42 protein-coding genes are annotated in these 49,445 nt (G+C 65.7%); 26 read left to right on the forward strand and 16 right to left on the reverse strand.

Annotation, left to right across the window (positions count from 1 at the left end; all coding sequences use genetic code 11):
- Positions 1–124: 124 nt before the first annotated feature.
- The 3 genes from AC1VNY_RS33680 to AC1VNY_RS33690 all read left to right on the forward strand — a co-directional run bounded on the left by AC1VNY_RS33680 (position 125) and on the right by AC1VNY_RS33690 (position 2,725).
- Positions 125–1,261 carry a thiolase family protein gene (locus AC1VNY_RS33680; RefSeq protein WP_482408405.1) on the forward strand — a complete coding sequence of 379 codons (1,137 nt, stop codon included), beginning with the start codon at positions 125–127 and terminating at the stop codon, positions 1,259–1,261.
- Entirely contained in the window at positions 1,258–1,617 is a 360-nt protein-coding gene (locus tag AC1VNY_RS33685) for a Zn-ribbon domain-containing OB-fold protein (protein ID WP_482408406.1), read from the forward strand. The genes AC1VNY_RS33680 and AC1VNY_RS33685 overlap by 4 nt, the downstream gene beginning before the upstream one ends.
- Before the next feature lie 580 nt (positions 1,618–2,197).
- Positions 2,198–2,725 carry a carboxymuconolactone decarboxylase family protein gene (locus AC1VNY_RS33690; RefSeq protein WP_482408407.1) on the forward strand — a complete coding sequence of 176 codons (528 nt, stop codon included), beginning with the start codon at positions 2,198–2,200 and terminating at the stop codon, positions 2,723–2,725.
- 197 nt (positions 2,726–2,922) lie between these two features.
- On the opposite strand, the gene glsA is transcribed toward AC1VNY_RS33690, so the two are convergent.
- The 4 genes from glsA to AC1VNY_RS33710 all read right to left on the reverse strand — a co-directional run bounded on the left by glsA (position 2,923) and on the right by AC1VNY_RS33710 (position 8,552).
- A complete protein-coding gene (gene glsA, locus AC1VNY_RS33695; RefSeq protein WP_482408408.1) occupies positions 2,923–4,782 on the reverse strand; it encodes a glutaminase A in 1,860 nt (619 codons plus the stop codon).
- 22 nt (positions 4,783–4,804) lie between these two features.
- Positions 4,805–6,868 (reverse strand): TRAP transporter permease, encoded by a 2,064-nt coding sequence (locus tag AC1VNY_RS33700; RefSeq protein WP_461191170.1) that lies wholly within the window; start codon positions 6,866–6,868, stop codon positions 4,805–4,807.
- Between the two features lie 144 nt (positions 6,869–7,012).
- Positions 7,013–8,176 (reverse strand): TAXI family TRAP transporter solute-binding subunit, encoded by a 1,164-nt coding sequence (locus AC1VNY_RS33705; protein ID WP_482408409.1) that lies wholly within the window; start codon positions 8,174–8,176, stop codon positions 7,013–7,015.
- A gap of 154 nt (positions 8,177–8,330) precedes the next feature.
- The gene (locus AC1VNY_RS33710; protein ID WP_016847177.1) at positions 8,331–8,552 is read right to left on the reverse strand and encodes an acyl-CoA carboxylase biotin carboxyl carrier protein subunit; all 222 of its coding nucleotides are present in this window, start codon (positions 8,550–8,552) and stop codon (positions 8,331–8,333) included.
- Positions 8,553–8,681: 129 nt separating this feature from the next.
- Here AC1VNY_RS33710 and AC1VNY_RS33715 point away from each other — a divergent pair, with 129 nt between their 5' ends.
- Complete coding sequence (locus AC1VNY_RS33715; RefSeq protein WP_304555786.1) at positions 8,682–9,656, forward strand: IclR family transcriptional regulator; 975 nt, start codon at positions 8,682–8,684, stop codon at positions 9,654–9,656.
- Positions 9,586–11,145, forward strand: a complete 1,560-nt coding sequence (locus tag AC1VNY_RS33720; protein WP_482408410.1) for an acyl-CoA carboxylase subunit beta — start codon at positions 9,586–9,588, stop codon at positions 11,143–11,145. Before AC1VNY_RS33715 ends, AC1VNY_RS33720 begins: the two co-directional genes overlap by 71 nt.
- Positions 11,146–11,254: 109 nt before the next feature.
- Here the strand turns inward: AC1VNY_RS33720 and AC1VNY_RS33725 are convergent, their stop codons facing one another.
- On the reverse strand, positions 11,255–12,418 hold the full coding sequence (locus AC1VNY_RS33725; RefSeq protein ID WP_482408411.1) for a patatin-like phospholipase family protein: 1,164 nt from the start codon (positions 12,416–12,418) through the stop codon (positions 11,255–11,257).
- Positions 12,419–12,660: 242 nt separating this feature from the next.
- Between AC1VNY_RS33725 and AC1VNY_RS33730 the strand changes: the two genes are divergently transcribed.
- The 3 genes from AC1VNY_RS33730 to AC1VNY_RS33740 all read left to right on the forward strand — a co-directional run bounded on the left by AC1VNY_RS33730 (position 12,661) and on the right by AC1VNY_RS33740 (position 15,960).
- On the forward strand, positions 12,661–13,446 hold the full coding sequence (locus AC1VNY_RS33730; RefSeq protein ID WP_018271149.1) for an acetoacetate decarboxylase: 786 nt from the start codon (positions 12,661–12,663) through the stop codon (positions 13,444–13,446).
- A 129-nt stretch (positions 13,447–13,575) separates the two neighbouring features.
- On the forward strand, positions 13,576–14,595 hold the full coding sequence (locus tag AC1VNY_RS33735) for a transporter (protein WP_482408412.1): 1,020 nt from the start codon (positions 13,576–13,578) through the stop codon (positions 14,593–14,595).
- Positions 14,596–14,643: 48 nt separating this feature from the next.
- On the forward strand, positions 14,644–15,960 hold the full coding sequence (locus tag AC1VNY_RS33740) for a carbohydrate porin (protein WP_482408437.1): 1,317 nt from the start codon (positions 14,644–14,646) through the stop codon (positions 15,958–15,960).
- A gap of 27 nt (positions 15,961–15,987) precedes the next feature.
- Here the strand turns inward: AC1VNY_RS33740 and AC1VNY_RS33745 are convergent, their stop codons facing one another.
- The 3 genes from AC1VNY_RS33745 to AC1VNY_RS33755 all read right to left on the reverse strand — a co-directional run bounded on the left by AC1VNY_RS33745 (position 15,988) and on the right by AC1VNY_RS33755 (position 19,471).
- Positions 15,988–17,292, reverse strand: a complete 1,305-nt coding sequence (locus AC1VNY_RS33745) for an MFS transporter (protein ID WP_482408413.1) — start codon at positions 17,290–17,292, stop codon at positions 15,988–15,990.
- 216 nt (positions 17,293–17,508) lie between these two features.
- Complete coding sequence (locus tag AC1VNY_RS33750) at positions 17,509–18,705, reverse strand: acetyl-CoA C-acyltransferase (RefSeq protein ID WP_482408414.1); 1,197 nt, start codon at positions 18,703–18,705, stop codon at positions 17,509–17,511.
- A gap of 598 nt (positions 18,706–19,303) precedes the next feature.
- Positions 19,304–19,471, reverse strand: a complete 168-nt coding sequence (locus AC1VNY_RS33755) for a hypothetical protein (protein ID WP_162832415.1) — start codon at positions 19,469–19,471, stop codon at positions 19,304–19,306.
- A 176-nt stretch (positions 19,472–19,647) separates the two neighbouring features.
- Here AC1VNY_RS33755 and AC1VNY_RS33760 point away from each other — a divergent pair, with 176 nt between their 5' ends.
- The 3 genes from AC1VNY_RS33760 to AC1VNY_RS33770 all read left to right on the forward strand — a co-directional run bounded on the left by AC1VNY_RS33760 (position 19,648) and on the right by AC1VNY_RS33770 (position 23,338).
- A complete protein-coding gene (locus tag AC1VNY_RS33760; protein ID WP_482408415.1) occupies positions 19,648–20,310 on the forward strand; it encodes a hypothetical protein in 663 nt (220 codons plus the stop codon).
- 229 nt (positions 20,311–20,539) lie between these two features.
- Entirely contained in the window at positions 20,540–21,796 is a 1,257-nt protein-coding gene (locus AC1VNY_RS33765) for an MFS transporter (protein WP_028344653.1), read from the forward strand.
- A gap of 129 nt (positions 21,797–21,925) precedes the next feature.
- Positions 21,926–23,338: a sensor histidine kinase gene (locus AC1VNY_RS33770; RefSeq protein ID WP_482408416.1), complete on the forward strand. Its 1,413-nt coding sequence runs from the start codon at positions 21,926–21,928 to the stop codon at positions 23,336–23,338.
- Positions 23,339–23,448: 110 nt separating this feature from the next.
- On the opposite strand, the gene AC1VNY_RS33775 is transcribed toward AC1VNY_RS33770, so the two are convergent.
- Positions 23,449–24,219 carry an enoyl-CoA hydratase gene (locus AC1VNY_RS33775; RefSeq protein WP_482408417.1) on the reverse strand — a complete coding sequence of 257 codons (771 nt, stop codon included), beginning with the start codon at positions 24,217–24,219 and terminating at the stop codon, positions 23,449–23,451.
- Positions 24,220–24,460: 241 nt separating this feature from the next.
- Between AC1VNY_RS33775 and AC1VNY_RS33780 the strand changes: the two genes are divergently transcribed.
- Together AC1VNY_RS33780 and AC1VNY_RS33785 are read left to right on the forward strand one after the other, a co-directional pair.
- Positions 24,461–25,012, forward strand: coding sequence for a PaaI family thioesterase (locus tag AC1VNY_RS33780; RefSeq protein ID WP_482408418.1), 552 nt, complete (start codon positions 24,461–24,463; stop codon positions 25,010–25,012).
- Between the two features lie 60 nt (positions 25,013–25,072).
- Positions 25,073–25,687: a TetR/AcrR family transcriptional regulator gene (locus AC1VNY_RS33785; RefSeq protein ID WP_482408419.1), complete on the forward strand. Its 615-nt coding sequence runs from the start codon at positions 25,073–25,075 to the stop codon at positions 25,685–25,687.
- Positions 25,688–25,723: 36 nt separating this feature from the next.
- Here AC1VNY_RS33785 and AC1VNY_RS33790 read toward each other — a convergent pair whose 3' ends face one another.
- Positions 25,724–26,638: a LysR family transcriptional regulator gene (locus tag AC1VNY_RS33790; protein WP_482408420.1), complete on the reverse strand. Its 915-nt coding sequence runs from the start codon at positions 26,636–26,638 to the stop codon at positions 25,724–25,726.
- 121 nt (positions 26,639–26,759) lie between these two features.
- Here AC1VNY_RS33790 and AC1VNY_RS33795 point away from each other — a divergent pair, with 121 nt between their 5' ends.
- The 8 genes from AC1VNY_RS33795 to AC1VNY_RS33830 all read left to right on the forward strand — a co-directional run bounded on the left by AC1VNY_RS33795 (position 26,760) and on the right by AC1VNY_RS33830 (position 36,500).
- Positions 26,760–28,256: a CoA-acylating methylmalonate-semialdehyde dehydrogenase gene (locus AC1VNY_RS33795; RefSeq protein ID WP_304499788.1), complete on the forward strand. Its 1,497-nt coding sequence runs from the start codon at positions 26,760–26,762 to the stop codon at positions 28,254–28,256.
- A 21-nt stretch (positions 28,257–28,277) separates the two neighbouring features.
- On the forward strand, positions 28,278–29,423 hold the full coding sequence (locus AC1VNY_RS33800; RefSeq protein ID WP_482408421.1) for an isobutyryl-CoA dehydrogenase: 1,146 nt from the start codon (positions 28,278–28,280) through the stop codon (positions 29,421–29,423).
- Positions 29,420–30,502, forward strand: coding sequence for an enoyl-CoA hydratase/isomerase family protein (locus tag AC1VNY_RS33805; protein WP_482408422.1), 1,083 nt, complete (start codon positions 29,420–29,422; stop codon positions 30,500–30,502). Before AC1VNY_RS33800 ends, AC1VNY_RS33805 begins: the two co-directional genes overlap by 4 nt.
- A 25-nt stretch (positions 30,503–30,527) precedes the next feature.
- Complete coding sequence (gene mmsB / locus AC1VNY_RS33810; RefSeq protein ID WP_482408423.1) at positions 30,528–31,415, forward strand: 3-hydroxyisobutyrate dehydrogenase; 888 nt, start codon at positions 30,528–30,530, stop codon at positions 31,413–31,415.
- Between the two features lie 122 nt (positions 31,416–31,537).
- On the forward strand, positions 31,538–33,262 hold the full coding sequence (locus tag AC1VNY_RS33815; RefSeq protein ID WP_482408424.1) for an AMP-binding protein: 1,725 nt from the start codon (positions 31,538–31,540) through the stop codon (positions 33,260–33,262).
- A gap of 13 nt (positions 33,263–33,275) precedes the next feature.
- On the forward strand, positions 33,276–33,755 hold the full coding sequence (locus AC1VNY_RS33820) for a MaoC family dehydratase (RefSeq protein WP_016846543.1): 480 nt from the start codon (positions 33,276–33,278) through the stop codon (positions 33,753–33,755).
- Between the two features lie 610 nt (positions 33,756–34,365).
- On the forward strand, positions 34,366–35,283 hold the full coding sequence (locus tag AC1VNY_RS33825; protein WP_482408425.1) for an SDR family NAD(P)-dependent oxidoreductase: 918 nt from the start codon (positions 34,366–34,368) through the stop codon (positions 35,281–35,283).
- Between the two features lie 2 nt (positions 35,284–35,285).
- Positions 35,286–36,500, forward strand: a complete 1,215-nt coding sequence (locus AC1VNY_RS33830; protein WP_482408426.1) for a TIGR03862 family flavoprotein — start codon at positions 35,286–35,288, stop codon at positions 36,498–36,500.
- Between the two features lie 91 nt (positions 36,501–36,591).
- Here the strand turns inward: AC1VNY_RS33830 and AC1VNY_RS33835 are convergent, their stop codons facing one another.
- Positions 36,592–37,809, reverse strand: a complete 1,218-nt coding sequence (locus tag AC1VNY_RS33835) for an MFS transporter (RefSeq protein ID WP_482408427.1) — start codon at positions 37,807–37,809, stop codon at positions 36,592–36,594.
- A gap of 93 nt (positions 37,810–37,902) precedes the next feature.
- Here AC1VNY_RS33835 and AC1VNY_RS33840 point away from each other — a divergent pair, with 93 nt between their 5' ends.
- Positions 37,903–38,805, forward strand: coding sequence for a LysR family transcriptional regulator (locus tag AC1VNY_RS33840; protein ID WP_137479675.1), 903 nt, complete (start codon positions 37,903–37,905; stop codon positions 38,803–38,805).
- Between the two features lie 106 nt (positions 38,806–38,911).
- On the opposite strand, the gene AC1VNY_RS33845 is transcribed toward AC1VNY_RS33840, so the two are convergent.
- From AC1VNY_RS33845 to AC1VNY_RS33855, 3 genes are all read right to left on the reverse strand, one after another.
- A complete protein-coding gene (locus AC1VNY_RS33845; RefSeq protein ID WP_482408428.1) occupies positions 38,912–39,991 on the reverse strand; it encodes a D-TA family PLP-dependent enzyme in 1,080 nt (359 codons plus the stop codon).
- Between the two features lie 120 nt (positions 39,992–40,111).
- Positions 40,112–41,929: an ABC-F family ATP-binding cassette domain-containing protein gene (locus AC1VNY_RS33850; RefSeq protein ID WP_482408429.1), complete on the reverse strand. Its 1,818-nt coding sequence runs from the start codon at positions 41,927–41,929 to the stop codon at positions 40,112–40,114.
- 4 nt (positions 41,930–41,933) lie between these two features.
- Positions 41,934–42,434 (reverse strand): YaiI/YqxD family protein, encoded by a 501-nt coding sequence (locus AC1VNY_RS33855; RefSeq protein WP_482408430.1) that lies wholly within the window; start codon positions 42,432–42,434, stop codon positions 41,934–41,936.
- Positions 42,435–42,569: 135 nt separating this feature from the next.
- Between AC1VNY_RS33855 and AC1VNY_RS33860 the strand changes: the two genes are divergently transcribed.
- Entirely contained in the window at positions 42,570–43,373 is an 804-nt protein-coding gene (locus AC1VNY_RS33860; protein ID WP_482408431.1) for a hypothetical protein, read from the forward strand.
- Positions 43,374–43,530: 157 nt separating this feature from the next.
- Here the strand turns inward: AC1VNY_RS33860 and AC1VNY_RS33865 are convergent, their stop codons facing one another.
- Positions 43,531–45,903: a xanthine dehydrogenase family protein molybdopterin-binding subunit gene (locus tag AC1VNY_RS33865; RefSeq protein WP_482408432.1), complete on the reverse strand. Its 2,373-nt coding sequence runs from the start codon at positions 45,901–45,903 to the stop codon at positions 43,531–43,533.
- Between the two features lie 218 nt (positions 45,904–46,121).
- Between AC1VNY_RS33865 and AC1VNY_RS33870 the strand changes: the two genes are divergently transcribed.
- From AC1VNY_RS33870 to AC1VNY_RS33880, 3 genes are all read left to right on the forward strand, one after another.
- Complete coding sequence (locus AC1VNY_RS33870; protein WP_482408433.1) at positions 46,122–47,165, forward strand: Ppx/GppA phosphatase family protein; 1,044 nt, start codon at positions 46,122–46,124, stop codon at positions 47,163–47,165.
- 165 nt (positions 47,166–47,330) lie between these two features.
- Positions 47,331–48,032 carry an RlmE family RNA methyltransferase gene (locus AC1VNY_RS33875; protein WP_482408434.1) on the forward strand — a complete coding sequence of 234 codons (702 nt, stop codon included), beginning with the start codon at positions 47,331–47,333 and terminating at the stop codon, positions 48,030–48,032.
- 252 nt (positions 48,033–48,284) lie between these two features.
- Positions 48,285–49,103 carry a Crp/Fnr family transcriptional regulator gene (locus AC1VNY_RS33880; protein ID WP_482408435.1) on the forward strand — a complete coding sequence of 273 codons (819 nt, stop codon included), beginning with the start codon at positions 48,285–48,287 and terminating at the stop codon, positions 49,101–49,103.
- 26 nt (positions 49,104–49,129) lie between these two features.
- Here AC1VNY_RS33880 and AC1VNY_RS33885 read toward each other — a convergent pair whose 3' ends face one another.
- Positions 49,130–49,327, reverse strand: coding sequence for a hypothetical protein (locus tag AC1VNY_RS33885; RefSeq protein WP_482408436.1), 198 nt, complete (start codon positions 49,325–49,327; stop codon positions 49,130–49,132).
- Between the last annotated feature and the right edge of the window lie 118 nt (positions 49,328–49,445).

The raw sequence follows: 49,445 nt of genomic DNA on the forward strand, positions 1-49,445 counted from the left end.
GTTCGTCGGCAGCGTCAGATGGGTATAAGAGACAGCCACAGGCGAGAGCGGGTGGTGTGGAGACAGATCCCCACCCGGCTTGCTTGCGCAAGCCGACCTCCCCTTTGCAAGGGGAGGTGAACAGATGAGCTTCGTCACCGGCGTCGGCCTCACGTCCTATGGCAAGCATGAGGGCCTGTCCTCGCTCGACCTGATGAGCAGGGCGGCCGAGCTTGCGATCTCGGATGCCGGGCTGACGCGCTCCGACATCGACGGCATCCTGTGCGGCTACTCCACGGTCTCGCCGCACATCATGCTGGCCACGGTCTTCGCCGAGCACTTCGGCATTCGCCCGTCTTACGCGCACGCCGTGCAGGTCGGCGGCGCCACCGGGCTTGCGATGACCATGCTGGCGCATCACCTCGTCGACGCCGGCGTCGCAAAGCACGTGCTGGTGGTCGGCGGCGAGAACCGGCTGACCGGGCAGAGCCGCGACGCCTCGATCCAGGCGCTGGCCCAGGTCGGGCATCCCGACTACGAGGTGACGCTGGGGCCGACGATCCCGGCCTATTACGGCCTGGTCGCGACCCGCTACATGCATGAATACGGCCTCACGCAGGAAGATCTCGCCGAATTCGCGGTGCTGATGCGCAAGCACGCGCTGACGCATCCCGGCGCGCAATTCCGCGACCCGATCACGGTTGCCGACGTGATGGCCTCCAAGCCGGTGGCGATGCCGCTCAAGCTGCTCGATTGCTGCCCGGTGTCGGACGGCGGCGCGGCGTGCGTGATCAGCCGCGAGCCGACCGGCGAGCGGCGGGTCCGCGTCCGCGGCTGTGCCCAGGCGCATACCCATCAGCATATCACCGCCGCGCCCGCGCTCAGCGAGCTCGGCGCCGAGATTTCGATCGCGAAGGCGAAAGACGTATCGGGTATCGCGATCTCGGACGTGCGCTACGCCGCGGTCTATGACAGCTTCACGATCACGCTCGCGATGCTGCTGGAGGATCTCGGCCTTGCCGGACGCGGCGAGGCGGCGGCGCGGGTGCGCGCCGGCTATTTCAATCAGGATGGCGAGATGCCGCTCAACACCCATGGCGGCCTGCTCAGTTACGGCCATTGCGGCGTCGGCGGCGCGATGGCGCATCTGGTCGAAACCCATCTGCAGATGACCGGCCGTGCCGAGAACCGTCAGGTGCGCGACGCCTCGGTGGCGCTGCTGCACGGCGACGGCGGGGTGCTGTCGTCGCATGTCAGCATGTTCCTGGAGCGCGTGCGATGAGCGGACCGATCGCGGACTGGACCCAGGGCACTGAAGCCATCGTCTACCAGAGCTGCAACGCCTGCGGCGCGCGGCAATATTTCCGCCGCAGCTTTTGCGCCGCCTGCGGTTCGCCCGATCTTGTCGAGCATCGCGCGAGCGGGGCGGGGGTGGTGTATGCGACCTCGCTGGTCTGCCGCGCCGCGACGCCGGAGACGCGGGCGCATGTGCCGTACAACATCGTGCTTGTCGATGCCGACGAGGGCTTTCGCATGATGGCCCATGGCGACAACGACCTCGCCATCGGCGACAAGGTCGCGGCGCGCTTCACGCAATTCGCGGGACGGCTGGTTCCATATTTCGCAAAGGCAAAATGAGGGGCTGAACGATCCAGTCAGAACGCAAGACCAAGCTGAACTGGTTCGCTCTTGCCCCTCATAGTTTGCGGATAACCTGTTTGGGCATGATCTTTCGGAAAACCGCTACACACTTTTCCGGATCATGCCTCAGTGCCAATAAAAGATGAAGCTGGCGATGACGAGCATCGCCGTCACCGCCAGCATTTGCGCAAGCGCTTCCGAGGCCGCCCTCTTGGTGGCTTCCTTCATGCGTTTCCCCTAGACTTGGGCGTGACTCATCGTTGCGCGAATTGCGCGCAAGACGGCCAGATTTTTTACTCGGAACACCCCGCGTCGAGCATCCGCTTTTGACGAGTCCCCACTCAGCGAATATCGACTGTGACAAGGTTGTCTGGGAATGCGGCGGCAATTTGACTCGCGCGTGTTGCTCCTGCGACAGCAGCCCGTACAGAGCGTTTTCGAGCGAAGTGGATACCGGTTCGCGTGAAGAAAACGCGTCAAAACAAGGATCTAGAGCCCCGTTCCGATTTCATCGGAACGGAAAAGGCTCTAGTGTTTCGGAACCCGACAGAAACGACAGCAAGATCAAGGTTAGGAAATGGCCCGTATCGACTACTCCGATCCCGCGAAGGCAAGCCCGCGTACCCGCGAGATCCTCGACAAGAACCGCAACGCCAACATCTTTCGCATGATGGCGCATTCGCCAAGCTACTTTGAACAGTACTGCCGGCTCGGCGGCGCGATCCGCCACAAGGGCGAACTCGATCCCGTCGTCCGCGAGCTTGCGATCACGCGCACCGGCATTCTCTGCGAGGCACCCTACGAGATCGTCGCGCACAAGCGCATCGGCAAGAATGTCGGCGTCACCGACGAGCAGAACGCTGCGCTCGAGGACTGGCAGTCCGCAACCTGCTTCAACGAGGTGCAGCGCGCGGCGCTCGCCTTCACCGACGAGATCGTCAAGCTGAAGAAGCCGACCGACACGACCTTCAAGACGATCGCGGCGAAGCTGACGCCGGCCGCGCTGATCGAGTTGCAGCTCTCGGTCGGATTCTACATCATGACGTCGAAATTTCTCGAGACCTTCGAGATCGACATGCAGCCGGTGACGGAAGTGGTGAGCTAGGCGCGAGCATTCGAGCCTGTCTCCACTTGCATTGTTGCCAGCCTTGCTGGACTAGGGCTTACCATACGTCATGGCCGGGCTTGACCCGGCCATCCACGTCTTTCGTCAATGGGAGACCAAGACGTGGATGCCCGGGTCAAGCCCGGGCATGACGGGTTGCGAGAGCGAGACGAGCTCACAACCTCCGACGACAAGACCTACCCCGACGTCAGCAGATCGACCTTGGCATTCGCCAGGATCAGCCGTTCGGCGAGGATTTGCGCGAGGTTGCGCATGATCCGCTCGCCGGCGCGCGGATGTTGCTCGCGGAAGCGCTCGAAATCCTCGATCGTCACTTCGTAGGTGGTCGCCGACATGTCGGCGACCACGTCCGCGATCCGCTTCGGCTCCAACAGCGCCATCTCGCCGAACGCCATGCCGGCGGTCAGCGTCGCGAGCCGGATGCCGTCGGGCAGGGTGACGTGGACCACGCCGCTGCGCAGGAAGTACAGTGAGGTCGCCTCACTGTCCGCGGCGATGATCTTCTCATTGGGCTGGTAGGTCCTGACCGTGCAGAGCGGGGTGAGGTCGGCGATCTCCTGTTCGCTCAATCCGGCGAGCAGCGGCTGCTCGGAAAGTTCTGTCGTCTCGAGGAAGTCGATCGAGCCGCCGTAGCGGTAGACGATCTGGTCCTCGGCCCACTCGATCGCAGTGTCGAGCAGGTAGAAATCCCTGATATTGCCGAGCCGCCTGGTCCACTCGCTGATCGTCGCCCATTCGCGCGAGGTCCGCTTGATGCCGGAAAGGATCACGGTGACGCCGAGCTCGGCCAGTTCCTGGAAGGCCTCGGCCACCAGCCTCGCTCCCGCACGGGTCGTCGCGGTGACGCGGCGCAAATCGAAAATCACGAATTCCGGCCGCGGGCGGCCGGCGAGGCGGCGCGAGACATAGTCGACGTTGGAGAGCGACAGGGTGCCGACCAGTTCGATCACGCGAACTTCCTGGAAATGCCTTGCCAGGATCTCCTGCTCCTGCGGCCGGCGCACCCGCCGCGACGGGTTCTTGCCGATATTGTAGTCGGCGATGATGCTGTGGCGCGCGTCGTCGCTGCGGTTCAGCATATGCAGGTCGTAATGCGCCGACAGCGTCTCGCACACCTTGATGCCGCGCACGCTGTTGCCGTGCTTGTCGAGTTTTGGCGAATAGCTGCCGAGCCCGAGCCGCGCCGGCAGCGCGGCCAGAATGCCGCCGCCGACGCCGCTCTTGGCGGGGATGCCGACGCGGTAGATCCATTCGCCGGCGTAGTCGTACATGCCCGACGAGGTCATCACCGACAGCGTGCGCGCGATGGCATAAGGCGTCACCACCTGCTCCTCGGTCAGCGGGTTGATGCCGCGATTGGCGAGCGTCGCCGCCATCACGGCGGTGTCGCGCGCGGTGACCAGGATGGAGCATTGCCGGAAATAGACGTCGAGCACCGCAGGCACGTTCTCGGTGATCACGCTGTTGGTGCGCAGGAGATAACCGATCGCCCGGTTGCGGTCGCCGGTGGCGCTCTCGGAGGCGTAGACCGCCTCGTCGACATCAAGCTCACGGCCGGCGAAGCGGCCGAGCGCATGGCGGATAAAGTCGAACGCGCCGTCGCCCTTGTCGGCGTGGAGCAGGCCGGAGCAGGCGATCGCGCCGGCATTGACCATCGCATTGAAGGGATGGTTCTCGGCATTGAGCCGGATCGAATTGAAGGGGTCGCCGGACGGCTCGACGCCGATCACGCTTTCCACCCGCTCGGCGCCCAGCGTATCCAGCGCCAGCGCGAACACGAACGGCTTTGACATCGACTGGATGGTGAACGGCACCCTGGTGTCGCCGACCTCGTAGACGTGGCCGTCGAGCGTCGCCAGGCTGATGCCAAAATGGGCAGGGTCGGCCTTGCCGAGCTCGGGGATGTAGTCGGCAACCGCGCCGGCGGCCTCCGGCAGGAAGTCTGCGTAACACGTGTGCAGAAACCGCAGCAGCGGCGGCTTCGAGCTGGACCAGGCCGTGGTGGTGGCGGTGACGGGAGGAGGCGATCGTTTCATCGCCTCCTGTTGTGCATCGCAATCAGGGCGCGCGCAACTGGTTCGGAACCAGCGCCTGACGGCGGACCAGCAGCAAGGCGACCAGCACAGTCGGGGCGAGGATCGCGAGCCCGAGCAGCGACACCTGCAGCTGCGACAGCGGGTTGATGCCGCCGCCGGGCGTCGCGAGCACGAAGCCGCCGATCACCAGCAGCACCCGGAGCGGCCATTCCAGGGCACCGGCGCCGCGGAGATCGCCGACGAAGGCCTGGTAGCCCTGGATGCCGCCGCAGATGAACAGCGTGCCGCATGCCGCGAGCGCCATCAGGCCGAGGCCGGCGAGATAGGGGCTCGGCCCCTGCATCACCAGCGCCGGGTTCAGCACGAAGAAGAATGGGATGAAATAGATGATGCTGCCGACCCACATCGATTCCCAACCGGTCTTCATCGCGGGCGAGCCGGCAATGCCGGCCGCGGCGAAGGAGGCGATCGCGACCGGCGGCGTGATCGACGACAGCATGCCCCAATAGAAGATGAACATGTGCACCGCCATCCGGTTCAGCCCGAGCTTCTCCAGCGCGGGCGCGACCAGGATGGCGAGGAAGATGTAGCAAGCGGTGGTGGTCAGCCCGAGGCCGAGGATCAGGCTGGTGAAGGCGCACATCGCGAGCAGCAGGAACGCGTTGTCGCCGGCAAGCGTCAACAGATCGTTGGCAAGGCTCGAGACCACGCCGGTCATCGAGAACGCCCCGATCAGGAGACCGCAACCGGCGAGGATGCCGACCAGCTCGACGAAAGTGCGGCCGTTGACCTCGAGGAATTTTCCGATCGTCCCGAGCGTCCAGCGGGTCTCCTTGGAGAAGATCTGGTTGAGCACCAGCAGCAGCGCGGTGGCGTAGAACGGCGCGTGGCTTTCGCGCTTGAAATAGAGCAGCATCACGATCAATAGCGCGATCACGAAGACGTAGTACCAGCCGTTCTTGATCGTATCCATCACCCGCGGCAGCTCGGCGCGCGGAATGCCTTTCAGCCCGTGGCGCGCGGCGTAGGAGTCCACCTGCATGAACAGGCCGACATAGTAGAGCGCCGCAGGGATGATCGCGGCCACCGCGACCTCCGCGTAGCTGATATTGAGGAACTGCGCGATCACGAACGCGGTGGCGCCCATCACCGGCGGCGCCAGCACGGCGCCGGTGGAGGCGCAGGCCTCGATCGCGCCGGCATAGGAGGCGCGGAAGCCGCTCTTCTTCATGACCGGGATCGTCATGGTGCCGGCGGTCAGCACGTTGGAGACGATCGAGCCCGACATCATGCCGAGCAGGCCGGAGGCGAAGATGCAGACCTTGGCGGCGCCGCCGCGGAACGTGCCGCACAGCGCGAAGGCGAGGTTGATGAAGAATTTTCCGGCGCCGGTCATCATCAGTGCGGTGCCGAACACCAAAAAGCCGATCACGGTGTCGGCGAAGGCCTGGATCGGAATGCCGAGCAGGCTCTCGCCCGACAGCACGTGGTAGGCCGTGGTCTGGTCGAGCGTCAGCTGCGAGCCGCGGAACGGGCCGAGCCAGCTGGCCTCGGCGAACAGCGGATAGACGGTGAAGGGGAGCACGCTGAGCAGGAGGCTCCAGCCGCCGGTCCGGCGCAGCGCCTCCATCAGCATCACCCACATCACGAGGCCGGCGATGATGACGTTCCGCGGGGCGCCGTCGGACTCCCAGCCATATTGCGCCGCCTTGCGCACGTTCAGCATCAGCCAGATCGAGGCGGCGAAGGTCGCGACGGCAAGCGCGAGATCATACCAGGGAATGCGGTTCAGCGGCGCGCGCTCCGATCCGGGGAAGATCAGGAACGTGAAGGGCAGCATCAGCGCGATCAACAGATAGAAGTACTCAGTGTTGAGCTGGGTATAGTCGATGAAGAAGCGCAGCGAGAATTGCTGGTTGATGCAGAGCAGGATGGTTGCTGCGGTTGCGACCACCAGCGCCCAGCGCCACACGCCGCGCAGGGTGCGCACGCGCGTGACCTCGGCCTCCTGCAGATTGTCGAGACCGGCATGCGGATCTTCAAACTCGATTCTTTTCGCAGGCGCAGCCGCGGCGTTCTCGGGCATTACGCATCCCCCAATGTTGTCCGTTTTTGCCCGTAGCCTAGAGCATGATCCGCAAAAGTGCGAAGCGGTTTTCCGGGAACATCATGCTCAAACGAGCTGAAGCGCGATCACGATTAACCCGATCTCATCGCGCGTTGGCGGGCCTCACTCAAAGCCGTTGGGCATATTGGCTTTCGCAAGCGCGGCCGCGCGTGCCTTCATCCAGCCATCGAGGAAGGCCTTGTCGTCCGACGGCGGGTTCGACTTGCCGTAATCCGTCCAGGCGGCGGCCAGCACCTCCTGGCGCTTGTAAAGCGCGTTGTTGTGCGCCTCCTGATCGTCGCTCCAGTGGCCGGCTTCCTTGAGCGCCTTCACCGCACCGGGATGCACGGGGACGACCCAGTTCTTGGTCTGCCGGTCGGCGCCGAGCCCGGCGGCGCCGGGCGCCGAATCCTTGTAGGCGTCGTAGTTGACGATCATCGCCTTGGTGACCGCATAGATCTGGTCGGCCGGCTGCGCGGCATAGGCGACGAAGATCGGATAGGGGTAATTGCCGAGCTGGATCGGCTTGTCCGGCGAGATGCCGGCGCCGCATGTTGCGGTTTGCGGGAAGAAGAACGAGCCGACCTTTTTCACCCGTGCCCAGCCTTCCTTGTCGTCGGCGGGCAGCGGCGGCCACATCAGGCCGCGCGGCGAGGTCTCGGCTTCCTTGGCCGGGCCGGTGATCGTGGTGCCGAACGCGGCATCGGTGTCGTTGTTGATCAGGCCTTTCCACATCGCCCCGTAGCTCGCGAACTCGACAATCTTGACGTCCTTCTGGGTGAGGCCGCCGAACGCAAGCATCGCGAGCGAGTTCTGGTTCAGCGCCGGCGAGCCGACCACGAAGCCGACGCGCTTGCCGCGAAGGTCCTTCATTTCCTTGACGCCGGCATCGGCCGCCACGCCGAGCGCGCCGCAATTGCAGTCGACCGACGACAGCATGAGCTGCAGCGGCTGCGGGCCCCACTCCTTGGCGCCGAACTCGAACACGCCTTCCTGCGCGAAATAGGTGCCCGATCCCATCGCCGACGAGATCGCGCGCTTGGCGCGCAACGGCGCGAGCCGCGCGACGTCGTTGCCGGCCGGCAGCACGCGGACGTCGGTGCCGTATTTGTCCTTCATCATCTTGCCGACGCCGACCGCGATGTTGAAGCCGGCGGTGCCGGTGTCGTAGGCGGTCACCGCCATGGTCGGCGGCAGCTTGATGTCCTCGGCCGAGGCGGGCAGGGCAGCGAAGATCGAAATGCCGGCAAGAGCGGCAGGCGCGAGCGCCATCAGCCGATGGATCATAATTTCCTCCCTTTGTTTCGCTGTGCGAAACTTTTCCGGGCGGGATGATTGCATCGTGATCCGGCGATGGCAACGCTACCTCCGGCGCAAGCCGGCGATTTCGGCCGCTGCATCACCGGACAGATTGTCGCGGCCGGACGGCAAGGACGGGATCTCAGGTCTCGACGATCGCGACTGCCTGGCCTTCGGCGATGACATCGTCGATCTTGACCAGAATCGACTTGATTTTGCCTGCTGCCGTCGACGTGACCGGTATTTCCATCTTCATCGCTTCGACGAACGCAATCTCGTCGCCATTGCCGATGCTGCTGCCGGTCTCGACAGGAAGCGCGCAAACGCGCCCGGCAACTTCGGTCACAACCTTGATCTCTGGCATTCCACTCTCCGATACCGTCTTGCGGAAATTTCATCCGGCGAACGGCTTTTTGTTGTGGCGGCAGATTGCCTGAGGTAGCTTCTTCTGCAAGTGGAATTTTATTCCGCAGGACGGAATGGAGCCAAACAGATGGGAAGGCGCTCGGAACGGCTTAGCAGGCAGGGAATGCTCGCCAGCGAGACAGGCGATGGCGATGTCATCCAGGTGGTGTCGCGCGCCTTTGACGTGTTGCGATGCTTCGAGGGACACGAAGCCCGGCTCGGCAATCTCGAGATCTCGAACCGCTGCGGACTGCCGCGTTCGACGGTGTCGCGGTTGACGCACACGCTGACGCGCATGGGACAGCTGGTCTATCTGCCGCGCGACCAGAAATATCGCATCGGCCCGAGCGCGGTCGCAATGAGCACCACGATGATGAAGGGGCTGCAGCTGCGCAATCTGATCCGGCTGCGCCTGCAGGATGTCGCCGATCAGTTGCCCGGCACGGTGGGCTTCGTCATCCCCGACCGCTTTCATCTGGTCTATCTGGAGTTCGCCCGCGCGGCCAACGCGCTCGGCCTGCATGAGGCCACCGGCAGCCGCATCTCGATGGCGACCACCGCCGCCGGCCACGCCTATACGGCTGCGCTCGATCCCGCGATCGGCGATGCGCTGATCGCGGAGATGGAAGGCGAGCTGCCCGAAAGCGCCAAGATGCTGACGCCGCGCATCGAGGCCAACCGCAGGCATTTGCAGGAGCACGGCTACGTCGTCGCCTGCGGCCTGTGGAGCCCGCACATCAACGGCGTCGCGGTGCCGCTGTGGTCGCCGCAGTACCAGACCTATGTGGTCACCACGATCGGCCTGCTCTCGGCGATGTATGACGAGGCGCGGCTGCACCGCGAGGTCGCGCCGCAAATGGTCGAACTCGCCGCCGCGCTCGGCAGCCTGCTCGAAGGTGCCGACGGCGACATCTTCAGCAATCGGATCGAGCGCAAGTCGCTTCCGGTGACCGCCCATAACAACAACAAAATCCTCAAGACGGGAGCAGTGAATGAACTGGAAGCCGGAACTCGACGACCTCGCCCGCCGCGAAGCGTTCGCGCGGGAGATGGGAGGCGTTGACAAGGTCAAGCGGCAACGCGACCAGGGCCGGCTCACGGTTCGTGAGCGTATCGACAAGCTCGTCGACCAGAGCAGCTTCCACGAGGTCGGTGCCATCTCCGGCATCGCCGAATACGACGAAAGCAACGAACTCAAGCATCTGACGCCGGCGAACTGCGTGTTCGGCCGCGCCAGGGTCGACGGCCGCACCGTGGTCGTGGTCGGCGACGACTTCACCGTGCGCGGCGGCTCGGCCGATGCATCGATTTCCGCCAAGCCGTTGATGGCGGAGGAGATGGCGCACGACTTCCGCCTGCCGATCGTTCGCGTGATCGAGGGCTCGGGCGGCGGCGGCTCGGTGAAGACGATCGAGACCAGGGGCGCGGCCAATCTTCCCGGCGGCGTCGGCGGTACGCGTTGGTACTGGTACACGACCGCCAATTTGGCGCGCGTGCCGGTGGTCGGTCTCGGGCTCGGCTCGGTCGCGGGCCTTGGTGCCGCGCGGCTCGCCGCCACGCATTACTCGGTGATGACCAAGAGCTCCGCGATGTTCGTCGCCGGCCCGCCGGTGGTGAAGCGCCTGGGGCAGGATCTGACCAAGCAGGAGCTCGGCGGCGCCGACATCCAGACCCGCGCCGGCGCGATCGATCAGGCCGTCGAGACCGAAGAGGAGGCGTTCGACTACGCGCGGCGCTTCCTGTCCTATCTGCCGTCGTCGGTCTACGACCTGCCGCCGACCGTTCCCTGCACCGACGATCCGGAGCGTGCCGAGGAATCACTGCTGAAGGCAGTGCCGCGCAATCGCAAGCAGGTCTACAAGATGCGCCCGATCATCGATGCGGTGGTCGACAAGGGCTCGTTCTTCGAGGTCGCCAGCAATTTCGGCCGCCCGATCATCACCGGATTGGCGCGGATCGAGGGCAGGGCGGTGCTGCTGCTCGCCAGCGATCCCTTCCACTATGGCGGCTCGTGGACCGCGGACGCCTGCCAGAAGGTGGTGCGCTGGGTCGACTTCGCCGAGACCTTCCATCTGCCGGTGGTCTATCTGATGGACTGCCCCGGCTTCATGATCGGGCTCGAGGCGGAGAAGACGGCGACCATCCGCCATGGCGTGCGGGCGATGGCGGCGGTTAACCAGAGCACGGTGCCGTGGTGTACCATCATCATCCGCAACGCCTTCGGCGTCGCCGGCGTGGTGCATCAGCCGGCCAACCGCTTCTCGATGCGCTATGCGTGGCCGTCGGCCTATTGGGGCTCGCTGCCGCTCGAGGGCGGCATCGAGGCGGCCTATCGGGCCGAGATCGATGCGGCCGCCGATCCCGCCGCCAAGCTGCGCGAGATCGAGGATCGCCTCAACAAGCTGCGCTCGCCGTTCCGCTCGGCCGAGAAGTTTTGGGTCGAGGAGGTGATCGACCCGCGCAAGACGCGCTCGCTGCTCTGCGAGTTCGCGCGCCTTGCTGAACCGATCCGCAAGGCCGGGCCGCCGAGCAACATGTCGACGCGGCCGTAAGGTTCCTCGACCTCAACGCGTCATGCGCGGGCTTGACCCGCGCATCCATCAAATGAGTCATTCGAAGCGGGATGGATTGCCGGGGCAAGCCCGGCAATGACGACCTTGTCTACTCGGCTTCGCGATGCACGTCGTGGATCACGATGCCCATGCCGTTCTCGGGCATCTTGATCCATTCGCGCCGCTTCAGCGAGCGCTTGGTGTCCTCGTGCCCGCTCACCCAGTGCTCGCGCATCGAGGTGCCAGAGAATTCGTGGTCCTTGGCGTCGCCCTCATAGGCCTTCTGCTGATAGATCAGCTGCAATAGCGTGATGCCCGGCAGCCGGGCGTTTGCCTTCTTGAGCTGGCGTTCCTCGTCCGAGAGCTGATCGTCGGGGATTTTTCCCAGCGCGTTGTGCAGGGCGGTGCGCAGATTGTAGGTCTTGCGATAGACGTCGGTGTTGTAGCGGGTGCGCGACGAATACATGATGTCCTTGTGCCGGGCCATCACGTCCTGGATGTCGCGCGGAAGCGCGCCGCGCGCCGAGAACAGGTCGACCTGGAACACCAGCGAGTTCATGTTGTCTTCCTGGTCGAGCAGATGCTGCAGCGGCGTGTTGGAGACGATGCCGCCGTCCCAGAAATGATCGGTGCCGACCTTCACCATCGGCAGCGCCGGCGGCAGCGCGCCGCTCGCCATGATGTGCTCGGGAATGATCTCGTCATGGGCATTGTCGAAATAGATGAAGTTGCCGGACAGCACGTTCACCGCGCCGACCGCGAAGCGCATTGTCTTGGAATTGATGCGGTCGAAATCGACCAGCTCGAGCAGGGACTCGCGCAGCGGCGTGGTGTCGTAGTAGCTGATGGCGGTACGCGCGCCGGCCAGGCTGAACCACGGATTGGTCTGATGCGGGGTGAAGAAGCCGGGCTGCCCGAGCGTCGTCGTCAGCCATGAACTGGTGAGATTGCGCGCCTTGCGGAAGACGTCGCCGTCCGGCGTGTAGTGCCAGATCTTGCGGCTGGTGATGCGATCCCAGAATGTGTGCAGTCGCTCCAGCCGCTTTTCGGGCGGATTGCCGGCGATGATCGCCGAGTTGATTGCGCCGATCGAGACGCCGCACACCCAGTCGGGCTCGATGTTGGATTCATGCAGCGCCTGATAGACGCCGGCCTGATAGGCGCCGAGTGCGCCGCCGCCCTGCAGGACCAGGGCCACGCGATCGCAGCCCTCGGGGCGCCAGCCCGGCGTCGCGTGATCGATGTCGTCGAAATGCGGGGTTCGCGCGTCCATATCAGACACTCCAAAAATTCGCGGCGAGAATTCAGCGCGCCGATGACGCGGTGATGACAATTGCGGCGCCCACGCACGGCGCATCCGGCATGCCTGCCTGCATGGTTAGCATTGGCCTCGGCAGCGCGACGCGGGTCACGCAAGCGCAACCGCAGGTCATGCACCTGACGGAAATCCCTCACATCGCTGTCAATCTCGGTCGTTAGCTTCCGGGCAAATTTTTCAAACAGGGGGTTATTGCGATGCGCAGGGAAGATCTGCTCAAGCTTCCGTCGATGCCGGCCGCCGGCCCGAGCTATCCCGCCGGTCCGTATCGCTTCATCGATCGCGAGTTCCTCGTCATCACCTATGAGACCGATCCGGAGTTGATCCGCGCCGGCCTGCCCGAGCCGTTGGAGCCGATCGAGCAGGCGATCGTCCATTACGAATGGATCAAGATGCCCGACAGCTCCGGCTTCGGCAGCTACACCGAGTCCGGCCTCGTGATCCCCGCGCGCCTGCATGGCGAAGAGGTCAATTTCGTCTGTCAGATGTACCTCGACGATGATCCGCCGATCGCGGCCGGCCGCGAGATCTGGGGCTTTCCGAAGAAGTACGCCCATCCCAAGCTCGAGATCGTCAAGGACACGCTGACCGGCACGCTGGAATATGCCGGCCAGCTCGTCGCGATGGGCACGATGGGCTACAAGCACGAGAGCATGGCAGGCAATGGCGACGTCACGCGCGCTACGCTGTCGAAGACGCAAGTTAATCTGAAGATGATCCCCGGCGTCGACGGCCATCTCGAGGTCTGCCAGCTGGTCGCGATCAACCTGACCGACATCGTCGTCAAGGGCTCCTGGATCGGACCGGGCCGGCTGCACCTGGTGCCGCATGTCAATGCACCGGTCGCCGATTTCCCGGTCAAGCGTGTCGTCGGCGCGCATCACTTCCTCGCCGATCTGACGCTGCCGTTCGGTCGCGTGGTCCACGACTACAACAAGGAAGCGGCAGAAGCGGCCGCGCCGACCGGCCTGGCCGCCGAGTAGGGCTGGCGCTGACATAAAACTGTAACGGCCGCGTCCTCCAATGTTGTGACGAAGGACGCGCTTGCTCGGTTTTGCGCGTGGGCGAGGGTTTGGGCATGTCATTTCGCGCGGTTGCTTTGGAGGCCGGCCATGCTGGCTGATCCACCTCCCGCTCCGGTCGGGTCGCTGTTGACCCGCGAGGCGGTCCCCGGTCTGGTCTGGGCGTTTCGCCTGCATCACGACGGCCGCGCCGAGGCGCTTCCGATCGATGCGCCGATCGAGCCGAGCCATGACGGAAGGCTGTGGCTGCACTTCAACCTGACCGACGTCCGCACCCGGGCGTGGCTCGCCAACATGCACATCCCGCAACTGGCGCGGGACCTCTTGCTGTCGAATGACAATTTCCAGCAGATCCACGTCGTCGACAATTGCGTCTACGGCGTGTTTTCCGACCTGGTGCGGGATGTCGAAGCCGCCACCCGCGAGACCGGCTTCCTCCGCTTCGCGATGACCGAGCGTCTCCTGATCAGCGGCCGCCATCAGGCGCTGTGCTCTGCCGATGCGACGCGCCGCGTGCTCGAGGGCGGCCATCGCGTCGGCAGCGTCGCGGCGCTGCTGGAGAAGATCGTCGACGAGATCGCCGACACCATGGACCGCATGGCGGACAAGATCGGCACCGATATCGACGCGATCGAGGAGCGGGTGCTCGCCGAGGATACCGGATCCGAACTGCGCAAGAATCTGAGCCGGATGCGCCGCACCTGCGTGCGCCTGCATCGCCAGCTCGCGGGCCTGCGCGTGCTGTTCCACCGGCTCGAGCAGAAGAGCACCGACGATCTCAGCCCGGCGCTGCGGCTGCAGGCTGGCAAGCTCGCGCAGCGGCTCGACGGTCTCGACCACGACATCGTCGAACTGCACGAGCGCAGCCGCCTGCTGGAGGAGGAGCTGCGCTTCAAGCTCGAGGAGGAGAGCAACAAGCACCTCCACGCATTGTCCGTCGTCACCATGATGCTGCTGCCGCCGACGCTCGTCACCGGCATCTTCGGCATGAACACCAAGGGATTGCCGCTGACCGATGTCGACAGCGGATTTCTGGTGGCCGCAGGCCTGTTGGCCGGGTCGGCGCTGCTGGCCTATCTGCTGATGCGGCGGCTCGGCATCGTCAAATAGCGCGAGCGCACCGCGGCATTCCCGATGTGCAGAGTTCTTTCCCGCGCGATGTTGGTGGCCGCGGCCCTCGCGCTCGGCGCGCCGGCGCATGCGGAAGACAAGGCCGTGGCCGATCGGATCGCGGATACGCGTGCTGCGCTCGAGGAGGCCGGCTACCAGTTCAGCCTGACCTATATCGGTGAGGGGTTTTCCAACGCCTCCGGCGGCGTCAGCAACGGCGCGGCCTATACCGGCCGTCTCGATCTCGGCACCACCATCGACCTCGAGAAGGCGATGGGCTGGAACGGCGCGACCTTCCACGCCAACATGTACCAGATCCACGGCGACGGGCTGTCGCGGAGCTATGTCGGCAACCTGTTCCTGGTGTCCGGCGTCGAGTCGCTGCCGGCGACGCGGCTCTATGAATTCTGGATCGAGCAGAAGCTGCTCGGCGGCAAACTTTCGGTGCGCGTCGGCCAGCAGGGCTCGGACGTCGAGTTCATCGACAGCCAGTACGACGACATCTTCATCAATTCGGCGCTGGGCTGGCCCGGCATTGTCGGCACCATTCTGCCGGCCGGCGGACCGTCGCCGCCTCTTGCCGTGCCCGGCATCCGGTTCAAGGCCAATCTGTCCGACCGCATCACCGCCTATCTCGCACTGTTCGACGGTTCGGCTTCGCCGCCGCAGGGGACGGACGATCCGCAGATCTTGAACGCCCACGGGCTGAATTTTCGCGTCAACGATCCGCCATGGTGGATCGGCCAGCTCAAATACAAGTTCGAGATTGGCGAGAGCCGGCTGCCGGCGACCCTCACCGGCGGCGCCTGGTATCACATGGGCTCGTTCGCCGACCAGCGCTTCTCGGCCGACGGGCTGTCGCTCGCCGATCCCGACAGCTCCGGCGACACGCGATGGCTGCGGCGGGACAACGGCATCTTCATGGTCTACGAGCAGCTGCTCGCGCGCGCCAGGCCGGGCGCTGACAAGGGCGTCGCGTTCTTCATGCGCGCTTCGGTCAGCCCGTCGGACCGCAATCTGATCAGCACCTATGTCGACGGCGGCTTCCTGTTCACCGGCTTCAGCGAGACGTATCCGGACGATCGGTTCGGCATCGCCGCGATCTATGCCAGGATTTCGGACGCCGCGCGCGCGCTCGACCGCGACACCCAGATCTTCACGGGCACGCCGTATCCGATCCGCGACTACGAGGCGATCCTCGAGATCACCTACCAGCACGTGGTGAACCCGAATTTCACCATGCAGCCGATGTTTCAATACATCGCCCATCCCGGCGGCGGCGCCGTCGATCCCAACGATCCGACGCAAACGCATCGGATCAAGGACAGCGTGGTGTTCGGGATGCGCACCATCCTGTCGTACTGACCGACGCCCGTCGGGCAGGCAGCGGCCTCAGGCCGCGACCGGCTTCGGCTCCGCCACCGATTTCGGCTGCGGCCGCGCGATCGCCAGCGCGATCAGCGCGGCAAAGATGCACAGCGCACCGGCAATGAAGAACGCCGGCAGGTAGCTTTGATAGATCGTGCGCGACAGCCCGGCGCCGAACGCGGCGGCGCCTGCGCCGAGCTGGTGGCCGGCGAAGATCCATCCGAACACCAGATTGGCGCGCTCGGCGCCGAAGCGCTGCGCGGTGAGGCGCACCGTCGGCGGCACCGTCGCGATCCAGTCGAGGCCGTAGAACATCGCGAACAGCGACAGCCCGTAGAACGTGAAGTCGGAGAACGGCAGGAACAGCAGCGACAGCCCGCGCAGGCCGTAATACCAGAACAGCAGATAGCGGTTGTCGTAGCGGTCCGACAGCCAGCCCGAGACGATGGTGCCGAAGAAATCGAAGATCCCCATCGCGGCGAGCAGGCTTGCCGCCTGCACCTGCGGGATGCCGTAGTCGAGGCACATCGGGATCAAATGAACCTGGACCAGGCCGTTGGTCGAGGCGCCGCAGACGAAGAAGGTCGCGAACAGGATCCAGAACACCGACGACTTCGCGGAGTCCCGCAGCGTGCCCAGCGCGGCGGCCACGATCGGCGCATTGGCCGGCGGCGGCGCGGCAAGCGGCGCCGTGCCCTCGTCGCCGAACGGACGCAGGCCGACGTCGCTCGGCCGGTCGCGCATCACCATCAGCACGGCAAAGGCGGCGACGCCGAGCATGACGCAGACCAGCCCGAGCGCGACACGCCAGCCGTAGCGCTCGGTCAGCGTCGCGAGCAGCGGCAGGAAGGCCAGTTGGCCCGTCGCGACGCTCGCGGTGAGGATGCCGACCACGAGGCCGCGCCGCGCCACGAACCACCGCGCCGCGATGGTCGCGCCGAGCACCAGCGCGGTCATCCCGGTGCCGATTCCGATCACGACACCCCACAGCAGGATGAGCTGCCAGACCTGGGTCATGGCGAGCGAGGTCAATAGTCCGGCGACCACGATCAGCTGCGCCGCCAGCGTCACGTTGCGCAGGCCGTAACGGTTCATCAGCGCGGCGGCGAACGGCGCCATCAGCCCGAACAGGATGAAGCGGATCGACAGCGCCGAGGAAATCTCGGCGGTGGACCAGCCGAATTCCTTCTGCAGCGGCACGATGAACACGCCGGGCGCGCCGACGGTGCCGGCCGAGATCAGCGCGGCCAGGAAAGTCACGGCGACCATCACCCAGCCGTAATGGATGTTGCGGCGGGCGAGGGTGGAAGCAAGCCAGTTCGAGATCATTGTGTTCCAGATCGATTGCGGTGAAAGCCTTGCGTGATGCGCAATATGGCACGGGGGCGCCATGGCTAAAATGCCATAGTTCCCTCGTTTTAGGACTCTGTATAACCTCATCCTGAGGAGCCCGCAGAGCGGGCGTCTCGAAGGATGCAGGCCGGGAACCGGGCCTCATGGTTCGAGACGTGCTTCGCACTCCTCACCATGAGGGCAGGCAGTGGATCAGCGCGCGACCCGCTCCACCGCGATCGCGGTGGCTTCGCCGCCGCCGATGCACAGTGCGGCAACGCCGCGCTTCAGGTTCTGCGCCTCCAGCGCGTGCAGCAGCGTCACGATCAGCCGCGCGCCGGTGGCGCCGATCGGATGGCCGAGCGCGCAGGCGCCGCCGTTGATGTTCAGCCTGTCCCTGGGAATGCCGAGGTCGCGCTGCGCCGCCATCGCGACCACCGCAAACGCCTCGTTGATCTCGAACAGGTCGACATCGCCGACGCTCCAGCCGACCTTGTCGAGCAGTTTTCTGATCGCCGGGATCGGCGCTGTCGTGAACCACTGCGGCTCCTGGCTGTGGGTGGCGTGGCCCTTGATCTCGGCCAGAACCGGCAGTCCATCGCGATCGGCGAGCGAGCGCCGGCTGAGGATCAGCGCCGCGGCGCCGTCGGCATTGGCGGAGGAGGCGGCCGGCGTGATGGTGCCGCCCGCTCGGAACGCCGGCTTCAGGCCGGGGATTTTCGCCGGATCGACCTTCAGCGGGTGCTCGTCATTGGCGACGATGCGCGGGCCGGCCTTCTCGGCGAGCGTGATCGGCGCGATCTCGGCCTTGAAGGCGCCGCCCTCGACCGCCTTGCGGGCACGGCTCAGCGTCTCCATCGCGAACGCGTCCTGGTCGGCGCGGGTGAACTGATAGGCCTCCGCGGTCGCCTCGCCGAAATCGCCCATCGAGCGGCCGGTCTCGTAGGCGTCCTCGAGCCCGTCCATCATCATGTGATCGATGATGCGATCGTGGCCGGCGCGATAGCCGCCGCGCGCCTTCTGCAACAGATACGGCGCATTGCTCATGCTCTCCATGCCGCCGGACAGCACGATCTCGGCCGAGCCGGCCTTGATGATGTCGTGGGCGAGCATGGTCGCCTTCATGCCGGAACCGCAGACCTTGTTGACGGTGGTGGCGCCGGTGGCATCCGGCAGTCTGGCGCCGCGCGCGGCCTGGCGGGCAGGGGCCTGGCCCTGGCCGGCGGGCAGCACATTGCCCATGAACACCTCGTCGATGCGCTCGGGCGCGAGTTTTGCGCGCTCCAGCGCAGCCCCGATCACATGCGAGCCGAGCTTGTGCGCCGGCAGCGGCGAGAGCTCGCCCATGAAGCGGCCGAGCGGGGTGCGGGCGGCGGAGAGGATGACGACGGGATCGGTGCTGGTTGCCATGTCAAAAGTCCCTTTTTAGGTCGGGGTTTTGATTGAATTACTGTCATCATATGATGCGATGCAAAAAATGCAACTGCGGCTCTCATGACAAAATGTCGTGTTCGCATGAGTTGGGGGCTGGAATCGTTCCGCAATCAAGCCAGGATCCATACCCACCGCATTCAGTGATGAACCGCATCGTGGCCGCAGCGCCGCGCAACAATTGAGATTTGGGGCAATGGGTCCTGGCTTTCGCCAGGACGACGATCAGGATGGTCCTCGATTCATGATGACACCAGGGAGAATGAGAGCACACGAGTCTCCACCGGTGTCGTCCTTGCGAAAGCAGGGACCCATACGCCGCTGCGGAGGTCGTTGAAGAGACTCGTCGTTCCAACATCGCGCAACAATCAGCATCGGTGGTTATGGGTCCCTGCTTTCGCAGGGACGACACCGAGTGTTTGGCGCCTCTTGTGAGTCACACGTCCGCATTCTCGCGGCATGAATCGCCCGAACGTACGCCGAGTTTCTCTTCTCGCGAGGACTTGCGCCGTCGGGCAAATCAATGATTGAGAATTTCGCCGGGCGGCGGCGCATCCGAGCTTGTCTGCGACCTGATCTAATCCGACCGCCAGGCGCCGAGCAGAAATCGTCGCTTCGGCGCGGAGCCCGCTTGTTTCTGCACGTCCGGCAGGTCGACGGCATGGCGCTTCATCAGCAGCCGGATTGCGATCGCGATGATCACGAAGGGCGTCAGGTAGATCGCGAAAACTTCGAAGGCGTTCATGTCGTCCTCCGCTGCTTCGGAACAGGCATGCTAGCACGATCGACTCGCGCGCGGGCAGCTAAAACTGTACCGGCACAGCTGAGTTGGCGTTAACCGAATTCCGAACGCCGATCAATTCAAGGTTGCGGGATACGGGTCTGTTTACCGATCAGGCGCTAGGGCTGGCGGATCGTGCAATGGAAAGTCCCGCCGCAATGTCCGTGATCGCCGTCGAGCAGCCGTCCGCCCGCATTCCGCTCTCCGTCAAGATCGGCTTCAGCGCCTTCATGGCGGTCCTGGTGCCGGTGTACACCTATTGCTACGGGCCGACCAACTTCCTGTACTTCTGCGACGTCTGCCTGATCCTCACCTTGATCGGGGTCTGGACCGAGAGCGCGCTGTTGATTTCGATGTGCGCCGTCGGGCTGCTGGTGCCGCAGACGTTCTGGGTCATCGACTTTCTCGCCCATGTCGCCGGCTACTCGCTCACCGGAATGACCGACTACATGTTCGACCAGAACCTGTCGCTGTTCCTGCGGTTCCTGTCGGGCTTCCACGGCTGGCTGCCGTTCCTGCTGCTGTTCCTGGTCTGGCGGCTCGGCTATGACCAGCGCGCGCTGATCGCCTGGAGCGTGCTGGCATGGGCGCTGCTGCTGATCTGCTACTTTGTGATGCCGGGACCGCGGCCGGACCCTGGCATGACTCCGGTCAACATCAATTACGTCTTCGGCACCAGCGACAGGGCGGCGCAAGGCTTCGTGCCGCCGCTGGTATGGCTGGCCGGCCTGATGATCGGCCTGCCGCTGCTCGCTTTCATACCCACCCATTTCATGCTGCGGCGCGCCGTGCCGCCGGTGTAGGGCCTGCGACTCGCGAGGCTGCGCCATCCCGTCGCTGCGGATACCATCGCGCATGGCCGCATGCGGCGGCTTCGATTGACACCAATCGCCTCGGCGCTACGCTGCCGGAGCAGGGCATTTTCCCAAGCGACTCGAGACAGATTCAAAGCGCCGCAAGCACGACCAAGAACCAAGACCCAGAAGAACAAGGAAAAAGGGCAGGACACGCCGTGACACGCGTCATCGCGCCTTGAGCGGGACCACGCGGACCTCCGCGCTCGCGCCATTTCGCATCCGCAGCTATCGCTTTCAATGGCCGTCCGATCTGCTCACTTCCTGGGCGTTCGAGGTCGAGACGCTGGTGCTCGGCTGGTACATCATGGTCGAGACCGGCTCGGTGCTGCTGCTGACCGTGCTGGCGTCGCTGCAATATGTCGGCACGCTGGTCGCGCCGGTCGTCGGTATGATCGGCGACCGCATGGGGCATCGCGATCTCCTTGCCGTGATGCGCTTTGCCTATACGGCGCTCGCCGGCACCATCATGACGCTGGCGCTGACCGGGCATCTCGCCCCGCTGAACGTCATGATCATCGTCGCGATCATGGGCGTGATCCGCCCGTCGGATCTCGGCGTGCGCGGCGCGCTGCTCGCCGACATCATGCCGCCGGAGCAGCTGGTCGGCGCCATCAGCCTGGCGCGCACCACGCAGGACTCGGCGCGTATCGCAGGAGCCCTGACCGGGGCCGGATTGTTCGCGGCGCTCGGCATCGGCTATGTCTATGTCGGGATCGCTGGCTTCTATTTCGTCGCCGCCATCCTGATGCTCTGCATGAGCCGCCCGAAGTCGCATGGCACGACCGATCTCGCGGCCGACGCGCCGGGCTCAAAGCTGCTGCGCGACCTCAAGGAGGGCATCGTCTATGCCTGGAGCGGCCCGGGCATGCGCGCCGCGCTCTGCGTCGCGTTCCTCGCCAACCTCACCGCGTTCCCGCTCACCAACGGTCTCCTGCCCTATGTCGCGCGCGACATCTTCCATACCGACCAGACCGGGCTCGGCTATCTCTCGGCAAGCTTTGCGGTGGGCTCGCTGATCGGCTCGATCACGCTCAGCATGGCCGGCGGGGTACGCATCGCGCGGCTTCTGATCGGCGCGACGCTCGCCTGGTACGCCATGCTCCTGGTGTTCGTCGAGCTCCGGACCATGCCGGTCGCGATGGCCTGCCTGCTGCTCGCCGGCATCGCGCAGAGCATGTCGATGATCTCGGCCGCCGTGATGCTGATGCGCAATGCCAGCGCGCATCTGCGCGGTCGCGTCATGGGCGTGCGCATGATGGTGATCTACGGCCTGCCGCTCGGGCTGCTCGCCGCCGGCAGCCTGATCGACCTGATCGGCTACACCGCGACCGGCACGCTGCTCGCCGCCGCCGGCTTCATCGCCATGCTGGCGATCGCGCTGCACTGGCGCGCCGACCTCTGGCCGACCCACGCCCCGGCGAACGCGCGGTGAGGGGCGCGGCGCGATGCCGCGCCGCGGTCGCCGATGCGCCAAAAGGACGCGACAGCGCAGGCAAGCTGTCGTAGATCATTTTCCACGCTCCCATTCCAGCACCAAGACCTTTCATACTTTAGTACCGTAATGCTCCGTCTTTTGACCCGCCTTGGACTGCGCTTCGACGACATCGTCGAGGAGCGCCGATTTGTCGACCAGTACGTGAGGGGCAATATCGGCTGGACCCAGGTCGCGATGCTGCTCGGCGCTTTCACCTATGCCGGATATGCGTTCTGGGATTGGGTGCTCTATCCCGACGTGGTGGCGACCACGCTGGCGATCCGCGGCGGGGTCGCCGTGCTGGTCCTGCTGCCGCTGACCGCCTTGCTCTCGGTGCCGGCGATGAAGCTGTGGGCCGAGACGATCTTCCTGGTCTATTGCGTCGTTCCGGGCTGCGTGCTGCCGAGCGTCTACCTCGTGCTGCCCTCGGGATTTACCTATGCGGCACCCGGCGTGATGATGGTGATCCTGTTCGTCTCGACCATGCTGCCGCTGCGGATCGGGCCGCTGGCGGTGTTCTGTCTCACGACATGGATTGCCCTGTGCATCGCTGAATCGCTCGGGCCCGCGCTGCCGCCGGGCTTGCGCTTCATCAATCATTCCCTCGTCATCAACGCCTATGCGTTGTCGCTTTACGCCGTCGCCGCCCGCGAGTTCCGCGCGCGCCAGCAATTTCGAACGGCGCAGGCGCTGAAGCAGGAGAAGGAGCGCTCCGAAGCCTCGTTGCGCGATCTGCACGCGACGCAATCGCACCTCGTGCAGGCCGAGAAGCTGGCCTCGCTCGGGCAGCTCGTCGCCGGTGTCGCACACGAGGTCAGCACGCCGCTTGGCCTCGCGCTGACCACGTCAACCACCATGGAGGCAGACCTTCGCGCGATGAGCGAGGCGCTCAACGGCACCGCCGTCCGCCGCTCCGACCTGACGCGGGGCATTGCACGGATCGAGAACGGCCTTCGACTGACCTCGGAAAACCTGCATCGTGCATCCGAGATGGTGCACAGCTTCAAGCAGGTCGCCATTCATCAGGCCGACGAGGAGCGTCACACGTTCGAACTCGGCGGATGGCTCTCTGATCTGATCTCAAAGCTCGGGCCGCTGTTGTCCCGTCAGGGGTTGGTCGTCGAAGTCACGTGCCCGCAAGGCATCATCCTCAACAGCTATCCCGGCGCGCTGGCGCAGGTGATCAGCAATCTGGCGTTCAACGCGGCGGCGCACGCCTATCCCGATGGCGGCGGCGGACGCTTCACCATGACGGTGACGCAGCCGGATCAGGCGCTCGCCCGGATCGCCTGCGCCGACCAAGGCGTCGGCATCCGCGAGGATTTGCAGGCACGGGTGTTCGATCCGTTCTTCACCACCGGGCGGGAGCGGGGCAATATCGGGCTCGGTTTGCACATCGCCTTCAATACCGTGGTGTCGTCGCTCAGCGGCCGGATCGCGCTGGAGAGCGAGCCGGGCCGCGGCACGCTGGTCCTGATCGAGATCCCCGTCTCGAGCTGAGCGCGGGTAGCTAGCGTAGCCCGGATGAAACGAAGCGTAATCCGGGGCGGTGGCGCCAGTCGATAAAGCTGCCCCGGATTTCGCTGCGCTCCATCCGGGCTACAAGGTATCTACCGCTTGCGGTCCAAAAACCCCTGCAGCAGCCGCTGCGGCTCGCCGGTCTGGAACGACTTTCCGAACACGCCGACGCTGAGGTTGACCGATTCCGTCAGCGGCAGCTCTTCCCATTGCCGCAGCAGGTCCTTCTGGATCCGCAGCGCCTCGGGACCGCATTCCAGCAGTGCCTTGACGGTGTGCTCGACGGCGTCGTCGAGGCCGCCGGGCTTTGCCACGGTGTCGACCAGGCCCCAGGCGAGCGCGGTCGGCGCGTCGATGTTCTCCGCGGTCATCATCAGCCAGCGGGCGCGGCCCCAGCCGATCAGGCGCGGCAGCAGCGCGGCGTGGATCACCGAGGGGATGCCGACGCGCACCTCGGGCATGCCGAACATCGCGTCATGTGCGGCAACGCGGACGTCGCAGGCGGCCGCGACCTCGAGGCCGCCGCCGAGGCACCAGCCGGGCAGGCGGGCGATCACCGGCGCCGGGAATTTGCGCACGGCCTCGCAGAGGTCGCGCAGTCGGCTGATGAATGCTTCAGCGGATGTCTGGTCGAGCGTCGCCATTTCCTTGATGTCGGCGCCGCCGATCATGCTGCGCTCGCTTTCGCCGGCGAGGATCACGACGCGGATGTCGCGGTCGGCGGCCAGGTGCTCAAAGCCCTCGCGCACGCCGTTGGTGACGGCTGAGCTCACGATGTTCAGCTTGCCGGCGTTGCAGATCGTGAGGCGGACGACGCCTCTGGAGTCGCGGTCGATGCCGCAGTGGGGATTGAGCATGTCCATGGGTTGGTCCCGGCGCAGGAATTGATCGACAAGTCATTCCGGGATGGTGCGCAAGCACCAGACCCGAAATCTCGAGATTCCACAATTCGCAATTGCGAATTGGGGTTCGACGCTTTGCGTCGCCCCGGAATGACTTGGCCATGTCCCGGACAAAGTGTGGCTCTGTCAAGGGACCGGCGCGGCGGTTGCGCCGAGGGATGCGGATCTATAGAATTATATTCATCATATAAATGGAGCCGTCATGACCGCCGCCGAAAGCATCGATCTTCATTCGCCCGATCTAACGCGCACGCGCGTGGTGGAATGGCAGGCGCCCGGACCGGTGGCGAAGGCGGCGCTGCCGATGTCCGGGATCGAGGCGATGCGCGCGATCCGAGATGGCCGGTTGCCGCCGCCGCCGATGGCCAATCTGATCGGTTTCCGCATGGCGGTGGTCGACGAGGGCCGCATCGTGATGGAACTCGAGCCGCATGAGAGCCTCGAGAACACCATCGGCCTGCTGCACGGCGCGACCGCCGCGGCGCTGCTCGATACCGCGATGGGCTGCGCGATCTCGACCATGCTGCCGGCGGGGCAGACCTCGGTGACGCTCGACCTCAAGCTGACGTATCTGCGGCCGCTGTCGGCGCGTTCGGGCACCATCAGCGCCGAAGGCAAGGTGATCAAGCTCGGCCGCCAGACCAGCTACACCGAGGGTTTCGTCCGCGACGGCAGGGGCAATCTTGCGGTGCACGCGACCGCGACATTTTCGATGCTCGGCGGGGAACCCAAAATCGCTGGCAAGGCGAAATAACTGCAGCATTCGGGCCGCAAATCTGCTATTATATGATTAGAAACATTCCATGAGACCGGCATGCGCTATTCGAAAGAACACAAGCAGGAGACCCACGCGCGGATCGTCAAGAAGGCCGCGACGCGGCTGCGCGAGCGGGGCGCCCACGGCATCGGCGTCGCCGACCTGATGAAGGACGCCGGCCTGACCCATGGCGGCTTCTACGCGCATTTCGACTCGCGCGAGGCGCTGGTGATCGAGGCGTTCAGCTACGCGATGGACCGCGCCATCGAGCGCTGGCGCAAGGTCGCCGCGGACACGCCGCCGGAGAAGCGGCTTTCAACTATCATCGACGGCTATCTTTCGGCGGTGCACCGCGACGATCCCGGCCAGGGCTGCGCGATCCCGGCGCTCGGCGCCGAGATCGCCCGCGAGAGCCCGAAGACCCGCAAGGCGTTCGCCCTCAAGCTCGACCAGATGATCGACATGATGGCCGACCAGATATTGGACGTGCCGCGCAAGGCCGCCCGCAAGCAGGCGATGGCAACGCTGGCGACCATGATGGGCACCATCGTGATGTCGCGCATCGCCGGCAGCGGCGAAATGTCCGACGAGATCCTGAGTGCGGGCCGCGAGGCGGTGCTGGGGCGCGCGACGGCCGCGAAGGTGGCGGCGAAGAAAGCCAAGGTGAATTAGCCGCGATCTTTCCCCTTCGCCGGGACGACGGAGAGGTCACGCCCCGCTGAACAGCGCGCGCTCGGCTTCCACCGTCTCGTAGATGTAATCCGCCACCGCGCGGATGCGGGCGAGGTCCTTGCTGTCGGCGTGCATCAAAAGCCAGAAGGTGCGGGAGATCCGCACCTCGTCCGGCAGCACCGGCTGCAACTCGGGGTGGGCGGTCGCCATGAAGTGCGGCAGCACGGCGATGCCGAAGCCGGCGATGGTGGCGTTGAGCTGGGCGATCAGGTTGGCGCTGCGGAATTTCGCGGAGATCTTCGGCGAGACCTGCGGCAGATAGTCGAGCTCCGGCGTGAACAAGAGTTCCTCGATGTAGCCGACGAAACGATGTCGCGGCAGGTCGGCGCGTGCGGCGATGGTCGGCGCCTGGGCGAGATAGGCGGGTGCGGCATAAAGCCCGAGCGTGTAGTCCAGGAGCTTGCGGCCGACGATGCGGCCTTCCTTCGGCATGGTCAGGCTGATCGCGATGTCGGCCTCGCGCTTGGAGAGCGAGAACAGCCGCGCGGTGGCGACGAGCTGCAAATCGAGATCGGGATACCGCTCGGTGAACTTGACTAGCCGCGAGGCCAGAAAGTGGCTGCCGAAGCCGTCGGGCGCGCCGATCCGCACCGTGCCGGTGAGATGGGCGCGCGAGCCGCCGACCGCCTCCTGGTTGGCGACGATGGTGGATTCCATCGCCTCCGCGCTGTCGGCGACGCGCTGGCCGGCCTCGGTCAGCAGATAGCCGGTCTTGCGGCGATCAAACAGTTTTGCGGAGAGGTGGCGCTCCAGCCGGTCGACACGGCGGATCACTGTGGCATGATCGACGCCGAGCTGCTTGGCGGCAGCCGAAACCGACCCGCCGCGCACGATGGCAAGCACGAAACGGAAGTCGTCCCAGTCGATTGTGCCGCCGCCTTGATCCAGCATTTCCGCACATCTATGGTGCAATTTATCGGACTTGAATCCCATAAAATGCAGGGTCAATAGGGTTTGTAAAGCGATCCCGCCGCGAGGAGCGGCGATTCAGGTGCTTCAGGGAGGTTTTTCCATGCGCTCAATCGGACATTTCATCGGTGGCAAGGAGGTCAAGGGCACGTCGGGCCGCACGGCTGACGTCTTCGAGCCGATGACCGGCGAGGTTCAGGCTAAGGTGGCGCTTGCGTCCAAGGCCGAGCTCCGCGCCGCGGTCGAGAACGCCAAGGCCGCGCAGCCGGAATGGGCCGCCACCAACCCGCAGCGCCGCGCCCGCGTCATGATGCGGTTCGTTGAACTGGTGCAGCGCGACTACGACAAGCTCGCCGAGCTATTGGCGCGCGAGCACGGCAAGACCGTTCCCGACGCCAAGGGCGACATCCAGCGCGGCCTCGAGGTCGCCGAGTTCGCCTGCGGCATCCCGCATTTGATGAAAGGCGAATACACCGAAGGCGCCGGCCCCGGCATCGACATCTATTCGATGCGGCAACCCCTGGGCGTGGTCGCCGGCATCACGCCGTTCAATTTCCCGGCGATGATCCCGATGTGGAAGTTTGCGCCGGCGATCGCCTGCGGCAACGCGTTCATCCTCAAGCCGTCGGAGCGCGATCCGGGCGTGCCGATGGCGCTGGCCCAGCTGATGATCGAAGCCGGCCTGCCGGCCGGCATCCTCAACGTCGTCAACGGCGACAAGGAGGCGGTCGACGCCATCCTCGACGATCCCGATATCAAGGCGATCGGCTTCGTCGGCTCGACCCCGATCGCGCAATACATCTACGAGCGCGCCGCGCAGACCGGCAAGCGCTGCCAGTGCTTCGGCGGCGCCAAGAACCACGCCATCGTGATGCCGGATGCCGACATGGACCAGACGGTCGATGCCCTGATCGGCGCCGGCTACGGCTCCGCCGGCGAGCGCTGCATGGCCGTCTCGGTCGCGGTGCCGGTCGGCAAGACCACCGCCGACCGCCTGATGGAGAAGCTGATCCCGCGCGTCGAGTCGCTCAAGATCGGCACCTCGGTCGATCCGTCGGCCGATTACGGCCCGCTGGTGACCCGCGAGGCGGTCGAGAAGGTCAAGAGCTACATCGACATCGGCATCAAGGAAGGCGCAACGCTCGCGGTCGACGGCCGCGGCTTCAAGATGCAGGGCTACGAGAAGGGCTTCTATCTCGGCGGTTCGCTGTTCGACAACGTCACCAAGGACATGCGGATCTACAAGGAAGAGATCTTCGGCCCGGTGCTCTCGGTGGTGCGCGCCCACGACTATCACGAGGCGCTGGCGCTGCCGTCCGACCATGACTACGGCAATGGTGTCGCGATCTTCACCCGCGACGGCGACGCCGCGCGCGACTTCGCCGCCAAGGTCAATGTCGGCATGGTCGGCATCAACGTGCCGATCCCGGTGCCGATCGCCTATTACACCTTCGGCGGCTGGAAGAAGTCCGGCTTCGGCGACCTCAACCAGCACGGTCCGGACTCGATCCGCTTCTACACCAAGACCAAGACGGTGACCTCGCGTTGGCCGTCCGGCGTCAAGGAAGGCGCGGAGTTCTCGATCCCGACGATGAAGTAAACTCGTCCCGAGAGGCGAAGCATGCAGTTCGCTCTCAACGAGGACCAGATCGCGGTTCGCGACATGGCGCGGGCGTTTGCGGCGGAGAAGATCGCGCCGCACGCGCTCGAATGGGACGAGAAGAAGCACTTTCCGGTCGACGTGATGCGCGAGGCGGCCGGCCTCGGCATCGGCGGCATCTATATCAAGGACGATGTCGGCGGCTCGGCGATGACGCGGTTCGACGCCGCGTTGATCTTCGAGGCGCTGGCGACGGGGTGCCCGACCACGTCGGCCTTCATCTCGATCCACAACATGGCGTCCTGGATGATCGATGCCTACGGCAACGACACCCAGCGCCACACATGGCTGCCGAAGCTCTGCACCATGGAGCTGATCGCCAGCTACTGCCTGACCGAGCCGGGCGCCGGCTCCGACGCCGCTGCGCTACGCACCCGTGCGGTACGCGACGGCGATCATTACGTGCTCAACGGCCAGAAGCAGTTCATCTCCGGCGCCGGGAGCACCGACCTGCTGGTGGCGATGGTGCGCACCGGCGGCGACGGTCCCGGCGGCGTCTCGACGCTGGTCGTCGACGGCAACACGCCGGGCGTGTCGTTCGGCAATAACGAGCGCAAGATGGGCTGGAATGCGCAGCCGACCCGCGCTGTCATGTTCGAGAATGCGCGCGTGCCGGTCGCGAACCGGCTCGGCGAGGAGGGCATCGGCTTCAAGATCGCGATGGCTGGGCTCGACGGCGGCCGGCTCAACATCGCGGCGTGCTCGCTCGGCGGCGCGCAGGCGGCGCTCGACAAGGCGCTGGCCTACATGAAGGACCGCAAGGCCTTTGGAAAGCGGCTCGACGAATTCCAGGCGCTGCAGTTCAAGATCGCCGACATGGCGACCGAGCTCGAGGCCGCACGCACCTTCCTGTGGCGCGCAGCCGCCGCGCTCGACCGCAAGGATTCGGACGCTTCCATGCTGTGCGCGATGGCAAAACGGTTCGGCACCGACGTCGGCTTCGAGGTCGCCAACCAGGCGCTGCAGCTGCATGGCGGTTACGGCTATCTCAGCGAATACGGCGTCGAGAAGATCGTGCGCGATCTGCGCGTGCACCAGATCCTCGAGGGCACCAATGAAATCATGCGGCTGATCGTGTCGCGCAAGTTGATCGAGGGCGCGCGATGAATGATGCGGCAGCGGCCGAAGGCGATCTGATCGCGCGCAAGGAAGGTTCTGCCGGCATCATCCGGCTCAATCGGCCGAAGGCGATCAATGCCGTGACGCTGGAGATGTTCCACGACATCGACAGGGCGCTCGACCTGTTCGAAGCCGATCGCGATGTCGCCGTCGTCGTGCTGGAAGGCGCCGGCGACCGCGGCCTGTGCGCCGGCGGCGATATCCGCGCGCTCTGGGAAAGCTCCAAGGCCAAGGGCGATCTCGGCAAGATCCTGTGGCGCGACGAATACATCCTCAACGCGCGGATCAAGAAATTCCCAAAGCCCTACGTCGCCTTCATGGACGGCATCGTGATGGGCGGCGGCGTCGGGCTGTCGGCGCATGGCCGCCACCGCGTGGTGACGGAGCGGACCAAGCTCGCGATGCCCGAGGTCGGGCTCGGCTTCTTCCCCGATGTCGGCGGCACCTATCTGCTGTCGCGCTCGCCCGGCGAGATCGGCACTTATTTCGGGCTCACCGGCACCACGATGAACGGTCCCGATGCGATCTACGCCAAATTCGCCGACGCCGTGGTGCCGAGCGCGAAGCTGCCGGCGCTCCGCCAGGCGCTGACCAAGGTTGCGCCGGGCACGAATTCGGCCGAGATCGACCGGCTGATCGGAGGCTTCGCCACCGGCGAGACGGCTGGCCCAGTCGCCGCGATGCAGGCCAGGATCGACGGCTGGTTCGCGCGCGGCCGGATGGATGACGTCGTCGCCGCGCTCGAGGCCGACGGCTCCGACATGGCGCGGGACACGCTGAAGACGCTCGGCGAGAAGTCGCCGCGCGGCATGGTGGTGACGCTGAAACTGCTGCGGCTGGCGCGCGCGACCGCGACGCTGGAAGAGTGCCTGGTGCGCGAATATCGCGCCGCGCTCGAAGTGTTCGCGAGCGATGATTTCCGCGAGGGCGTGCGCGCCGCCGTGATCGACAAGGATCGCAATCCGACATGGTCGCCGGCCCGGATCGAACAGGTGACGCCGGAGATGCTCGCGCCTTACTTCGCCGAGATCGGCGCCGACGAACTGAAATTTCCCGATAGCAAATAGAAACGTCGCAAGCGGAGGACTTCCCATGGCAAACATCGCATTCATCGGGCTCGGCAATATGGGCGGGCCGATGGCGGCCAATCTGGTCAAGGCCGGCCACAAGGTGACCGCGTTCGATCTGGTCGCGGCATCCCGCGATCAGGCCAAGAGCGACGGTGCCGCGATCGCCGAGAGCGGCGTCGGCGCGGTGAAGGGCGCCGATGTCGTCATCACCATGCTGCCGGCCGGCAAGCATGTGCTCGGCGTCTGGAACGAGGTGCTTCCGGCGATGGCCAAGGGCGCGCTGATCATCGACTGCTCGACGATCGACGTCGAAAGCGCCAAGCAGGCGCATGCGCTGGCCGCCAAGCACGGCATCGCCTCGGTCGATGCCCCGGTCTCCGGCGGCACCGGCGGCGCCAAGGGCGCGACGCTGACCTTCATGTGCGGCGGCGAGGACAAAGCCTTCGCGGCGGCCCAGCCGATGCTCGCCAATATGGGCAAGAAGATCGTGCATTGCGGCGCCGGCGGTGCGGGGCAGGCGGCCAAGATCTGCAACAACATGATCCTCGGTATTTCCATGATCGCGGTCGGCGAGGCCTTCGTGCTGGCCGAAAAGCTCGGCCTGTCGCACCAGGCGCTGTTCGACGTCGCCTCGACCTCGTCGGGGCAGTGCTGGTCGCTGACCACCTATTGCCCGGTTCCCGGCCCGGTGCCGACGTCGCCGGCCAACAACGACTACAAGCCGGGCTTTGCTTCCAACCTGATGGTCAAGGACCTGACCTTGGCGCAGGACGCCGCCAATGCGGCCGGCGCGGTTACGCCGCTCGGCAAGCACGCGCAGGAGATCTATAAAACCTTCGACGCGTCGGGCCACGGCGGGGTCGACTTTTCCGGAATTATCCAGCACGTTAGGGCCCTTGCCCCGAAGTAAATCGCCGTCATCCTGAGGTGCGAGCGGAGCGAGCCTCGAAGGATGGAAAGACGGTGTCTATGGCCATCCTTCGAGACGCCGCGCTTCGCGCGGCTCCTCAGGATGACGTCAGGTGAAGCCGGATGACCACATTTCAGGACGCACGCGCCTTTCTGCTCGAGCACCGCACCGACTACGATGCCGCGGTGAAGGGATTTCGCTGGCCCGATCCGGTGCCGTTCAACTGGGCACTCGACTGGTTCGACGCCGAACTGGCTGATAATGCCGACAGCCGCGACCGGCCGGCGCTGTGGATCGTCGATGCCGCCAGCGGCAACGAGACCAAGCTTTCCTTCGCCGAGCTGTCGCGCCGCTCAAACCAGGTTGCAAATTTCCTGCGCGCGCAGGGGCTGAAGCGTGGCGATCATCTGTTGCTGCTGCTCGGCAATGTGGTGCCGCTGTGGGAGACCATGCTGGCGGCGATGAAGCTCGGCGTGGTCGTGATCCCCGCGACCACGCTCTTGACTGCGGATGAACTGCGCGACCGGCTCGACCGCGGTAAGGCGAGGGCGGTGGTTGCCACGCAGGATCAGGTCGCGAAGTTCGCAGGCCTCGGCAGCGACAACCTCGTTCGCATCGTGGTCGGCGCGACACAGGCGCAGGACGGCTGGCTGCCGTTCGAGGATGCCGCCAAGCAGTCCGACGCATTCACGCCCGATGGCCCGACCAAGGCCGATGACCCGATGCTGCTCTATTTCACCTCGGGCACCACGGCAAAGCCGAAGCTGGTGCGGCATAGCCAGCGCAGCTATCCGGTCGGCCATCTCTCGACCATGTACTGGATCGGCCTGCAGCCCGGCGACATTCATCTCAACATCTCGTCGCCCGGCTGGGCCAAGCATGCCTGGAGCTGCTTCTTCGCGCCGTGGAATGCCGGCGCAACGATCTTTATCGCGAACCAGCCACGCTTCGAGGCGAAAGGACTGCTCTCGATCATCGGCCGCTGCGGAGTCACCACGCTGTGCGCGCCGCCGACGGTGTGGCGAATGTTTATCCAGGAAGACCTCGCGAGCTTCAAGGTCTCGCTGCGCGAGGTGTGCGGCGCCGGCGAGCCGCTCAATCCCGAGATCATCGACCAGGTCAAATCGGCCTGGGGGCTGACCATTCGCGACGGCTACGGCCAGACCGAAACCACCGCGCTGGCCGGCAACTCGCCGGGACAGAAGGTGAAGGTCGGCTCGATGGGCCGGCCGCTGCCGGGCTATCGCGTGCAGGTCACCGACAATGACGGCCACCCCGCGAAGGAGGGCGAGGTGACCTTGCTGCTCGGCGCCGCCCGGCCGGCCGGCCTGATGCAGGGCTATCAGGGCGACGACGGCAAGCTCATCGGCACCGACGGCGAGATCTATCGCAGCGGCGACGTCGTGTTCACCGATGACGAGGGTTATCTGACCTTCGTCGGCCGCACCGACGACGTGTTCAAGTCCTCCGACTACCGCATCTCGCCGTTCGAGCTGGAAAGCGTGCTGCTGGAGCATGACGCGGTGGCCGAGGCCGCGGTGGTGCCGAGCCCGGACCCGATCCGGCTCGCGGTCCCCAAGGCCTATGTGCTGCTGGTGTCGGGTGTCGAGCGCACGCCGGAGACCGCGCTGTCGATCTTCAAACATTTGCACACGCGGCTCGCACCGTTTAAACGCATCCGCAAGATCGAACTGGTCACCGAACTGCCCAAGACGATTTCTGGAAAAATCCGTCGCGTGCAGTTGCGCCGGCTCGAACATGACGATGTCAGAAGCGATGCGTTGCGCGGGGTCGAGTTCCGCGAGGAAGAATTTCCGGAGCTGCAGAAGGTGCGGACCTCCGGTTAGCAGAGGTTAGCCAATGAACGAAGTCTGGAAGAAGCCGCCGGTGTCGCTGGAAACCTACCAGGGCATGGTCGGCAAGGAGATCGGCGTGTCCTCGTGGCACCTGCTGGATCAGGGCCGCATCGACACCTATGCCGACGTGATCGAGGATCACCAGTTCATCCATGTCGATCCCGAGCGCGCCAGGAAGGAGACCGCCTTCGGCACCACGATCGCCCATGGCTTCCTCACGATGTCGCTGATGTCGATCATGTCCTACGAGGTGATGCCGGTGCTCGAGGGCACCGCGATGGGCGTCAATTACGGCTTCGACAAGCTGCGCTTCATCTCGCCGGTGCGCTCGGGCAAACGCGTTCGCGGCCGCTTCGTGCTGGCCGAAGCCACGCTGCGCAAGCCGAAGGAGTTGTTGTCGCGCACCAACGTCACGGTCGAGATCGAAGGCGAGGAAAAGCCCGCGCTGGTCGCCGACTGGCTCGGCCTGATCTATTTCAGCTGAGGATCACAAGACGCGGTTGTGTTGCAACCGCGAAGGGTTGCGCCACCTCTCCCGCAAGCGGGGGAGGTGCAGCGAGCCACCCCGATCGGTTTTTTATGTGGTGCGCTGCTCCGGCCTATGTAGCGCATTGACGGCTGTGATCCCTGGTGTCCATGATGCCCGCTTTAGGCGGTGCGGTCCCGGGAGTGGCAGCCATGGTGCAAAACATCGTCGCCGGAATTGTCGTAGTCGCTTTGATTGTGATTGGCGCGATTAGCTACGCGCAAGAGCATCACGAGTGCTGGAGCGGGCATCTGCTCAAAAGCCTGAAACCCTGTGGGTCGATGACCCCTTCGGTCTAGCGCGCCCGCTGGCCGCCTCGGCCAGTCTCGGCCGGGCTTGACCCGGCCATTCATCGCTGCTCAAAAGTCCCCAACCTTTTCATGCCGCTCGGGCATGTACCCTCTCCCCTTGTGGGAGAGGGTGGCGAAATCGAGCGGAGCGAGATGAAGCCGGGTGAGGGGTCTCTCTCCGCGTGCTCATCCGTGGAGAGAACCCCTCATCCGGCGCGCTCGCGCGCGCCACCTTCTCCCACAAGGGGAGAAGGGAAGTCAGAGCAGGAATGACAAGCATGGCAATCAGGTTTGACGGACGCGTCGCTATCGTCACCGGCGCGGGCAATGGTCTCGGACGGGCGCATGCGCTGGGGCTCGCCAGCCGCGGCGCCAAGGTGGTGGTCAACGATTTCGGCGGCGCGCGCGACGGCACCGGTGGGTCGCTGTCGCCGGCCGAGACCGTGGTCGAGGAGATCCGGAAAGCCGGCGGCACCGCGATGGCCGACGGCGCCGACGTCTCGAACTTCGAGCAGGTCACCGCGATGGTCGAGCGCGCCACCAAGGAATGGGGCAGCGTCGATCTCTTGTGCGCCAATGCCGGCATCCTGCGCGACAAGTCGTTCACCAAGCTGGAGGTTGCCGACTGGGCCAAGGTGCTCGATGTGCATCTCACCGGCACCTTCTACTGCTGCAAGGCGGTCTGGGCCGGCATGCGCGAGCGCAATTACGGCCGCATCGTGCTGACGACCTCGTCGTCCGGCCTGTTCGGCAATTTCGGCCAGGCCAATTACGGCGCGGCGAAGGCCGGCATGGTCGGCCTGATGAACGTGCTCGCCGAAGAGGGCCGCAAGAACAACATCAAGGTCAACACCATCTCGCCGACGGCTGCGACCCGCATGACCGAGGAACTGCTGCCGCCGCAGGCGCTGGCGCTGATGAAGCCGGAAGCGATCACGCCCGCGGTCGAATTCCTGCTCTCGGAGGACGCACCGACCCGCACCATCATGGGCGCCGGCGCCGGCTCGTTTGCCGTGATCCGCGTGCTGGAGACCGAAGGCGTCAACCTGCCGCAGTCCGAATGGACGCCGGACGGCGTCGCCGCGCACTTCAACGCGATCGGCGACATGTCGACCGCGAAGGCGCTGCAGGGCGCGTTCGAGCAGACCCAGAAGTACGTCGCCCAGGCCGCCGCACGGGCCGGGATCAAGCTCTGAGCATGACCGTCGCCGTCATCGGAGCCGGACCTGCCGGCCTGATGGCGGCGGAGGTGCTCGCGCAAGGTGGCGCACAAGTCACTGTCTACGACGCGATGCCGTCGGCTGGCCGCAAATTCCTGATGGCCGGCCGTGGCGGGCTCAATCTTACCCACTCCGAGCCGCTGCCGGATTTTCTCGGGCGCTATCGCGAGGCGCTGCCGCGTCTGAAGGCTGCGGTCGAGGCATTTCCGCCCGATGCCTTGCGGGCCTGGAGCGAGGCGCTGGGGCAGCCGACATTTGTCGGCAGCAGCGGCCGCGTATTCCCCGAGGCGTTCAAGGCGTCGCCCCTGCTGCGCGCCTGGCTACGGCGGCTCGATGCCGCGGGCGTCGCGTTCACATTCCGGCATCGCTGGGTTGGATGGGACGCGCGCGGGGGACTGCTGTTCGACACGTCGGACGGTCAGCGCACAGTCAATGCCGATGCAGCCGTGCTTGCGCTCGGCGGCGCAAGCTGGCCGCGGCTCGGCTCGGACGGCGCCTGGGCGGATATCCTCGCCGCAAAGGGCGTTGCCGTGGCGCCGATCAAGCCAGCCAATTCCGGCTTCACGGTTGCGTGGTCGAATATCTTCCGCGACCGGTTCGAGGGCCAGCCGCTCAAGGGCGTCGCGCTCACGATTGGTCCGGATACGGTGCGCGGCGAGGCGATCGTCACGCGCGCCGGCATCGAGGGCGGCGCCATCTATGCGCTGTCGGCGGAATTGCGCGAGGCGGTGCTCGCGAAGGGAACGGCGACACTGACGGTGGCGTTGCGGCCCGATGCCGCGCGCGACGAACTGGTCGCGCGTCTGTCGGCGCCGAAGGGCAAGCAATCCTTGTCCAATTTCCTGCGCAAGGCCGCGCAGCTCTTGCCGGTCGGCATCGGGCTGTTGCAGGAGGCGACAGTCGCCGCCGGCCGGTCGCTGGCCGCGCTGCCGCCGGCCGAATTGGCCGAACTGATCAATGCGGTGCCGATCCGGATCACCGGCGTGGCGCCGATCGTACGCGCGATCTCAAGCGCCGGCGGGATCAGGTTCGACGAGCTCGACGCGCAGTTCATGCTGCGGCGGCTGCCCGGCGTCTTCGCCGCCGGTGAGATGCTCGATTGGGAAGCGCCGACCGGCGGCTATCTGTTGCAGGCGTCGTTTGCAACAGGCGTCGTCGCCGGGAAGGGCGTGTTGAGCTGGCTGAATTCGTAGGATGGGTAGAGCGAAGCGAAACCCATCGACTTTCGACCGCGCGGAGACATGATGGGTTTCGCTGCGCTCTACCCATCCTACGCGATGCCGCTCACTCCGATCCCGTTTTCGTGGCGAGGTCGGTGATGAATCCGAGCACACCGAACACCGCAGCCACCGCACACACCGCGGTCCATCCACCAAAGCTCCACGCCGCGGATGCCGCTGCCGCGCCGACCGCGCCGCCGATGAAGAACAGCGCCACGAACAGGCCGTTGATCCGGCCGCGCGCCTCGGGGCGCAGCAGGTTGACGGCGCGGCGGCCGAGCGTCTGGTCGGTGGTGATGCTGAGATCGAGCAGGATGGTGCCGAGGCTCAGCGCGACGAGTGCTGCAATCCGCGATTCCAGCACGCCGGCCCACGCGCACAGCACGAGCGATGCCGATATCAGGAGGTGCGAGCCGATCAGCATCGGCCGCGCCAGGCCACGGTCGCCCCAGCGGCCGGCCAGCGGTGTCGCGACAGCGCCGGCAACGCCGATCAGCGCGAACAGCGCGATCCCCCTGGCGTCGAGCTTGAACGGCGCATCCGGCAGGCGCAGCGCGACGGCGGCCCAGAACGCGGTGAACGAGGCCATCACCAACGCCGCGGTCCACGACCGGACGCGCAGCACCGGCTCCTCGCGCAGCAGGGTCGGGAACGAGCGCAGCAGCGCGCCGTAGCTGACCTTCGCCGCCGGCTGCAGCGTCGGCAGCGTGCGCGCCAGTGCTGCGGCGAGCACCGTCATCAACACGGCTGAGGTGACATAGTAGCCGCGCCAGTTCCAGCTGTCCGCGATCAGGCTCGCCATCGGCCGCGACAGCAGGATGCCGATCATCAGGCCGCTCATGACGTCGCCGATCGCCTGTCCCCGGCGCTCCGGCGGCACCATCGACGCCACCAGCGGCACCACCATCTGGATCGCGGCGCAGGAGGCGCCGAGGATGAAGGTGGCGGCGAGCAGGATCAGCGGCGTCGGCGCCATCGCGGTGCCGATCGCGGCGACGATGGCGCAGGCCAGCGTCCGCAGGATCAGCCGCTTGTTCTCGACGAGGTCGACCAGCGGCACCAGCAGCAGCAACCCGAGCGCATAGCCGAGCAGGGTCAGCGTCGAGATCAGGCCGGCCTGCAGCGCGGTCATGCCGAGCGAGCGACCCATCAGGCCAACGAGAATTTGTGGCGCAAAGAGATTGGTGACGACGGTGCCGGTCGTGATGGCGCCGATCCAGATCAGGGGACGCACGGCGACGGTGCGCGCCGGGGAGAGTTTGGTGGCTTCGGAGATGGTCATGGGGCCTCGCGATGGAGTGGCGAGGCCCCCTTTAGGGGATGGGCCTAATATGCTACAATTCAAATAAGATGATGAAGAATATGCGAGATTGTTATGAACACCCATGACCTCGTGGCGTTCGTCGCCGTGGTGGAGACCGGATCGATCGTCGCGGCCTCGGCGCGGCTGAACCTGACCCAGCCCGGCGTGACGCGGCGGATCCAGAATCTCGAGGAGATGCTCGGCGCGCAGCTGCTCGACCGGCTCTCGAAGCCGCTGAAGCCGACGGCGGCGGGAATCGAGGCCTATGAGCAGGGCCGCCGGCTGCTGCGCATGCTCGACGACCTCAAGTCAGGCGTCGCCAATGACGGCGTGGTGCGCGGCGAGTTCAGGCTCGGCCTGACGCCGTTCCTGTCGGAGGCGGGGCTCACCGGACCGCTCGATGCGGTGCGCGGCGAATTTCCCGCGCTGGCCGTGCGCGTCGTCTCGGGCTGGTCGCCCAACCACATGGAACGGGTCAGCCGCAACGAGCTCGATGCCGCGGCAATCTGCCTTCCTGACGGCACCGCGCCGCCCGACGACCTCGTGGCCTCCGATCTCGGCGCGCAGCCGGTGGTGTTCGTCGTCGCGCGCGACATGAAGACACCGAAGTCGGTCGATCTCGAATGGCTGTCGCGGACCGGATGGGTGATCAACCAGGACGGCTGCGGTTTCCGCCAGACGCTGAAGCGCCATTTCGATGCGGCGCATCTGCCGTTCAACATCGCGGTCGAGGCGCTCGACAGCGAGCTGCGCCTGTCGCTGGTGGCGCGCGGGCTCGGCATCGGCCTCGTGACGCCTGTGGCGCTGAAACGAAGCCCGATCCGCAGCCGGCTCAAGGCCGTGAAGATCGCCGATTTCAATCCCGCGGTGCGCGCCTGGATCGTGCATCGCCCGCCGGCCGGCCGCCTGGCGCGGCCGATCGAGGTGTTTCGCGCGGCGCTGGACCGCGAACTGCAGGCGCTGATGCACGGCTAAATACGTAGGATGGGTAGAGCGAAGCGAAACCCATCACCTTTCATCTGCGCGGAAGCATGATGGGTTTCGCTGCGCTCTACCCATCCTACGAGGTGGCTGGATGCGGCTAGCGCAGCTTGCCCCGCGCCGTCACCGGCAGCGCACCGATGATCTCGTCGCCGCGAACCATCACGACCTCGTCCATCATGTTGACGACGACGCAGACATGATTGGGCACGATCCGCACCACATCGCCGACATTGGGCCGCGTGTTGCTGCGGGACAGGTCGAGGAAGCCGTGCTCCTCGGCGAAGCGCGCGATCCTGGCCTCGGGATGTTCGAGGATCAGGCCGTGGCCCTCGAGGCCGCCGGTGTCCGAGGTCAGCGTCTTGGAGCCGGCATCGAGGATGCCGCGCTCCGGGCCGGCGCGGCTGACGACCGTGGAATAGATGTGAAGCGCGCAATCGTCCCAGGTCGCGACGCCGGCCGCGACCTGCATGCGGTCGTTGTAGATGTAGGTGCCGAAGCGATGCTCGGTGCCGCCCTTCAGCTTACCGAGATTCTTCAGGTTCGGCGTGCCGCCGGTCGAGACGATTGTCGCGTCGAGGCCGTGGGCGCGCACGCCGGCCAGCGCCTCGTCGTAGAATTTCTGCGCATCGGCCCAGCCGGTCTCGGTCGGGTACAGCATGAAGCCCGCGAAGGTGAGGCCCTTGGAGGCAGCGATCTCCCGCGCCAGCGCGATCGCCTCGGCCGGAGTCTCGACGCCGGCGCGCTTGCGCCCGGTGTCGCATTCGACCACGACCGAGAGCGGACGGCCGGAGGCGGCCGCCGCCTTCGGCAGGTCGCCGACCACGACGGAATTGTCGGCGGCGACAGTGACGTTGGCCTTTGCTTGCAGCGCGCCGAGCCGTGCCATCTTCTCGTCGCCGAGCAGATTGTAGCTGATCAGGATGTTGTCGATGCCAGCGTCCGCCATGATCTCGGCCTCGCCGAGCTTCTGGCAGGTGATGCCTTTGGCGCCGGCCTTGATCTGCAGCTGCGCCAGCATCGGGTTCTTGTGCGTCTTGATGTGCGGACGGTTGGCGACGCCGGCCTCGTCGCAGGCCTTCTGGATGCGCGCGATGTTGCGCTCGACCCGGTCCATGTCGATCACGGCGCAGGGCGTGCCGTATTCCTTGGCGATCTTGGCGGCGAGGGGCGTGGTCATGATTTTTTCTCTCTTCTCCGGCCTCGTAGGATGGGTAGAGCGAAGCGAAACCCATCAAATTCTGTCGTTGCGGCGTGATGGGTATCGCTGCGCTCCACCCATCCTACAATTCTTTGCGCGTCAGGCCTGTTCGATCTCTTCGCGCAGCACTTCGAGTTCGAGCCAACGGTCCTCGGCGGCGGCGAGTTCGTCCTGCGCCTTTGCGATCGCCACCGAGGCGGCGTCGAATGTCTTGCGATCCTTTGTATAGAGATCGGGATCGTCGAGCAGCTTCTGCTGCTTGGCGATCTCGGTGTGCAGCTTGTCGATGGTCTTCGGCAAGGTCTCCAGCGCGTGCTTCTCGTTGAAGCTCAGCCGGCGCCTCGGTGCCGCTTCGGGCGCCGCGGCCCTGGCTTCCTTCTTCTCTTCGGTCGGGGCTTCCGCCTTCACCGTCTCGCGCTTCACGTCGGCGCCACGCTGCGCCAGCATGTCGGAATAGCCGCCGGCATATTCGATCCAGCGTCCCTGGCCTTCGGGCACGATCACCGACGTCACCACGCGGTCGAGGAAATCGCGGTCGTGGCTGATCAGGATCACCGTGCCCTCGTAATCGCCGAGCATGTCCTCGAGCACGTCGAGGGTTTCGAGGTCGAGGTCGTTGGTCGGCTCGTCCAGGATCAAGAGGTTGGACGGCTTGGCCAGCGCGCGCGCCAGCATCAGGCGGCCGCGCTCGCCGCCGGAGAGCGCTTCGAGCGGCGTGCCGCGCTGCTCCTGCGCGAACAGAAAGTCCTTCATGTAGCCGATCACGTGCTTCGACTTGTCGCCGACCATGACGTGATCGCCGCGGCCGCCGGTCAGCGCCTCGGCCAGCGTCAGCTTCGGGTCGAGGCTCTCGCGATGCTGGTCGAGCGTCGCCATTTCGATATTGGCCCCGAGACGCACCGAACCGGAGTCGGGCGGATCGTTGCCGATCAGCAGATGCACCAGCGTGGTCTTGCCGGCGCCGTTGGGACCGACGATGCCGAGCCGGTCGCCGCGCTGGATCCGGGTCGAGAAGCCGTCGACGATCGTGCGCTCGCCATAGGCCTTCACGATGTTCTTGGCCTCGATCACCAGGCGGCCGGACTTTTCGGCTTCGGCGGCGGCGAGCGTGGCATTGCCGGTGGCGCCGCGATAGTTGCGGCGCTGGTCGCGCAGCGCGAAGAGATTGCCGAGCCGCTTGACGTTGCGCTTGCGGCGGCCGGAGACGCCGTAGCGCAGCCAGTGCTCCTCGTTGACGATCTTGCGGTCGAGCTTGTGCTGCTCGCGCTCTTCCTCCGCCAGCACCTCGTCACGCCACGCCTCGAAGGCGCCGAAGCCGCGGTCGATCTGCCTGATCTGGCCGCGGTCGAGCCAGGCCGTGGTGCGCGACAAATTGGTGAGGAAACGGCGGTCATGGCTGATCAGCACCAGCGCGCAGCGCCGGCTTTCCAGTTCGCCCTCGAGCCATTCGATGGTCGGCAGGTCGAGATGGTTGGTCGGCTCGTCCAGCAGCAGGATATCGGGCGAGGGCGCCAGCACGCGGGCCAGCGCCGCACGGCGCGCCTCACCGCCGGAGACATGCGCCGGATCTTCCTCGCCGCTGAGGCCGAGCTGTTCGAGCAGATAGCGCGCCTGGTAGTGGTCGTCGCCGGGGCCGAGGCCGGCCTCGACATAGGCGAGCGTCGTCTTGTGGTCGCCGAAGTCCGGCTCTTGCGGCAGATAGCGGATGGTGGCGCCGGGCTGCACGAAGCGGCTGCCCGCGTCCGGCTCGACCAAGCCGGCCGCGATCCGCAGCAGGGTCGACTTGCCGGAGCCGTTGCGGCCGATCAGGCAGACGCGCTCGCCCGCGGAGACCGACAGCTCGACGCCTGACAGCAGCGGCGTGCCGCCGAAGGTCAGGCTGATGTCCTTGAGCTGGATGAGAGGAGGCGGAGCCATCGCGCTAACCCTGCTGGCTCGCCTGCGCCTGCTCGGCGCGGCGGCGCTGGATGCGGCGGATGGTCTGGTCGAGCGTCGACAGGAAGGTCGAGCGGTCGCGCGGCGAATATGATTTCGGCCCGCCGGTGATCTCGCCTGACGAGCGCAGATCGGTCATCAGATTGCGCACCGCGAGTGTCATGCCGATCGACTGCTCCGTGAACGGCTTGCCGTTCGGTGCGATCACGTCGGCGCCGGCCTTGACGCAGCGGCTCGCCAACGGGATGTCGGCTGTTATCACGATGTCGCCCTCACGCGCGCGTTCCGCGATCCAGTCGTCGGCCGCATCCATGCCGGAACCTGCGGCGATGCGCTCGATCAGCGGATCCTGCGGCACGCGGATGAAACTGCCCGCGACCACGCTGACGGGCACGCCGTGCCGGATCGCGACGCGATAGATCTCGTCCTTCACCGGGCAGGCGTCGGCGTCGACATAGATGCGGGTGTGAGCAGGGGTTTCAGTCATCGATTCCAGGGTTGGCAGACGCGGCCTGCGTGTACTCCATCGGGCGGAAAATTGCGAGCAAAACGAGAGGCTTGTCACGCTGCCCGGTTCGACTACGATTGCCTGAGAAAAACAACGGAAATAAGGGGAAACCCCATGGATTCGAAGACGGCTTCGCTGACCTACCGCGTCTCGGCCTACAACACTTCAAAGCTCTCGGAAAACAAGATCCACGACGACACGGTGGCGCGGAAGTTCGGCTTTTCCGGCGGACTGGTGCCAGGCGTCGACGTGATGGCCTACATGATGCATCTGCCGGTCGAGAAATGGGGCCGCGATTTCCTCGCGCGCGGCCTGATCGAGGCGCGCTTCGTGAAGCCGGTCTATGACGGCGAGATCGCGGAATTGACGGGACAGGAGACCGGCAATGGGCTGACGATCGAGCTCCACAGCCGCGGCGAGCTCTGCGCCACCGGCACCGCATCGCTGCCGGCATCCGCGCCGAAATTCGTGCTCGACGACTACAAGCAGGTCGCCGCGGTCGCCGAGCGCAAGCCGGTCAGCGCGTCGTCCTATGAAGAGGGCAAGTGGCTCGGCACCATCCCGCGCGACTGGTCGGGCGATGCCGCGAAGGAGTATCTCGCCGATATCAGGGAGACCGACCCGATCTACTTACGCGAAGGTCTCGGCCATCCCGGCCTGCTGCCGCGGGTGATGAACAAGGTCCTGGTCGACAATGCGATCCTCGGGCCCTGGATCCATGTCGGCACCCGCATGCAGCTGCTGTCGGCCGGCAAGATCGGCGACGAGCTGACCGCCCGCGCCAAGGTGATGGGCAATTACGACAAGAAGGGCCACCGCTTCGTCGAGCTCGATGCGCTGGTGCTCGGCAACGGCACGCCGCTCGCGCATTGCTGGCACATCGCGATCACCCAGCCGCGCGAGCAGGCCGCGGCGTAGGCAAGGGGCACGTCGTCCCCACGCCGCAGGTGTCATACCCCGCGCATGCGGGGTATCCAGTACGCCGCGGCCTCTCGGCTCTATCGCTGGCGTCTCTGGAATACTGGATCACCCGCTTTCGCGGGTGATGACAGTGGTGTGGTGGTGGCAGGTTGCCTTACGCCGCGCCCGCCTTGGCGTCCTGGATCGCGCGCCAGACCCGTTCCGGCGTCAGTGGCATGTTGATGTGCTTGATGCCGTACTCCGACAGGGCGTCGACCACGGCGTTGACGATGCATACGAGGCTGCCGGCGCAGCCGGCTTCGCCGCAGCCCTTGGTGCCGAGCGGGTTGGATTTCGCCGGCGAGGGATGATCGCCGACCAGCATCGACGGCACGTCGCCGGCACGCGGCAGCGCGTAGTCCATGAACGAACCGGTGATCGGCTGGCCGGAGGCGTCGTAGCTGACTTCCTCCATCAGCGCCTGGCCGATGCCCTGCGCGACGCCGCCATGGAGCTGGCCGGCGACGATCATCGGATTGACCACGACGCCGAAATCGTTGACCGCGGAGTAGCGCACGATCCGCGTCACGCCGGTGTCGGGATCGATCTCGACCTCGGCGACGTGGCAGCCGTTCGGGAAGGTCGACGCCGTCTCCTTGGTGGCGTGATCGACGTCGAGCGTCTCCGGCGTGCCCTCGGGCATCTTGCCGGCGCGCATCCGCTCGGCGAGCTCCATGATGCCGATCGAGCGGTCGGTGCCCGCGATGGTGAAGCGGCCGGCGCCGAATTCGATGTCGGCCTCGGAGGCCTCCAGCATGTGCGCGGCGGCCTTCTTGCCCTTCTCGACCACGAGCGCGGAAGCCTCGACGATCGCCTGGCCAGTCGCGGTGATCGAGCGCGAGCCGCCGGTGCCGTTGCCGAACCGGACGAGATCGCTGTCGCCCTGTTCGAGCGTGATCTTCTCGAAGGGGACGCCGAGCTGGTCGGACAGCACCTGCGCGAACGGCGTGGCGTGGCCCTGGCCGTAATCCAGCGTGCCGGTGGTGAGCTTCACCGAGCCGTCGGGCTCGAAGCTGATCTTGCCGAGCTCGCCGCTCGGCGGCGCGGTGACCTCGAGATAGGAGCCGACGGCGATGCCGCGCAGCTTGCCGCTCTTTTTGCTTTCCTTCCTTCGCTTGGCGAAGTTGTCGTAGTCGGAGATCTCGAGCGCCTTCTGGAACACGCCGGCGAAATCGCCGCTGTCATAGGTCACGCCGGAGGCGGCCGGGAAGGGCAGTTGCGACGGCTTGATGAAGTTGCGCTTGCGCAGCGTGAAGCGGTTGATGCCCATCTCGTCGGCGGCGGCATCGATCAGCCGCTCCATGTAGTAGTTGGCCTCGGGGCGGCCGGCGCCGCGATAGGCGCCCATCAGCGTGGTGTTGGTCAGGACCGTCTTGATGTCGACGCCGAGCAGCGGCGTGCGATAGACGCTGGCGAGGTTCTTGCCGGTGTTGAGCGACAGCGGGCCCGGCGCGACGCCGGTGATATAGGCGCCGAGATTGCCGTAGCCGGACAGCCGCACCGCGAGGAACTTGCCGTCGGCACCGAGCGCGAGCTCGGCATGGATCAGCTGCGCGCGGCCCTGGCTGTCGGAGAGGAAGCTGGTCGAGCGCTCGTCCAGCCACTTCACCGGGCGGCCGAGCTCACGCGCCGCATGCGCGATGCAGGTGTATTCGGGATAGTTGAGGTTCTTCATCCCGAACGAGCCGCCGACATTGCCGGTGAGGATGCGGACCTTGTCGGCGGGCACGTTGAGCAGGCGCGCCAGGATCGCCTTGTTGCCGGAGACGCCCTGGGTCGGTACCTGCAGCGTGAAGCGTTCGGTTTTCTTGTCGTAATGGGCGAGGGCGACGCGCGGCTCCATCGAGACCACGGCGACGCGGGTGTTGACGATGTCGAGCTTGGTGACGTGCGCCGCGCCGGCGAACGCAGCCTCGATTTTGGCGGTGTCGCCATAGTGATAGTCAAGCGCGACGTTATCGGGGATGTCGTCATAGAGCTGCGGTGCGCCCGGCTTGGCGGCTTCGGCCGCGTCGGTCACCGCCGGCAGCGGTTCGATATCGACCTCGACGGCCTCGGCCGCATCGCGCGCCTGCGCTGTGGTCTCCGCGACCACGAAGGCGACCGGATCGCCGACGAAGCGCACCTTGTCGGTCACGAGCGCGGGGCGGTTGGTCTGCTTGAGCGGCGAGCCGTCGCGGTTCTTCAGCGGCAGGCCGCAGGTGAAGGGGTTGTAGCCGGCGGCCGCAAGGTCGGCGCCGGTCCAAACCCCGAGCACGCCCGGCATCGCCTTGGCGGCCGCCGTATCGATCCCTTTGATGAGCCCGTGGGCATGCGAGGAGCGAACCATCCAGCAATACGCTTGGCCCGGCAGGGAGAAATCGTCGGTGTATTTGCCCTTGCCGCGCACCAGGGTGTCGTCCTCCTTTCGTCGAACAGGCTGTCCGACACCGTATTTTTGCAGTGCGATAGCGTTTTCGAGAGAGGCAGGCGGCGTGTGATCTTGCATCGAAAATGACCTGAAATGCCCGGATTTGCTGGAGTTTGGGGGCGTTGAGGAGATAACGCACGCCCCCCTTAACGACAACGCCCGATTGGGCATGGACCCAATGTGAACGGAGTTGCGTAGGGCTTTGACGCTGCTAAAGTTTCCGTGAACGACAATTATTCGGCGGGCCCAAGGATCCTCCTGGATCCACCTTGGGGTCCTGCGGAAAGACAGTTTTGATGAACGACCATGTGCGGCTTTGCGACGGCCCTCCGGCCAGCGAAGCCCCGCCAGGGTTGGTTGCGGCAGCGGCGGAAAGTGGCGTCTACGCCGCGCTCGACCTTGGCACCAACAATTGCCGGCTGTTGATCGCCTGTCCCACCGGCGACGGGTTCCGCGTGGTCGATTCCTTCTCGCGGATCATCCGGCTCGGCGAGGGCATCGCCGCCACCGGCTCGATCAGCGAGGCCGCGATCGAGCGGGCGATTGCCGCACTCGCCATCTGCAGCGACAAGATCCGCTATCGCAAGGCGCGCCGGCTGCGGCTGATCGCCACCGAGGCCTGCCGCGCCGCCGGCAACGCCGAGAGCTTTCGCGCGCGGGTGGCGGCCGAGACCGGCATCAAGCTCGAGGTGATCGATCGCGAGACCGAGGCGACGCTCGCCGTGATCGGCTGCTCGCCGCTGCTCGATGCGAAGGGGCGGGGCGCCATCCTGTTCGATATCGGCGGCGGCTCGACCGAGCTGGTGCGGATCGAGCGCGACCCCGAGGCGCCCGACGCGCCGCCACGCATCAAGGCGTGGATGTCGATCCCGCTCGGCGTCGTCACGCTGGCCGAACATTTCGGCGGCAAGAACGTCACCAGGGATTTGTATGCGCAGATGATCGATGAGGTCGCGCGGCACGTCGCGCCGTTCGCGGCCGAGCACGGCAGGGATCTGCGCGACATGCACATGCTCGGCACCTCGGGTACCGTGACCACGCTCGCCGGCGTGTTCCTCAATCTGTCGCGCTATGACCGCCGCCGCATCGACGGCATCTGGATGAACGATTGCGACGTCACCGCGACGATCCAGAGGCTGCTCGGCATGAGCTATGAGGCGCGCGTCAACAACAACTGCATCAGCGTCGAGCGCGCCGATCTGGTGCTCGCCGGCTGCGCGATCCTCGATGCGATCCGCAATGCGTTCCCGATGCCGCGGCTCCGCGTCGCCGATCGCGGCCTGCGCGAGGGCATGCTGGTCGAGATGATGCGCGAGGACGGCGCGCTGCGGGCGTGCTAGAGCTTCTCTTGCCTCGCCCCGCTTGCGGGGAGAGGCCGGATTGCATGTCAATGCAATCCGGGTGAGGGGACTCTCCACGAGCGCATCTCTCACCTTCATTGCGGAACCAGCCCCTCACCCCAACCCTCTCCCCGCAAGAGCGGGGCGAGGGAGTAGAGAAGCAGTATGGCGAAAGATACCACCGGGCGGCTGCACGTCACGGTCAAGAGCGGCGGCAAGCGCAAACTGTCGTCAAAACTCTGGCTCGAGCGCCAGCTCAACGATCCCTATGTCGCCAAGGCCAAGGCGATGGGCTACCGCTCGCGCGCGGCGTTCAAGCTCACCGAGATCGACGACAAATATCGTCTGCTCAAGCCGGGCATGACGGTGGTCGACCTTGGTGCGGCGCCCGGCGGCTGGAGCCAGATCGCGGCGAAGCGTACCGGTGCCGCCGACGGCAAGGGCAAGGTGGTCGCAATCGATCTGCTGGAGATGGGCGAGATTCCCGGCGTCACCTTCGCGCAGCTCGACTTCCTCGACCATGACGCGCCGGAAAAACTGATTGCGATGATGGGCGGCCGCGCCGACTTCGTGATGTCCGACATGGCCGCCAACACCACCGGCCATCGCAAGACCGATCAGCTGCGCATCATCGGCCTGGTCGAGACCGCCGCGCATTTCGCCGGCGAGGTGCTCAATCCCGGCGGCACGTTCCTGGCAAAAGTATTCCAGAGCGGCGCCGACGCCGAGCTGGTGGCGCAGCTGAAGCGCGATTTCGCCACCGTCCGCCACGTCAAGCCGGCCGCCAGCCGGCAGGATTCGTCGGAGCGCTACGTGCTGGCGACGGGATTTCGCGGGCAGCAACAGCCGTCATCGCGCGGGGAGTAGCAACGACGCGCTCGCCGAAGCCTCCGCGAAGGCAATCCACGATCCTCATAGGGGCCGGCGGGAGCGCCGCCCCGGTACGCGAGCGCGTCGCGGGCTGACCTGAATCCATTGGAACTCTTCCCGTTACGGCGTATTCTATCTTCCCGGCGCGGTCAGTTCGTTGCGTATTTCGACCTGGCGCCACGGCAGGTTTGTGCAGCGAGCCGCGCCTCCGTCTTGCGGAGCTCTTCCGTGATGGAACGCAGGTCGAGCATGGGTAATCGCCTTTTGGCGGCCTTGCCGCCCGCCGATCTTGATTTGCTTGCGCCTCATCTCCGCAAGGTATCGCTCGAACGCGACGCCGTGCTGGTCCGATCGGGCGACCTCGTCGAACAGATCTATTTTCCCTGCACGGCATTGATCGCGTTCGTCATGGACATGCCGAACGGACAGGCCGTTGCGACGACAATGATCGGCAACGAGGGCGCCGTCGGCATCCTGTCGACACTCAGATCGATACGCTCGCCGATGACCGCGGTGGTGCGCGTCGCGGGCACGACGTGGCAGATTTCGCCGGCGCGATTTCACGCCGCACTCGCGCACAGTCACGCACTTGCCGGTGCGGTGCAGCTCCATATGCGGTCGTTGCTGGTCCAGTTCCAGCATATCGCGGCGTGCAATGCGCTCCATTCCGTGGAGGCCCGCCTGGCCCGGTGGCTGTTGCAGGTTCACGATCAGATCGGTGACGACACGCTGCCGCTGACGCAGGAGACGCTGTCGGAATTGCTGGGTGTGCGACGAACGACCGTGACCCACGTCGTGCACAAGCTTCGCGCCTCGGGCGCAATCCGCTCCAACCGGCGAAGCTCGATCGAGGTCGACAGGCCGCGGCTCGAAACTGCGGCCTGTGAGTGCTACGAGATCATGCGTGGCAGGATCGACCGCATCGTATCCGCGGAAGGGATCAAGTCGTCCGGTCGCGGCGCGCCGCCACATGGACCTTCGCGTTCGCACGCCCGGCCGTGGACCAATGGCGACAAGGTTCATGCACATGCGCGCGGCGCGGGTGCTGAGCGATCACGAAGCCATTGAATGCGGTTGCAACGCAGACGCAGGTGTCAGGACGCCTTGCGCAATTCCTGCTCGGGTTCGTGCACCCACGCGTCCCTGGCGAACCATTCGTGATTGGTCCGACAGCCCGTGCAATAGCTGCGCGAAAAGAACACGGCGCTGCGCCGGAACGTCTCGCGGTCGGATTTCATGCCGGTATTGATCGCACGTCCCGTCCGCGGGCATTTGATCATGATGACGCCCACCTCGGTCCTCCTCCAATGTCAGGGATTGCTGGTCCCGCGCACCGTCGGCTGGACCGCGCCCCTTCTGATCGGAGACGCTTGGTCCAGCCGGCCTGGGAGCTGTCTCTTCTACACATCT

The organism is Bradyrhizobium ferriligni (assembly GCF_056837965.1).

Coding starts and splice junctions, on each gene's coding strand:
- AC1VNY_RS33680 (WP_482408405.1), top strand. CDS start 125: ATGAGCTTCGTCACCGGCGTCGGCCTCACGTCCTATGGCAAGCATGAG.
- AC1VNY_RS33685 (WP_482408406.1), top strand. CDS start 1,258: ATGAGCGGACCGATCGCGGACTGGACCCAGGGCACTGAAGCCATCGTC.
- AC1VNY_RS33690 (WP_482408407.1), top strand. CDS start 2,198: ATGGCCCGTATCGACTACTCCGATCCCGCGAAGGCAAGCCCGCGTACC.
- glsA (WP_482408408.1), bottom strand. CDS start 4,782: ATGAAACGATCGCCTCCTCCCGTCACCGCCACCACCACGGCCTGGTCC.
- AC1VNY_RS33700 (WP_461191170.1), bottom strand. CDS start 6,868: ATGCCCGAGAACGCCGCGGCTGCGCCTGCGAAAAGAATCGAGTTTGAA.
- AC1VNY_RS33705 (WP_482408409.1), bottom strand. CDS start 8,176: ATGATCCATCGGCTGATGGCGCTCGCGCCTGCCGCTCTTGCCGGCATT.
- AC1VNY_RS33710 (WP_016847177.1), bottom strand. CDS start 8,552: ATGCCAGAGATCAAGGTTGTGACCGAAGTTGCCGGGCGCGTTTGCGCG.
- AC1VNY_RS33715 (WP_304555786.1), top strand. CDS start 8,682: ATGGGAAGGCGCTCGGAACGGCTTAGCAGGCAGGGAATGCTCGCCAGC.
- AC1VNY_RS33720 (WP_482408410.1), top strand. CDS start 9,586: ATGAACTGGAAGCCGGAACTCGACGACCTCGCCCGCCGCGAAGCGTTC.
- AC1VNY_RS33725 (WP_482408411.1), bottom strand. CDS start 12,418: ATGGACGCGCGAACCCCGCATTTCGACGACATCGATCACGCGACGCCG.
- AC1VNY_RS33730 (WP_018271149.1), top strand. CDS start 12,661: ATGCGCAGGGAAGATCTGCTCAAGCTTCCGTCGATGCCGGCCGCCGGC.
- AC1VNY_RS33735 (WP_482408412.1), top strand. CDS start 13,576: ATGCTGGCTGATCCACCTCCCGCTCCGGTCGGGTCGCTGTTGACCCGC.
- AC1VNY_RS33740 (WP_482408437.1), top strand. CDS start 14,644: ATGTTGGTGGCCGCGGCCCTCGCGCTCGGCGCGCCGGCGCATGCGGAA.
- AC1VNY_RS33745 (WP_482408413.1), bottom strand. CDS start 17,292: ATGATCTCGAACTGGCTTGCTTCCACCCTCGCCCGCCGCAACATCCAT.
- AC1VNY_RS33750 (WP_482408414.1), bottom strand. CDS start 18,705: ATGGCAACCAGCACCGATCCCGTCGTCATCCTCTCCGCCGCCCGCACC.
- AC1VNY_RS33755 (WP_162832415.1), bottom strand. CDS start 19,471: ATGAACGCCTTCGAAGTTTTCGCGATCTACCTGACGCCCTTCGTGATC.
- AC1VNY_RS33760 (WP_482408415.1), top strand. CDS start 19,648: ATGGAAAGTCCCGCCGCAATGTCCGTGATCGCCGTCGAGCAGCCGTCC.
- AC1VNY_RS33770 (WP_482408416.1), top strand. CDS start 21,926: ATGCTCCGTCTTTTGACCCGCCTTGGACTGCGCTTCGACGACATCGTC.
- AC1VNY_RS33775 (WP_482408417.1), bottom strand. CDS start 24,219: ATGGACATGCTCAATCCCCACTGCGGCATCGACCGCGACTCCAGAGGC.
- AC1VNY_RS33780 (WP_482408418.1), top strand. CDS start 24,461: ATGACCGCCGCCGAAAGCATCGATCTTCATTCGCCCGATCTAACGCGC.
- AC1VNY_RS33785 (WP_482408419.1), top strand. CDS start 25,073: ATGCGCTATTCGAAAGAACACAAGCAGGAGACCCACGCGCGGATCGTC.
- AC1VNY_RS33790 (WP_482408420.1), bottom strand. CDS start 26,638: ATGCTGGATCAAGGCGGCGGCACAATCGACTGGGACGACTTCCGTTTC.
- AC1VNY_RS33795 (WP_304499788.1), top strand. CDS start 26,760: ATGCGCTCAATCGGACATTTCATCGGTGGCAAGGAGGTCAAGGGCACG.
- AC1VNY_RS33800 (WP_482408421.1), top strand. CDS start 28,278: ATGCAGTTCGCTCTCAACGAGGACCAGATCGCGGTTCGCGACATGGCG.
- AC1VNY_RS33805 (WP_482408422.1), top strand. CDS start 29,420: ATGAATGATGCGGCAGCGGCCGAAGGCGATCTGATCGCGCGCAAGGAA.
- mmsB (WP_482408423.1), top strand. CDS start 30,528: ATGGCAAACATCGCATTCATCGGGCTCGGCAATATGGGCGGGCCGATG.
- AC1VNY_RS33815 (WP_482408424.1), top strand. CDS start 31,538: ATGACCACATTTCAGGACGCACGCGCCTTTCTGCTCGAGCACCGCACC.
- AC1VNY_RS33820 (WP_016846543.1), top strand. CDS start 33,276: ATGAACGAAGTCTGGAAGAAGCCGCCGGTGTCGCTGGAAACCTACCAG.
- AC1VNY_RS33825 (WP_482408425.1), top strand. CDS start 34,366: ATGGCAATCAGGTTTGACGGACGCGTCGCTATCGTCACCGGCGCGGGC.
- AC1VNY_RS33830 (WP_482408426.1), top strand. CDS start 35,286: ATGACCGTCGCCGTCATCGGAGCCGGACCTGCCGGCCTGATGGCGGCG.
- AC1VNY_RS33835 (WP_482408427.1), bottom strand. CDS start 37,809: ATGACCATCTCCGAAGCCACCAAACTCTCCCCGGCGCGCACCGTCGCC.
- AC1VNY_RS33840 (WP_137479675.1), top strand. CDS start 37,903: ATGAACACCCATGACCTCGTGGCGTTCGTCGCCGTGGTGGAGACCGGA.
- AC1VNY_RS33845 (WP_482408428.1), bottom strand. CDS start 39,991: ATGACCACGCCCCTCGCCGCCAAGATCGCCAAGGAATACGGCACGCCC.
- AC1VNY_RS33850 (WP_482408429.1), bottom strand. CDS start 41,929: ATGGCTCCGCCTCCTCTCATCCAGCTCAAGGACATCAGCCTGACCTTC.
- AC1VNY_RS33855 (WP_482408430.1), bottom strand. CDS start 42,434: ATGACTGAAACCCCTGCTCACACCCGCATCTATGTCGACGCCGACGCC.
- AC1VNY_RS33860 (WP_482408431.1), top strand. CDS start 42,570: ATGGATTCGAAGACGGCTTCGCTGACCTACCGCGTCTCGGCCTACAAC.
- AC1VNY_RS33865 (WP_482408432.1), bottom strand. CDS start 45,903: ATGCAAGATCACACGCCGCCTGCCTCTCTCGAAAACGCTATCGCACTG.
- AC1VNY_RS33870 (WP_482408433.1), top strand. CDS start 46,122: ATGAACGACCATGTGCGGCTTTGCGACGGCCCTCCGGCCAGCGAAGCC.
- AC1VNY_RS33875 (WP_482408434.1), top strand. CDS start 47,331: ATGGCGAAAGATACCACCGGGCGGCTGCACGTCACGGTCAAGAGCGGC.
- AC1VNY_RS33880 (WP_482408435.1), top strand. CDS start 48,285: ATGGGTAATCGCCTTTTGGCGGCCTTGCCGCCCGCCGATCTTGATTTG.